Origin of the sequence: Sphingomonas aurea, from assembly GCF_030678875.1 — a bacterium.
In the GTDB taxonomy this organism is placed as follows: domain Bacteria; phylum Pseudomonadota; class Alphaproteobacteria; order Sphingomonadales; family Sphingomonadaceae; genus Sphingomonas; species Sphingomonas aurea.
Map to the genome: position 1 here is coordinate 1 of NZ_JAUUDS010000009.1, position 57,522 is coordinate 57,522.

Sequence of the window (57,522 nt, forward strand, 5' to 3'; positions counted from 1 at the left end):
CTGCCGGCTCGGCCACCGCCTCGGCGGCGGGCGTCGCCTTGCGGCGGGTGCGGCGCGGCTTGGCCGGTGCCTCCTCCTCGGCGGCCGACGCCTCGGCGACCGGCTCGGCGGCTACCGGCTCCGCAGCCACCGGCTCGGGGGCCGCAACCTCCGGCGCGGCGGCACGGGCCCGCGGACGACGCCGCGTCTTGGGCGCGGCCTCGGCAGGCGCGGGCTCCGCCTCGACCTCCGGCACCGCCAGTGCGATCGGATCGGTCACCGGACCCGAGTCGCCGGCATCGGCCGCTTCCTCGACCTCGGTCGTCTCGACCGCATCGGTACCGGCCTCGGCCCCGCCCTCGGCGCGGCGCCCGCCGCGACGACCGCGGCGACCGCGACGGCGGCGACGACCCGAATCGCCTTCCTCGTCGGTCGGCTGCTCGCCGACGAACTCGGCGGGCTCGTCGCCCGTCTCGGCATCGCCGTCGACCTCGCCCTCACCCTCGGTCACAGCCTCGGCCGCGCCCTGCTCGCCGCCGTCGCGACCGCGACGACCACGGCGGCGGCGGCGGCGCTTGCTGCGACCGCCCTCGCCCTCTTCCCCGTCCTGTCCGCCGTCGCGGCGCGGCGCGGCCTCGGCGCGCTCGGCCTCGATCTCCTCTTCCTCGACGTCGATCTCCTCGACGTAATCGTCCTCTTCGTCCTCGATGACGAGTTCGTCGATCTTCGGCGCATGGGCGGGTGGCGGGCCGCTCGCCTCGACCGACATGCGCGCGCCCTCCTCCTCGCGGTCGGGGATCACCTCGACCGATACGCCGTAACGGTCCTCGATCTCGGCGATGTCGCCGCGCTTGCGATTGAGGACGTAGATCGCCGCTTCCTGCGACGCGCGCAGCGTAATCAGCGAGCCGCGACCGCGCGCCGCCTCGTCCTCGATCAGGCGCAGCGCCGACAGGCCCGACGACGAGGCGGTGCGGACCAGCCCGGTGCCCTCGCAATGCGGACAGGCGCGGGTCGACGCCTCCAGCACGCCGGTGCGCAGCCGCTGGCGGCTCATTTCCATCAGCCCGAACGACGAGATGCGGCCGACCTGGATGCGGGCGCGATCGTTCTTCAGCGCCTCCTTCATCGCCTTCTCGACCTTACGGACGTTCGACGAGTGATCCATGTCGATGAAGTCGATCACGACCAGACCCGCCATGTCTCGCAGGCGCAGCTGGCGCGCGATCTCCTGCGCGGCTTCCAGGTTGGTCGCGGTCGCGGTCTGCTCGATATTGTGCTCGCGGGTCGACCGCCCTGAGTTAATGTCGATCGACACCAGCGCCTCGGTCGGGTTGATGACCAGGTAACCGCCCGACTTCAGCTGGACGACCGGGTTGTACATCGCCGCCAGCTGGTCCTCGACATGCGCGCGCTGGAACAGCGGCACGGCGTCGGCGTACTGCTTCACCTTCTTGGCGTGGCTGGGCATCAGCAGCCGCATGAAGTCCTTGGCGTGGCGATAGCCTTCCTCGCCCTCGACGATCACCTCGTCGACGCTGGCGTTGTAGATGTCGCGGATCGCCCGCTTCATCAGGTCGCTGTCGCCATAGATCAGCGCCGGCGCGGCAGAGGTCAGCGTCTTCTCGCGGATCTCGTCCCACAGTCGCGCAAGATAGTCGAAGTCGCGCTTGATCTCGACCTTGGTGCGCTGCAGCCCCGCGGTCCGGACGATGCAGCCCATCGAAGACGGCAGCGCCAGGTCGGCCATGATCGTCTTCAGCCGCTTGCGATCACCCGCGTTCGAAATCTTGCGGCTGATCCCGCCGCCATGCGACGTGTTGGGCATCAGCACGCAGTAGCGGCCGGCCAGCGACAGATAGGTGGTCAGCGCCGCACCCTTGTTGCCGCGCTCTTCCTTGACGACCTGGACCAGCAGCACCTGACGGCGGCGGATGACGTCCTGAATCTTGTAGCGGCGGCGCAGGTTCTGGCGCCGCTGGCGCAGCGCCTCGACTTGGTCGTCATTGCCCGACGAGCGCTTGCGACGGCGCGGCCCGGCCTGCGCGACGGTCTCGTCGCCCCCCCCGACATCGTCGCCGGCGTCCTCGTCGTCGTGATTGTGATCGTGATCGTCGGCGTCCAGATCGTCGTGATCCTGGTCGTCGTGATCGTCACCCTCGTCGTGATCGTCCTCGTCGTCCTGCTCGGCGCGCAGCGCGGCCTCTTCGGCGGCGTGCTCGGCCTCTTCACGCAGCAGCGCGTCGCGATCCTCCTTGGGGATCTGGTAATAGTCGGGGTGGATTTCCGAGAAGGCGAGGAAGCCGTGCCGGTTGCCGCCATATTCGATGAACGCCGCCTGGAGCGATGGCTCCACGCGGGTCACCTTGGCGAGATAGATATTGCCCTTGAGCTGCTTGCGCTCGGCGGACTCGAAGTCGAACTCCTCGATCCGGTTACCTTGTACGACGGCGACCCGGGTTTCCTCCCGGTGGCGTGCGTCGATCAGCATACGCGTGGTCATCAAACGGTCTCCACGCGCGCGTCGGGTCGATCCTCGAGAGGAGCCCTCGCGCGCGATGATAATGGGCGCCCGGCCGGACGGCGGGCGCGGGGTGGCGGAAATTCGCGTCTGCGCGCACGACGTGCCGGGGCAGAAGGCCCTGCGGCGCCCGGACGCCCGCGACGCCGCCGGCCGAGGCCTGGCGGTGGAGCGGGAGCGGGGAAAGCGTCATTGCGTGCGTCAACCTGGATTGACCCGTCGCGCCAGCAGGAGGCTGATCGCGAGGGGCGGGCGATCCCGGCGGCGGCCACCACGAATGGCGACGACGCACGGGCGCATGCCTTCGCTAGCATCCCCGCGCACCTATCGCAACCGGTGTGACAAAGCCGCCACGGTGCGTTGCCGTTTACGCGCGCGCCTTGCTGCATCCGGGCCGCGCAGGTAAGATTTCGTCAACCATTTCATGGTACGTCCCGGTGTTAACCATGACGGAAGCACCTGCCACCCGCGCCGCCGCGCACGCCGCCCAACACCGGGTGGCTTTCCGCTGGACCCATGCGGGCCGGGCGCGGCATGGAGGCGCAGTGCTGTCCTTCCTTGCCTGCCTGTTCGCCCTGCTGCCGGCCAGCCCGCTATATGCGGCCGACGTCGCCAGCGTGGTCGCGAGCGCGCGCCAGATCGTCATCCGCTTCGACGGCAAGGCCGCCGATGCCAGCGCCACGCTGCTCGACGGCCCGCGCCGCATCGCGGTGGAGGTGCCGGGCGTCGCCGCCGATGCGCGGGTGACGGTCGGCGGCCCGGTCGCGGGCGTGCGGCGCCAGCCGGTGCCCGGCGGCACCAGGCTGGTGTTCGACCTGTCGCGCCCCGCCGTCGTCGCCGATGGCGGCTTCGACCGCAGCGGCCGCACCCTGACGCTCAGCCTCGCCCCCGCCGACGCCGCCGCGTTCCGCCAGGCGAGCATGGCCGGCCCCTTGTCGCTGATCCCGTTCGACGTCTCGTTCGGCGCCGCCGACCGCTACCGCGTGACGGTGCCGATCCCCGCCACCGCCAAGGCCGCACCCCTGCCCCGCGTTCGCGGCGACGATAGCCGGCCGCTGGTCGTCATCGACGCCGGCCATGGCGGGGTCGATCCCGGCGCGATCAACACTGCGATGGGCCTGCGCGAGAAGGACCTGACGCTGAAGGTTGCCCGCGCGATCCGCGACCGACTGCTCGCCGGCGGGCGAGTGCGGGTGGCGCTGACCCGCAACGACGACCGCTATCTGGTTCTGCGCGAGCGCTACGGCATCGCCCGCCGGCTGAAGGCGGACCTGTTCATCTCGATCCACTGCGACAGCGCCGGTGCCGAGGGCGCGACCGGCGCCAGCGTCTACACCCTGTCCGAGGTCGCCTCCGACAAGGAGGCGGCACGGCTGGCCGCGCGCGAGAACAAGGCCGACGTGATCGCCGGCGTCGACTTGGGCGACACCGGCGCCGACGTCTCGTCGATCCTGATCGATCTCGCCCGGCGCGAGACGATGAACAGCTCGGCGACTTTCGCCCGGCTGCTGGGGCGCGAGGCCAAGCCGCTGGTGCCGATGAAGGCGAACTTCCACCGCATGGCCAGCCTGATGGTGCTGAAGGCGCCCGACATGCCCTCGATCCTGTTCGAGACGGGTTACATCTCCAACCCCGCCGACGCCGCCTTCCTCGATTCGAACACCGGCCGCACCCGCATCGCCGAAAGCGTCCGCCGCGCGGTGGAAGCCCATTTCGCCCGCCGCATGGCGGCGCGCTGACCGAAACGCGGCGCTCCACCCTCAAGCGGTAGCCCCGTTCGCAGGCGCACACGCCTGTCTGCCCACCACCGTCATTCCCCCGCAGGCGGCTGGCGCTGCCCCGTGAACCTGCTAGAAGCACCCGGCTTTCCATGACCGCCATCGCCGCCCGCCTGTCCTCCGTCCCAGCCCGCATCGGCGGCGGCGCGCGCTTCGTCTGGGCGCGCTGGTGGGGCAAGGCGCTGGTCGGGCTGGTCGCGCTCGCCGCCCTGGCGGTGTTCCTCCTGTGGCTGCTGGTGATCCGCGGCCTGCCCTCGGTCGAGCAGCTGCGCACCTATGAGCCGCCGCTCCCCACCCATGTCCGCGGCGGCGACGGCAACCCCGTCCAGTCCTACGCCCGCGAACGCCGGGTCGAGCTGTCCTTCGCCGAATATCCGCCGCTCCTGGTCAAGGCGTTCCTCGCCGCCGAGGACCGCACCTTTTTCGATCATCACGGCCTCGACTATCCCGGCCTCGTCCGCGCCGCATGGCAGGGGCTGACCAGCGGCAACACCCCGCGTGGCACGTCGACGATCACCCAGCAGGTCGCCAAGAATCTGCTCGTCGGCAACGAGGCGAGCTATGCGCGCAAGCTGAAGGAGGCGATCCTCGCCTGGAAGATCGAGGATACGCTCTCCAAGGAACAGATCCTCGAACTCTACCTCAACCAGATCGCGCTCGGCCGCAACGCGTTCGGAGTGGAGGCCGCGGCCCACGCCTATTTCGACAAGGAACTCAACCAGCTGACCCTCGCGCAGATGGCGTATCTCGCGATCCTGCCCAAGGGGCCGGCGAACTACGATCCCGTCCGCCACGCTGACCGCGCGCTGGAGCGCCGCGGCTATGTGCTGCGCGAGATGCTGAAGAACGACTTCATCACCCAGGCGCAATATGCCGAGGCGAGTGCGGAGCCGCTCGGCACCGTGCTCCGCCGCACCCCGCGCGTCGATCCGTCGGGCGGCTATTTCGTCGAGGAGGTGCGCCGCCAGCTGATCGCCCGCTTCGGCGAGACGGCGAAGGCGACCCCCAACAGCGTCTACGAGGGCGGCTTATGGGTCCGCACCTCGCTCGACGACCGGCTCCAGCGGCTGGCCGCCGAGGCGCTGCGCGCCGGGCTGATCCGCTACGAGGGCGGGCGCGGCTGGTCCGGCCCGATCCGCCACCTCGATATCGACGGGCAGGTCGAGGGCGGCAACTGGCAGCAGGCGCTGCTCAACACCAATATCGGCATCGACTATCAGGACTGGCGCGCCGCCGTTGCGATCGCCCGAGAGGGCAGCGGTTGGTCGATCGGCTTCGCCGACGGCCGCACCGGCACGCTGCCCGCCGCGCTGGCCCAGATGCCGCGCCGGGGCACCACCAGCGCCGCCTTCGGCGCGATCGAGCCGGGCGACGTGATCGCCGTCGCGCCCTCGGGCAGCCAGTGGTCGCTCCGCTCGGTGCCGCGCATCTCGGGCGGGTTCGTGGTGCAGGAGCCGGCGACCGGCCGCATCCTGGCGATGCAGGGCGGCTTCGACAGCCGGCTGCAGGCGTTCAACCGCGCCACCCAGGCGCAGCGCCAGCCCGGCTCGACGATCAAGCCGATCGTCTATTCCGCCGCGCTGGAGAACGGCATGTCGCCCGCCTCGATCATCGTCGACGGCCCGTTCTGCGTCTATCAGGGCGCGCGGCTGGGGCAGAAATGCTTTCGCAACTTCGCCAATATGCGCTCCGCCGGCCCGCGCACGATGCGCTGGGGGATCGAGCAGTCGCGCAACCTGATGACGGTGCGCACCGCCGCGCAGATCGGCATGCCGCGCGTCGTCGACACGATGAAGCGGATGGGGGTGGGCGACTATTCCCCCTATCTCGCCATCGCGCTCGGCGCCGGCGAGACGACGGTGGCGCGCATGGTCAATGCCTATGCGATGCTCGCCAACCAGGGCCGCGGCCTGAACGAGGGCAGCCTGGTCGATTTCGTCCAGGACCGCCACGGCAAGGTGATCTGGCCGGAGAACTGGCGCCCCTGCGACGGCTGCAACGCCCCGGCCTGGAACGGCGGCCCGATGCCGCGCCCGCCGGTGCGGATGCGCCAGGCGATCGACGCGCAGTCGGCCTATCAGATGGTCCACATCACCGAGGGCGTGATCCAGCGCGGCACCGCCACCGTGCTGCGCGACCTCGACCGGCCGATGTTCGGCAAGACCGGCACCACCACCGGCCCGACCGACGTCTGGTTCATCGGCGGCACGCCGCAGTTCATCGGCGGCCTCTATATCGGCTACGACAATCCCCGCCGGTTGGGCGCGGCGGAGGGCGGCACCGTGGCGGCGCCGATCTTCAAGCAGTTCGCGGTCAAGGCGTATGAGGGGCTCGACAAGCTCCCCTTCCGCGCACCCGCCGGCATCCGCATGGTGCGGATCGACCGGATGAGCGGCAAGCCTGTCTTCGGCACCTTCCCCGACGACAGCGATCCCAAGCCCGCGGTGATCTGGGAAGCGTTCAAGCCCGAGACCGAACCGCGCCGCGCCGCCCGCCATGCCGGCCCCGCGACCGGGCCGACCACCGCCGCGACCGCCGCTCCCGCTGCACCGCGGGACAGCGAATTCTTGCAAAGGGAAGGCGGAATCTACTAGCCGCCCTATATCGTCATTCCGGCGAAGGCCGGGATCTCGTGCCGCGAGGACGGAATCTGCGGCGAGAGATGCCAGCGGCGCTGGCATGACGGACGAGTTTTGGAGAAGTACGATGCGCGCCGAAGCGCAGGCCCATGTCGACACCATCAACGACGCGCTGGCGCTCCTGCGCCGCTTCCTCGACTGGGACCGCGCGCTGCGCCGCCTGGACGAGTTGAACGCGCGCGTCGAGGATCAGGAACTGTGGAACGATCCCAAGGCCGCGCAGGAGGTGATGCGCGAGCGTCGCCGCCTGGACGAGGCGATCACCGCCACCCGTGCGATCGAGAGCGAGCTGAACGGCACGGTCGAGCTGATCGAGCTGGCCGATGCCGAGGGCGATGCCGAACTGGCCGACGAGGGTGTCGCCAGCCTGGCCGAACTCGCCGCCCGCGCCGACCGCGACAAGGTCAAGGCGCTGCTCGCCGGCGAGGCCGACGGCAACGACACCTATATCGAGGTGAACGCCGGCGCCGGCGGTACCGAGAGCCAGGACTGGGCAGGCATGCTCAGCCGCATGTACACCCGCTGGGCCGAGCGCCACGGGCTGAAGGTCGAGCTGGTCGACCAGCATTCGGGCGAGCAGGCGGGCATCAAGTCGGCGACGCTGCTGCTGAAGGGCGAGAACGCCTATGGCTATGCGAAGACCGAGTCGGGCGTGCACCGGCTGGTCCGCATCAGCCCGTACGACTCGGCAGCGCGGCGCCACACCTCGTTCGCCAGCGTGTGGGTCTACCCGGTCGTCGACGACAATATCGAGGTCGAGTATAACGAGAGCGACCTGCGCATCGACACCTACCGCGCGTCCGGCGCCGGCGGTCAGCACATCAACACCACCGATTCGGCGGTGCGTATCACCCACATTCCGACCGGCATCGTCGTGCAGTGCCAGAACCAGCGCTCGCAGCACAAGAACAAGGCAGAGGCGTACAACCAGCTCCGCGCGCGTCTCTACGAGCGCGAACTCGCCATCCGCGAGCAGGCGGCGAATGCCGAGAACGCGTCGAAGACCGACATCGGCTGGGGCCACCAGATCCGCAGCTACGTCCTCCAGCCGTACCAGCTGGTGAAGGACCTGCGCACCGGCGTCACCTCGACCGCGCCCGGCGACGTGCTCGACGGCGAGCTCGATCCCTTCATGGCCGCCGCCCTGTCGCAGCGCGTGACCGGTGAGGCGGTGGCGGTGGAGGATGTCGATTAATCCGATGCGGGACCGCGCAGCCTTCCTTTCGTCGTCATCCCCGCGCAGGCGGGGATCCAGACGCGCTGACCTCTCGCCTCCATCGCGAACGCTTGCGTGTCTGGATTCCCGCCTGCGCGGGAATGACGGAAGGTGGCTCGTCCCCACCCTCCTCGCCCTCACCCTGACCCTCGCCGCCTGCGACGGTACCAAGCCGCTCATCAAGCACGAGCCCGACAAGCCCGGCCCCTTTCCCGCCGCCGACCGCCCGGTCGCCCGGATCGTCTCGTCGCGCTGGTCGAACGAGGACGCGCGCGACCGCCTGCGCGAGGCGAAGTCGGTGATGGACGGGGCGGCGATCCGCCCGGGCATGACCATCGCCGATATCGGCGCGGGCGAGGGTTACTACACGATCCGCCTTGCCGCCCGTGTCGGCAAGGAGGGCCGCGTGCTCGCCGAGGACGTCGTCCCCGCCGTCCGCGACCAGCTTGCCGAGCGCGTCTCGCGTGAGCGGCTGGAGAATGTCAGCGTCCGCCTGGGCGAGCCGGCCGATCCCAAGCTGCCCGACGACAGCTTCGACCGCGTGCTGATGGTCCATATGTATCACGAGATCGCCCAGCCCTATGAGTTCCTCTGGCGGCTGCGCCCCTCGCTGAAGCCCGATGGCCTCGTCGTCGTCGTCGACGCCAACCGTCGCACCCAGGACCATGGCACCCCGCCTGCGCTGCTCCGCTGCGAGTTCGCCGCGGTCGGCTATCGCCAGGTGTCGATGCAGCCGATGCCGTCCGCCGGCGGTTATCTCGCCACCTTCCGTGCCGAGGGGCCCCGCCCCGAACCGGCTGCGATCAAGCCCTGCCGGCTCGGCTGATCCGATGCGCCAGTATCTCGACCTGATGGACCATGTGCTGGCGAACGGCGCCCGGCAGGACGACCGCACCGGCACCGGCACCCTGTCGGTCTTCGGCCACCAGATGCGCTTCGACCTGGCGCAGGGCTTCCCGGTCCTGACCACCAAGAAGCTGCACCTGCGCTCGATCATCGTCGAACTGCTCTGGTTCCTGCGCGGCGACACCAATGTCCGCTGGTTGCAGGAGCAGCGCGTCAGCATCTGGGACGAGTGGGCCGACGAACAGGGCGATCTCGGCCCCGTCTATGGCAAGCAGTGGCGCGACTGGGTCGCCGCCGATGGCCGCCATATCGACCAGATCGCCCAGCTGATCGACACGATCCGCCGTGATCCCGCCTCGCGTCGCCAGATCGTCACCGCCTGGAACCCTGGAGAGCTGCATGCCATGGCGCTGTCGCCCTGCCACTGCCTGTTCCAGACCCATGTCGCGAACGGCCGGCTGTCGCTCCAGCTCTACCAGCGCTCGGCCGACATCTTCCTTGGGGTACCGTTCAACATCGCCAGCTACGCGCTCCTCACCCACATGATCGCACAGCAGTGCGATCTGGATGTCGGCGACTTCATCTGGACCGGCGGCGACTGCCACCTCTACACCAACCATCTGGAGCAGGCCCGCACCCAGCTGGTCCGCCAGCCCGGCCCCCTGCCCCGGCTGGAGATCGTCCGCCGCCCGGACGCGATCGACGGCTACGCGCTGGAGGATTTCGTCCTCCACGACTATGCCCCCCAGCCGCACATCAAGGCGCCGGTCGCGGTCTAGGCTGTTCAAGCCCCTCCCCTGACGGGAAAGGGAGCAAGGCGCGCTTCACCGCCGGTTCACCCCTCCTCCGCCACCGCCGTTGATCCCACCGGCCTTTTAGCGGATAGCAGCCCCCATGAAGCGTCCCGTCGCCCGCCTGGCCGTTGCGCTTGCCGCTGCGCTGCTGCTGTCGACGCAGCCCGCCGCCGCGCAGTCGATCCTGCGTGATGCCGAGACGGAGGCGCTGTTCCAGGAAATGACCACCCCGCTGGTCAAGGCCGCCGGGCTCGACCCCCGCGACGTGAAGGTGGTGCTGGTCAACGACGACTCGGTCAACGCCTTCGTCGCCGGCGGCCAGATCGTCTATGTCCATTCGGGCACCATCCAGGCGGCCGACAGCGCCAACGAGGTGCAGGGCGTGATCGCGCACGAGATCGGCCATATCGTCGGCGGCCATGTCGCGCTGGCCGACCGTGCCGCGCGCGGACCGATGGGGATCAGCCTGCTCTCGCTCCTGGCCGGGGTCGCGGCGATGGCGGTCGGTGGAGCGGAGGCGGGCATGGGCATGATCGCCGCCGGCCAACAGGCCGCGCAGGGCAGCTACCTCGCCTTCTCGCGCGCGCAGGAAACCGCCGCCGACGCCGCCGGCGCGCGCTTCCTCAACGACGCCGGGGTCAGCGGCAAGGGCTATCTGTCATTCTTCAAGAAGATGCAGCAGCTCGAATATCGCTACGGCATCACCCGCAAGGTCGGCTTCATGCTCGACCACCCCGTCTCGGGCGAGCGGATCGCCAACCTGACCGACACGATGCAGGGCGCGCCGACCTGGTCCAAGCCCTCCGACCCGGCGATGGAGGAGCGGTTCCGCCGGGTGAAGGCCAAGCTGGAGGGCTATGTCGCCCCGCCCGAGAAGACGCTGGCCGACTTCCCGCCCAGCAACCAGTCGATCTACGCCCACTATGCCCGCGCCTATGCCTATCACAAGGCCGGCTATCCGGAGAAAGCTGCGGCGGAAACCGACGCGCTGGTGGCGGCCAAGCCCGACGACCCCTATTTCCTCGAGATGAAGGGTCAGATCCTGCTTGAATCCGGCGAACCTAAGGCGGCGCTCGTCCCCTTGCGCGCGGCGACCGAGGGCTCGCGCTCCAACCCGCTGATCGCCACCACCTTCGGCCACGCACTGATCGCGACCGAGGACAAAGCGAACGTGCCCGAGGCGATCCGCGTGCTGCGCGTCGCCACCCAGCGCGACGACGACAATCCCTGGGCGTGGATGCAGCTCGGCACCGCGTACGAGCAGAGCGGCGACACTGCCCGCGCCGCGCTGGCGACGGCGGAGCGCGCGCAGATGACCGGCGACGCGCGCACCGCCGTCATCTCCGCACAATATGCCATGGCCAACATCCCCGCCAACACCGCCGACTGGATCCGTGCGCAGGACATCGCGATGACCGCCGGCGACGCGGCGGCGGCCGACCGGAAGAAGAAGAAGCGCCGATGAGATCATGGCTGGTTCCCGCCGCGGCGGCACTGCTCGGCGGGGCGATCGGCGCGGGCGCGATGCTCGCCTATGCCGATACGCGCGGCGCCGGGAGCGGCGACGTCCGCACCTATCTCCTTACCCATCCCGAGGTGATTCCGGAGGCGATGCAGCGCCTCCAGCAGAAGGAGGCGGGCAGCGTCGTCGCCGCCAACCGCGCCGCGATCGTCACCCCCTTCGGCAGCGCCTGGGCCGGCAATCCGCGGGGAGACGTCACGCTGGTCGAATATTACGACTATAATTGCGGTTATTGCCGCGCCAGCCTGCCGATGATCCGCCAACTGATCGAGCGCGACCCCAAGCTGAAGGTCGTCTTCCGCGAGCTGCCGATCCTGGCGGAGTCGAGCCGCAGCGCCGCGCGGATCAGCCTCGCCGCCGCCGCGCAGGGCAAGTTCAACGCCTTCCACGACGCACTCTACGCCGCCGGCCGCGTCTCCGACGACAGCATCGCCGCCGCCGCCCGCACCGCCGGCATCGACACCGCCGCCCTGCCGGCACTCGCCCCCCGCATCGATGCGGAGATCGCCCGCAACATGGAGGTCGCCGCCAAGCTCGGCGTCTCCGGCACCCCCAGCTGGGTGGTCGGCGACCGTGTCCTGTCGGGCGCGCTGCCGATCGAGGAGCTGGAGCGCGCCATCGCCGAGGCGCGGCCGTCATGACCGACGCGATCCTCTCGCTGGCGGGCGTCGCCAAGACTTATGCCGCCCGCGGCAAGCAGGGTGAGGTCACCGCGCTCCAGCCCGTCGACCTCGACATCCGCCGCGGCGAGATCTTCGCGCTGCTCGGCCCCAACGGGGCCGGCAAGACGACCCTCATCTCGATCATCTGCGGCATCGTTACCCCCTCGGCCGGCACGATCACCGTCGACGGCCACGACGCGCTGGCCGATTACAAGCAGGCGCGCCGTCGCATCGGCCTCGTCCCGCAGGAGCTGTCGACCGACGCTTTCGAGAGCGTGCTCGCCACCGTCACCTTCTCGCGCCGGCTGTTCGGCCGCTCGGGTCATTCCGCCTATATCGAGCAACTGCTCCGCGACCTGGCGCTATGGGACAAGCGCCACGCGCGGATCATGGAGCTGTCCGGCGGCATGAAGCGTCGCGTGCTGATCGCCAAGGCGCTGGCGCACGAGCCCGAGATCCTGTTCCTCGACGAACCCTCCGCCGGGGTCGACGTGGCGCTGCGCCGGGACATGTGGAAGCTGGTCCTGTCGCTGCGTGAGCGCGGCGTGACGATCATCCTGACCACCCATTATATCGAGGAGGCCGAGGAAATGGCCGACCGCGTCGGGGTGATCGCCAAGGGCAAGCTGCTGCTGGTCGACGAGAAGGCCGCGCTGATGAAGAAGCTCGGCAAGCGCGAGCTGGACCTGGCGCTGGTCGAGCCACTGGCCGCGGTGCCCGCCGAACTCGCCGAGTGGAAACCAACGCTCGAGCATGACGGCCACACGCTCCGCTACGTCTTCGACGCGACTGGGGAGCGCACCGGCATCCCCTCCTTCCTGCGCCGCGTGCAGGAGCTGGGCATCGCCTTCAAGGACCTGGAGACGTCGAAATCGAGCCTCGAGGACATCTTCGTCGACCTAGTGGGGGAGAAACAATGAAATCTTCCCCGGCACGGGGAGGGGGACCATGCGAAGCATGGTGGAGGGGGATCGCCACGAGCGCCTCGCCTGCCGCACGCCCCCTCCACCACGCCGCTGCGCGCCGCGGTCCCCCTCCCCGCAAGCGGGGAGGATACAGGCCATGAACCTTCACGGCATCTGGGCGATCTACCGCTTCGAGATGGCGCGCTTCGGCCGCACCGTCTGGACCAGCCTGCTGGTCCCGGTCATCACCACCTCGCTGTATTTCGTCGTATTCGGCACCGCGATCGGCAGCCAGATGAGCCAGGTATCCGGCGTCCCCTATGGCGCGTTCATCGTGCCGGGGCTGATGTTGCTCGCCATCTTCTCGGAATCGATCCTGAACGCGTCGCTCGGCATCTACATGCCCAAATTCACCGGCACGATCTACGAGCTGCTGTCCGCGCCGCTGTCGCCTTTGGAGACGGTGCTGGGCTATGTCGGCGCGGCGACGACCAAGTCGGTCATCATCGGCCTCGTCATCTTCGCCACCGCGCACCTGTTCGTCGACCTGCCGGTCGCCCACCCCTTCGCCGCCGCCGGCTACCTGGTGCTGATCGCCGCCACCTTTTGCCTGTTCGGCTTCGCGATCGGCATCTGGGCGCGCGGGTTCGAGCAGTTGCAGGTCATCCCGCTTCTCGTGGTCACGCCGATGACCTTCCTCGGCGGCGCCTTCTACTCGGTCACGATCCTGCCCGAGCCGTGGCGGACGATCACCCTGTTCAATCCCGTAGTCTACCTCATCAACGGCTTCCGCTGGACCTTTTTCGGGACGAGCGACGTCGGCTTAGGCATCAGCCTGGGCGTCACCGTGATCTTCCTGGCGCTGTGCCTGACGTGGATCGGCTGGATCTTCCGCACCGGCTGGCGGCTGAAGAGCTGAGCGGCTTTCCCGCCGAGCAGCGGCGCGTCGCGATCCGCATGGCCGCCGCCCTCGCGGTCACCGCGGTGGCCGTCGCGATCGGCCTCCTCCATCCGGGTCCGTCCCTGCCACCCGCCGAGCGGGCGATGCTGGCGATCCGCACCGACCTGTTCGTGGTCATCTGGCTGGCCGTCGCGATCGGCAACGTCGCCCGCCTCCGCTTCCTCTCGCCCGCCGACATCGCCGGCAGCGCCGCCGGCCCGTCCAGCCCGCGGATCGCACCCGCCTCTGCCTTCCTGCAGAACACGCTGGAGCAGGTCGCGCTCGCCGTGCCCGTCCATGTCGCGCTCGCCATCGCGATGCCGCGCCCCGCGACGCTGCTCGCGATCCTCGCGGCGCTGCTCGCGGTCGGTCGGCTCTGCTTCGCGCTAGGCTATGCCAAAGGCGCCGCGGCCCGCGCCTTCGGCTTCGCACTGACCTTTTACCCGACGCTCGCCGCCCTGGCGCTGGCGATCGGCTGGACGCTCATCGGCTGACCGGTCGCAACGCCGGCCACACCACCAGTCCGTTCAGGTCGATCAGCGCGTGGAGCAGCATGACCAGCCACAGCGCGCCGCTGACCAGATACACCGCCGCCATCACCCCGCCGAACAGGGTCGTCGCGACGACCCCGCGCCAGCCCTGATAGGCGTGCATCGCCCCGAAGATCAGCGCCGCCACTCCGAATCCCAGCAGCGCATTGCCCGTGGCAAGCGCGATCAGCAGCGGCAGCAGCAGGCGGAAGAACGGCTCCTCCGTCACCCCCGCGACGAGGGCGACCGCCGCACCCCAGCCCAGCTCGCGCCGATTCCGCGGCATCAGCGCGCCCGGCCGCCCGATCGGCCGCGCACCCCGCCGCGCGCGAAATGCCGCCACGGCCAGCCCGATCACCACGCCCGCGACGGTCCCGAACACCAGATTGTCCGGCGCCATCATCGGCAACCTGTCGCGCAAACCCGCGAACTCCGCCGGCATCACCCACAGCGCCTCGATCCGGCCGAGCAGCGCCAGCGCCACCCCGACCGGCAGCACGAACGCGAGCGCCGCCCTTGCCATCCACCGCACGAAGCGGTTGCCGCTCCGCAGGGGCAGTCCGCCCCCGCGCAGGAACCACCACGCCGCGCCCAGCGCGCCTGCCAGCAGCAGCGCCGCGCCCGCGCTCACCCCAGCCGGTGCTCGCCTTTCACCCAGCGCACCGTGCCGGACGAGGCGCGCATCACCACGCTCTCGGTGGTCATCTTCGTGCCCTTGCGCTTCACGCCCTCCAGCAGCGATCCGTCGGTCACGCCGGTCGCCGCGAAGATGCAGTCGCCGCGCGCCAGCTCGGTCAGGTCGTACTGCTTGTCGAGGTCGGTGACGCCCCACTTGGCCGCCCGCGCGCGCTCGTCGTCGTTGCGGAACAGCAGCCGTCCCTTGAACTGCCCGCCGACGCAGCGCAGCGCCGCGCAGGCCAGCACCCCCTCCGGCGCGCCGCCCGAACCCATATAGATATCAATGGTCGTGTCCGGGTCCGTCGTCGCGATCACCCCCGCGACGTCGCCGTCGCCGATTAGCATCACGCCACAGCCGAGCGCGCGCAACTCCGCGATCAGCGCCTCGTGGCGCGGGCGGTTCAGCACGCAGGCGATGATCTCCGACGGGTCGACCCCCTTGGCGGCGGCGACCGCGCGGACGTTCTCGGTCGGCGACTTGTCGAGGTCGATGATGTTCTCCGGATAGCCCGGCCCGACCGCGATCTTGTCCATATAGACGTCCGGCGCGTTCAGCAGACCGCCCTTCTCCGCGATCGCCAGCACCGCCAGGCTGTTGGGTCCGGCAGTGGCGCAGATCGTCGTGCCTTCCAGCGGGTCGAGCGCAATGTCGATCGCCGGGCCCTGCCCGGTACCGACCTTCTCGCCGATGAACAGCATCGGCGCCTCGTCGCGCTCGCCCTCGCCGATCACGACGGTGCCGTCCATGTCCAGCTCGTTCAGCGCGGCGCGCATCGCCTCGACCGCCGCGGCATCCGCCGCCTTCTCGTCGCCACGCCCGACCATCGTCGAGCACGCGATCGCCGCCGCCTCGGTCACGCGTACCATCTCGAGGACGAGGACGCGGTCGAGGATGTTGCTGACGGTAGTGGTCATGGGGACTCTCCGGCGCGTTGAACGTGTTAAACACGGGCGATACGCCGGTGCGATGACAGGAGCAAGACGCCAAACTCGATCCTCCCCTGCAAGGGGAGGGGAGCCGCAAGCGTAGCTTGGTGGTGGAGGGGTATCCCCGCTCGCGAATGGCGACACCCGGTCCTCCAACGCCTTGACGCCGAGCGCTTCCGGTATCCCCGCTCGCGAATGGCGACACCCCTCCACCACGCGCTGCGCGCGCGGTCCCCCTCCCCCGCCGGGGGAGGATCTGAGCAGAAGCCGCCCCTCGGCCGTCATCCCCGCGCAGGCGGGGATCCAGACGCGCTACCTTCGAGAAGGAGCCGAAAGGTCAGCATCTATGGATTCCCGCCTGCGCGGGAATGACGGGAGAGGCAGCCAATCAGCTGCCCCCTCTCCCAACTCAATCCCGCAGCAATTCGTTGATGCTGGTCTTCGACCGCGTCTGTGCGTCCACCCGCTTGACGATCACCGCGCAGTACAGCGCCGGCTTCCCCTCGCCACCCCCGGTCGATCCCGGCACGACGACCGCGTACGGCGGCACCTCGCCCTTGAACACCTCGCCCGTCTCGCGGTCGATGATCTTGGTCGACGCGCCCAGATACACGCCCATCGACAGCACCGCGCCCTCGCCGACGCGAACGCCCTCCGCCACTTCCGCGCGCGCGCCGATGAAGGCGCCGTCGCCGATGATGACCGGATCGGCCTGCAGCGGCTCCAGCACGCCGCCGATCCCGGCCCCGCCCGACAGATGGACGTTCTTGCCGATCTGCGCGCACGATCCCACCGTCGCCCAGGTATCGACCATCGTCCCCTCGCCGACATGCGCGCCGATGTTGACGAAGCTCGGCATCAGGATCGCGCCCTTGCCGATGAACGCTCCGCGTCGCACGACGCTGCCCGGCACCGCGCGGAAGCCCGCGGCGCGGAACGCCTCCTCGCTCCAGCCGGCGAACTTGGACGGCACCTTGTCGAACCCCGGCAGCGTGCCGTCGCCGCCCATCACGACATTGTCGTTCAGCCGGAACGACAGCAGCACCGCCTTCTTCAGCCACTGGTTGACCCGCCAGCCGCCTGCATCCCCATCGGAATCAGGGGCCGGTTCCGCCACCCGCGCCTCGCCCGCGTCGAGCAGCGCCAGTGCGCGCTCGACCGCATCGCGCACCTCGCCGCCGGTCTCGAAGCCCAGGCTCGCGCGATCCTCCCATGCGGCGTCGATGATCGTGGACAGGTCGGTCATGATGTCTCCAGGATGGATTCGAGCCACGGCACCAGCGCGTGGACATGGAAATCGACGTAATCGCGGGCCGTGTCAGGCGCCTGCTCGGACCCGTTGTCGACCCACACGGTGGTCATGCCGATCGCCTTGGCGGGTTGCAGGTTGCGCGCCATGTCCTCGACGAACAGTGCGGTGGCCGGATCGATGGCGAAGGCCTGGCACAGCCCCGCATAGGCGGCGGGATGAGGCTTGGGCACCAGATCCATCGCATGGATGTCGTGCACCGCCTCGAAACTGCCGCCCAGGCCCAGCCGGTCGAGCACCTTCAGCGCATAGGGCCTGTCGCCGTTGGTGAAGACCAGCTTGCGCCCCGGCAGCCGGGCGAGCGCGGCGGCGAGCGGTGCGTCCTGCTCCAGCACGTCCATCTCGATGTCGTGGACATAATCGAGGAACCGGTGCGGATCGACCTCATGCTCTGCCATGAGCCCGGCAAGGGTCGTGCCATGCCCCATGAAATAGGCCTTCTGCACCCGGTGTGCCTCGACCGCATCCACGTCCAGCAGTTCGGCGATGAACGTCGTCATCCGCGCGTCGATTCGCGCGAACAGGTTGGCGCTCGCCGGATACAGCGTATTGTCGAGATCGAAGATCCAGGTGCGGACATGGGCAAGACGCGCGATCATCGGCGATGGCCTGTAGGCAAGCCACCCAGTCGCCGCAATGCGCTTTGACGTTGCATGTATTACCGATAAGGACCGGTTAGGACCGATGAGCTAAAGACGCGCAGATGACCTCCCGACCCATCCTGCTGCGCGGCATCGCTCTCGTCGGGCCGCTCCTGCTCGTCGCGTGTGGCGGCAGTGGCGGCGGAGGTGTCGGCAGCACGCCGACCCCGCCCAGCGCGCAGATTCCCGATCCGATCACCACCCCCGCCCCGACCCCGACACCGGCGCCGACGCCAGCACCGACGCCGACCCCCACCGCGACCAACTATGACACCGCCGAATATCGCGCGACCGTCGGCGCGGTGTCGATGAACGCGCTGTCCGCCTATTCGCGCGGCGCCACCGGCAGCGGCATCGGCATCGGCATCGTCGACAGCGGCATCGACCTGCAGAGCGACGAGTTCGGCAGTCGTATTTCCTCCGCATCCGCCGACTTCGCGGGCAACACCAGCGTCGACGATGAGGATGGGCACGGCACTGCCGTCGCTTTCACCGCCGCCGGTCGGCGCAACGGCGGGGGGTCGCACGGCGTCGCCTTCGACGCGACCGTCATCGCGCTGCGCGCCGACCGCCCGGGCAGCTGCGCGACCGAGGTGGCGGGCGACGACACGACCGGCTGCAAATTCGGATCGGATGCGATCGCACGCGGCGTCGACGCCGCCCGCACCGCCGGCGCGCGGGTCATCAACCTCTCGCTCGGCGGCACCAGTATGCCCGCGCAGTTGCAGAACGCGATCGGGCGGGCGACCGCCGCGGGCATCGTCGTCGTTATCTCCGCCGGCAACGACGGCACTGACAATCCCGACAGTTTCGCCGCGGTGGCGACCAACATGGCCGTGTCGCGCGGGCAGGTGATCGTCGCCGGCTCCGTCGGATCGACCGACATCCTGTCGTCGTTCAGCGACCGTGCCGGTGCGTCCGCCGCCTATTACCTGACCGCGGTCGGTGAGCGGGTGCGTGCGCCGGACGAGAACAACACCCCCTATCTCTGGTCCGGCACCTCCTTTGCCGCGCCGCAGATCTCGGGCGCGGTGGCGCTGCTGGCGCAGGCCTTTCCCAACTTGTCGGGCGCGCAGATCGTCGAGCTGCTGTTCCGCACCGCGCGCGATGCCGGGGCGACTGGCGTCGACGCCGTCTATGGCAACGGCGTGCTCGATCTGACCCGCGCGTTCCAGCCGGTCGGCACGATCTCGGTCGCGGGCACGACCGCGGCGATCTCGATGCAGAGCAACGCGACGCTGTCGGCGCCGATGGGCGACGCGCGGACCGCGGGACTGGGGGCGGTGATCCTCGATGGATTCGACCGCGCGTTCGCGATCGACCTTGCCGGCACCATCGCGCGTACCGGGCCGGTGCCCACCCTCGCCGGTGCGCTCCGGCTCAGCGGCCGCCAGGTCGCCGCGCAGGTCGGCGGCACCAGCGTCTCGCTGACTCTCGCGCCGCGCCGCATCGGCGACACCGGGCTCCTCACCGCCGAGCCGACGCGGCTCACGATGCAGGACGCGACCGCCGCCCGCGCGATCGCCGGCACGGTGACGCAGCGGCTCGGCACCACCCTGTCGTTCGGCTTCGCCTTCTCGCAAGGCGCCGGCACGCTGGTCGCGCAGCTGGCGGGGCAGCGCCAGCCGGCCTTTCTCGTCGCCGATCCGCAGCGGCTGGGTTTCGACGGCGCCGCGCAGACCGCCGGCGCGATGCGCCAGCGTTTCGGCGCCTTTGGCGTGACCGCCGCGATCGAGCAGGGGGTGGTCCGCCGCTCCGTCGACCTGTCGCTTCGGCCCGAGCCGCGCTTCGACCGATTGTCGCTGACCCTCGACCGCCGCCTCGGCGCCGTCGACCTGCAACTCGCCGCCGAGCGGCTGGCGGAACGCGACACGCTGCTCGGCGCCAGCTTCGACGCTGGGCTCGGCGCGGCGCGCGCGACCAGCTGGTTCGGCACCGTCGCCGCCCGGCTCGATGCGGGGGCTGGCTGGACGCTCGGCGGCTCGTTGCGCCAGGGCTGGACGCGCGGCACGCTGCGCGCCGGGCTGGCGGGCGATGGCCTGATCCGCACAGCGGCCTATGCGGTCGACCTGGGCAGGGACGGCGTGTTCGGCGGCGACAGCTTCGGCCTGCGCCTGTCGCAACCCTTGCGTGTCTCGCGCGGCGGCCTCGACATCGCGCTGCCGACGCTGTGGGACTATGACACCCGCTCGGTGGCGACCTACACAACCCAGCGGCTGAACCTTGCGCCGCAGGGCCGGGAGCTGGACATGGAGGCGCGCTACGCCCTCCTCCTCGGCCCAGGCACGGTCCAGACCAATCTCTACTGGCGCCGCGATCCCGGCAACATCGCCGACCTGCCCGACGATTACGGGCTGGCGCTGCGCTACGCACTGGGCTTCTAGCCGGGCAAATTTCCGTTGCTGGGATTTCGGTGGCGCGCCCCCATCTTGTGCCCATGACCCAGTTCTCTTTCCTCGATCTCGTCCCCGTCGTCGAAGGGGGCAGCGTCGCCGACGCGCTCGCCCGCGCGGCCGACCTCGCCGCCCATGCCGAGCGGGTCGGCTTCGGCCGCTACTGGGTGGCCGAGCACCATGGCATGACCGGCATCGCCTCGGCGGCGACCGCCGTCGTCATCGCCCATATCACCGCCGCCACCCGCGCCATTCGCGTCGGCGCCGGCGGGATCATGCTCCCCAACCATGCGCCACTCGTCATAGCGGAACAGTTCGGCACGCTCGACGCGCTCTATCCGGGGCGCATCGACCTGGGGCTGGGCCGCGCGCCGGGCAGCGACCAGCGCGTCGCCCGCGCGCTGCGCCGAACCCTCGACAGCGACCCCAACGCCTTCCCGCAGGACGTGATGGAGCTGCAGAGCTATTTCGCCAACGACGGCCGCACCGGCATCGTCGCCACCCCCGGCGCGGGCGCGAAGCCGGCGCTGTGGATCCTGGGGTCGAGCCTCTACGGCGCGCAGGTCGCCGCCGCGCTCGGCCTGCCCTACGCCTTCGCCTCGCATTTCGCGCCCGACGCGCTCGACCAGGCGCTCGACACGTACCGCAGCCAGTTCCGCCCTTCAGCGGTGCTCGATCGGCCCTATGCCATGGCCGGCTTCAACGTCTTCGCCGCCGACACCGACGCGGAGGGTGAGCTGCTTGCCTCGTCGCAACAACAGTCTTTCGTCGCGCTGCGCACCGGCAACCCGCGCCAGCTGCCCCCGCCCGTCGCCGGCTATCGCGCGTCGCTGGGTGCGCAGGGCGCGGCGATCCTCGACCATGTCCTGTCCTGCTCGGCGATCGGCAGCCCGGCCACCGTCGCCGCCGGCATCCATGCCTTCGTCCGCCGCACCGGTGTCGACGAGGTCATGATAACCAGCGCGATCTACGACCAGGACGCCCGCAAGCGCAGCCTGACCCTGACGATGGAAGCGGTGAAGGAACTGGCAGAGGCGGCGTAAGTCGCGCAAGAATCCCCCCCTAGAAAGCGGTGGTGGAGGGGTGTCCGCGCTATCGAGGGGGTGACACGCCTGCGACCTGCCACCTCCCCTTACAAAGGGAGGGTTCAGGAGGCTGCCGGCAGCCGCAGGCGCACCAGCAGCCCGCCCAGATCCTCGCTCTCTTCCAGCGTCACCGTGCCCTCGTAGATCTCGGCGACGTCGCGCACGATCGCCAGGCCCAGGCCGGTTCCGGGCTTGCCGGTGTCCAGCCGCACACCCCGGTCGAAGATCCGCACCCGATCCTCCTCGGGGATGCCGGTGCCGTCGTCCTCGACCAGGATCTCGACGAAGCCGGCCTCCGCCGCGACCGTCACGAACACGCTGCCGCCGCCATATTTGGCCGCGTTCTCGATCAGGTTGCCCAGCATCTCGTCCAGATCCTGTCGCTCGACATGGACCGACAGGTCCTTGGGCCCGGCGACATCGATGCGGACGTGGCGATAGAGGCGCGCGACCGCCCGCTCGACCGATTCGACGCTCGGCCACACGGCCGCCCGGCTGTGCGCCGAGCCGCGCCGACCGACCGCGCGCGCCCGCGCGAGGTGGTGGTCGACCTGCCGCCGCATCGTCCTCGCCTCGCGGATGACCGTGTCGGCAAGGTCGTCGGCCTGTGCGGTCGCGGCGTTCATGATGACGGTCAGCGGCGTCTTCAGCGCGTGTGCCAGGTTGCCGGCATGGCGGCGCGCCTCCTCGGCCTGCCTCTCGTTATGCTCGACCAGCGCGTTCAGCTCCTCGACCATGGGACTGACTTCGTCGGGCATCGCGTCCGACACGCGGGTCGACTGCCCTGCCCGCATCCGCGCGATCTCGGCACGCACCTTCCTCAGCGGCCACAGCCCGTAGAAGGTCTGCAGCGCCGCCAGCGCGAGCAGTCCGATCGCCAGCAGTGCGAACGAGCGCACCAGCGTCCGTCGCAGCACCGCGATCTGGCCGTTCAATCCATCGCGGCTCTGCGCCACCTGGAATCGCCAGCGCACCGGCGATCCGGGCAGGCGCACGTCGCGCTCGGCAATGCGCAACTCCTCGCCCGCGAACTGCTTGCTGTCGTAGTTATGGACCAGGCGATCGGTATGCTGGCTGCCGTACGACAGGCGGCGATCCCATAGCGAGCGCGACGGGAACGGCTCACGGTTAGGCGCCGAAACCTGCCAGTACAGGCCCGAATTCGGCTCGAGGAACTGCTGGTCCGCGGCCTCGCGCGTGAAGATGACCTCGCCCTCGGGACCGATCTCGGCCGACAGGATCAGCGCCTTCATCACATATTCGAGCTGGTCGTCGAAATTGCGCGTCACCGCCGACACCAGCACCCGGTCGAGCGCGAAGCCGCCGCCCGCCAGCAGCACGGTGATCCAGCCGGCGGCAATCAGGATCATCCGCCGCGACAGCGATCCCGTCGCCGCCATCCGCGGCCGCACGGCCTTCATCGTCATGCCCGCCGATCGTCGCGGATTGGCAGCATCAGGCGTCCGGATCTTCCAGGCTATAGCCCAGGCCGCGGATGGTGGTGATGACGTCCTGACCCAGCTTCTTGCGGATGCGCGTCACGAACACTTCGATTGTGTTCGAGTCACGATCGAAATCCTGGTCATAGATATGCTCGATTAGTTCGGTGCGGCTGACCACCTTGCCCTTGTGGTGGAGCAGATAGCTGAGCAGCTTGTACTCCTGTGCAGTCAGCTTCACCGGCTCGCCCGCCCGCGTCACCTTGCCCGAACGGGTGTCGAGCCGCACGTCGCCCGCCGTCAGCTCGGACGAGGCGTTACCCGACGCGCGGCGGATCAGCGCGCGCAGACGGGCGATCAGCTCCTCGGTCTGGAACGGCTTGGCGACGTAATCGTCGGCGCCCGCGTCCAGCCCGGCGACTTTGTCGGACCAGCTGTCGCGCGCGGTCAGCACCAGCACCGGCGCGGTCCGCCCCTCCTTGCGCCAGCGGTCCAGCACGGTCAGCCCGTCGATCTCGGGCAGGCCCAGGTCCAGCACGATCGCGTCATAGCTTTCGGTGGAGCCCAGATAGTGACCCTCCTCGCCATCGGTCGCCAGATCGACGGCATAGCCGGCGCCCTCCAGCGTGTTGCGCAGTTGCTGGCCCAGATTCGGTTCGTCCTCGACGATCAGAACGCGCATTGTCTCTCCTCAACCGACACGAAAACGGCCGGCATCCGCTACCACGGAGCCGGCCGGTACGGAAATGCCGCTGTCCCGCGGCTTAACGAAATTCAGGCTGCGAACGAAACCGCTACCCGGCGCCGGCGCATCGTCGCGCCGACCGCGGCGAAGCCCAGGACCATCATCGCCCAGGTCGCCGGCTCCGGCACTGCGGCCACGTCGAACTGCACGTTCTCGGCCGACTCCTGATTTCCCGCGATGATCGCGTCGGCGATGTAGCCCATCTGGGTCAACGTGAAGAGCGCGACGTTGTCAGGATCGGCGAAGGTGAAGGCAACCTGCGCCAGCAGCGACTGATCGCCCAGGCTGACGATCTGGTTGACGTTCTGCGGCACGCCAGCATCGTTGGTCAGCGTACCGACGCCGGTGATCGCGAGCGAGGTGCCGGCGGTCGGCAGGTTCAGCGTTCCCTTGGCACCCGTCAGCGTGAACAGCGTGGAGTTGCCGTCCGACGGAACGCCATCATCCGCGAACAGGAAGCCCGACGCGTTGAACGCACCGCCGCCTGCCGACACGCCCGAGAACGAGAAACTGAACGTGGTGACGGCAGAGGCAACCTGCGGTGCCATCGTCATCACCGCCGCGACCAGCGCGCCAAGAATCTTCTTCATGCCTATCCCCTGTTGACCGAACCTCGAACGGTTAACGCGATCTTCCACGATCCGGTTAACAAACCGTTAACACGGTGCGCGTGGTCGGGAAACGAACATGTCGCCCGGCAGCTGTGCCGCAATGAGTCGAAAAACCTTTTGGGACGGGAGAAGACGTGAAGTGCGTCCTAATTGCCCGTTCGCCCCACGATCTGCCCCGACCGCCCGTCGACATCGACCCAGATGACGTTGCCGTTGCGCAGGAACTTCAGCGTATAGATACCGCTTGCCCCATCGAAGTCGGAGCCGAGATATTCCGCTCCGCCCATCGCCGGCACCACCCGTCGCTCGATCTCGCGCAGGGGCACCAGCCGCCCGTTGCGGCGTCCGTCGAACGCCTGCATCTGGTCGGGACGCTTCTGCGCGGCCGCCGCTCCCGGTCCCGTTGGGGACAGGCCGATCAGCAGCAGCGTGAGGAGGGCGGGACTCTTCATGAACGCGCCGATAGCTAAAGGGCATTGAACCGGTTGTGAATGGTGCGTTGCACCCCTAGTTGCTCCCGCACCATGGCCGCACCCATCCTCGCCTATGAAAATCTCGGCCTCGTCCAAGGCTCCGGCTGGCTGTTCCGCGGGCTCGACATCAATGTCGGCCAGCGCGACCGGTTGGCGCTGATCGGCCGCAACGGCGCGGGGAAAAGCACGCTGCTGCGCCTCCTCGCCGCGCAGATCGAGCCCGACGAGGGCCGCCGCACCGTCGTGCCCGGGACGCGGGTGGTGATGCTCGAGCAGGACCCGGACGTGTCGCGCTTCACGACGCTGCGCGACTATGTTCTGGACGGCGACGCCGCGCCCGCCGCGCACGAGGCGGCGGCGATCGCCGACCAGCTCGGCATCGACCTCGATCGCGATGCGCAATCGGCCTCGGGAGGCGAGCGGCGGCGCGCGGCGATCGTCCGTGCGCTAGCGCTGGAGCCCGACGTGCTGCTGCTCGACGAGCCGACCAACCATCTGGACATCGCCGCGATCGACTGGCTGGAACAATGGCTCGGCCGCTTCAACGGCGCCTTTGTCGTCATCAGCCACGATCGCACCTTCCTCACGCGGCTGACCCGCCAGACGCTGTGGCTCGACCGCGGCACCGTACGCCGCGCCGAGATCGGCTTCGGCGGGTTCGAGGCGTGGACCGAGCAGGTCCATGCCGAGGAGGCGCGCAATGCCGAGCGGCTCGACGCCAAGCTGAAGATCGAGGAGCACTGGCTCCAGCGCGGCGTCACCGGTCGCCGCCGCCGCAACCAGGGCCGCCTCGCCAAGCTGAAGGAGATGCGCGCCGAGCGCGCCGCGATGGAGGGGCCGCAGGGCACTGCCGCCATCGCGATCGGGCACGAGGACGGCCGCTCGAAGGTGGTGATCGACGCCGAGCATGTCGGCAAATCCTATGGCGACCGCACGATCATCCGCGACCTCACCCTGCGCATCACGCGCGGCGACCGCATCGGCATCGTTGGCAACAACGGCGCGGGCAAGACCACGCTGCTCCGCCTGCTGACCGGCGAGTTGCAGCCCGATACCGGCACCGTGAAGCTGGCGAAGACGCTCGACGGCATCGTCATCGACCAGCAGCGCAAGCTGATGGCGCCCGAGAAGACGGTGCGCGACGTACTGGCCGATGGCGGCGACTGGATCGACGTGCTGGGCACCCGCAAGCACATTCACGGCTATCTCAAGGAATTCCTGTTCGACCCGTCGCTGGCCGAGGCGAAGGTCGGCACCCTGTCGGGCGGCGAGCGATCGCGGCTGCTGTTGGCGCGCGAGTTCGCGCGGCCGTCGAACCTGATCGTGCTCGACGAGCCGACCAACGACCTCGACCTCGAAACGCTCGACCTGTTGCAGGAGGTGATCGGCGATTACGACGGCACGGTGCTGATCGTCAGTCACGACCGCGATTTCCTCGACAGGACGGTGACCGTGACGCTCTATGTCGACGGCCAGGGGACGGTCGACGTCGTCGCGGGCGGCTATGAGGATTGGGAACGCCGCCGCAAACCCCGGGTCGACGCAAAGAAGCCCAAGGCGGCGGCCCCGCCGCCGCCCGCCGCTCCGGCCCGAAAACTGTCCTACAAGGACCAGCGCGACTATGACCTGCTGCCGGCGCGCATCGAGGAGATCGAGGCTGCGATCGCCCGCGACGAGGCCGTGCTCGCCGACCCCGACCTCTACACCCGCGACTTCGACCGCTTCTCCCGCCTGACTGCGGCGATCGAGAAGGCCCGTGCCGAGAAGGACGCAGCCGAGATGCGCTGGCTGGATCTCGCCGAACAGGCCGAGGCGCTGGGCTAGATATTCTTGCCGTGCCGGCCGGCCAGGTCGACGATATATTGCCACGCGACCCGGCCCGACCGGCTGCCGCGCTGCGTCGACCAGCGGATCGCGAGGTCGGGGTCGACCGGCAATCCGTAAGCGTCCGCATAGGCCCTTACGATCGCCAGATAACCATCCTGGTCGAGCGCGTGAAAGCCCAGGCTCAGCCCGAACCGGTCGGCAAGCGCCAGATGATCGTCGACCGAGTCGCGCGGGTTGATCGCGCTTTCCTGCTCGGCGATGTCGCGCGGTTGCAGGTGGCGGCGATTGGCGGTGACCAGCAGCCGAACATTGCCCGGCCGGGGCTCTGCACCGCCCTCCAGCACCGACCGCAACGCGCGCGCCTCCGCCGGCGCATCGATCCCCAGGTCATCGACGAACACCGCAAATCCCCGCTTCTCGACGGCAAGCGCCGCGAACAGCGCGGGCAGGTCGCCGAGCGCCGCGACCTCGACCAGCGCCAGCGCCCCGCCCTTCGCCTGCACCGCCGCGACCGCGCTCTTCACCAGCGCCGACTTGCCGGTCCCGCGCGCGCCCCACAGCAGCACGTCATGTGCCGCGAAGCCCTGCGCCAGCCGTTCGAGATTCTCGACCAGGACGGCTTTCTGCCGATCGATTCCGATCAGCCGGTCGAGCGGCACCGGTGCGAAATCGCGTGTCGCCGCCAGCCTGCCGCCCGCCCAGCGATAGGCGGGATGCGCGCCCGCATCGGCCGCGGGCAGTGGCGGCGGTGACAGGCGTTCCAAGGCAGCGGCGATGCGATCGAGCGGGTCCATTCCCCGGCCTTGGTCCAGCCGTACCAGACAGGCAAGCCGTCACCCTTGCAGGTCGTACGCCTTCAGCAGGTCGTAGAGGGTTGGCCGGCTGATCCCCAGCAGCCGCGACGCGCCCGAGATATTGCCCTCCGCCTGCGCCAGCGCCCGCCCGATCGCACGCCGGTCGGCCGCTTCGCGCGCCGCGCGCAGGTTCAGCCCCGCCGCCTCGTCTGGCGCGGCAAGGTCGAGGTCGGCTGCGGTGACCAGCTTGCCCTCCGCCATGATGACCGCGCGCTTCACCCGGTTTTCCAGTTCGCGGACATTGCCCGGCCAGCGCCACGCGTCGACGGCCGCGCGCGCATCCGACGACAGGCCGGTGACCACCGGGTTCAGCGTGGCGGCACAGCGGCTGACGAAGTGCCGCGCGAGCAGCGCCGCGTCGCCGGTCCGCTCCGCCAGGGCGGGGATCCGCACGACGATCTCGGCGAGGCGGTAATAGAGATCCTCGCGGAACCGCCCCTCGGCGACCATCGCGTCGACGTCCTGATGGGTCGCGCAAACGATGCGGGTGTCGACCGCGATCGCGCGCCGTCCGCCGATTCGCTCGATCACCCGTTCCTGCAGGAACCGCAGCAGCTTGACCTGGAGTTGCAGGGGCACGTCGCCGATCTCGTCGAGGAACAGCGTGCCGCCGGCCGCCAGCTCGATCTTGCCCTCGGTGGTCTTCGCCGCGCCGGTGAAGGCACCCTTCTCATACCCGAACAGCTCGGCCTCGAGCAAAGTCTCGGGGATCGCGGCGCAGTTGATCGCGACGAACCGCCCGGTGCTGCGCGGCGAGGCGTCGTGCAGGCCGCGCGCCAGCAATTCCTTGCCGGTGCCGCTCGCGCCCAGCAGCATCACCGACACATCGGCCGGCGCCACGCGTTCCAGCGTCCGCGCCACCCGCGTCATCTCGGGCGAGGCATAGAGCAGCCCGCCGAACCCACCCCCGCCACAGCGCGCCGCCAGCCGCCGGTTCTCCGCCTCCAGCGCGTGGACGTGAAAGGCGCGCGCGACGATCAGCCCCAGCGTGTCGATCTCGATCGGCTTGGCATAGAAGTCCCAGGCGCCGTCGGCGATCGCCTGCAACGCGCTCTCGCGCGCGCCGTGGCCGGAGGCGACGATGATCCGCGTCGCCGGGGCCAGCGCCAGCATCTCGCGCAGGGTCGCAAAGCCCTCTGCCGTCCCGTCCGGATCGGGCGGCAGGCCCAGGTCGAGCGTCACGACCGCCGGCTCGTGCAGGCGCAGCGCGTCGAGCGCGGCGGCGCGGTCGCCGGCGACCACCACCTCATAATCCTCATAGGCCCAGCGCAACTGCCGGGCGAGGCCCTCGTCATCCTCGACGACGAGCAGCACGGGACGGGTCATGCCGCTATCTCCAGGGATGCGTCGGGCAGGGAGACGGGCGCAGCGGCAGGCAGCAGGATGCGGAACTCCGTGCCCGCGCCTTCCTGGCTGACGACCTCGATGCGGCCGCCCATCGCATGGATCAGCTGCCGCGCCTCATAAGCGCCGATCCCGAAGCCGGTCGGCTTGGACGAGGCGAAGGGGCGGAACAGCTGGTCGCGCACGAAGCCGGCGGACATGCCGCAGCCGCGATCGGCGATGGCGATCAGCACGCCCGCCGCCTCTGCGCGCACGGTGACGACGACCGGCTCGCCGTCCGCGCTCGCCTCGACCGCGTTCTGCAGCAGGTGGCCCAGCGCCTGTTCCAGCCGCGCCGGATGGGCATGGGCCAGGCAGGCGGCCGGCGCGTCGAGCCTGATCGCATGCTGCGCCCGCCGCAGTCCGGTGGCGCGGGCGGCGAGCGCGGCCACGTCGGTCGCCTGCAACGCCTCCGGTCGGCCGCCGTCGTGCTGCCCCAGGCGTGCGAGCAGCGTCGTCATCCGCCCTGCCGAATCGCGCAGCGTCGCCAGCATGTCGGCGCGGAAGTCGGGATTGTCGGCGTGCCGCTCGGCATTGCGCGCGACCAGGGTCAGCTGGCTGGCGACGTTCTTGATGTCGTGCATCAGGAAGGCGAAGCGACGGTTGAACTCGTCGAAACGCTGCGCGTCGGCGAGCGCGGCATGGGCGCGCTCCTCGGCCAGATAGCTCGCGGTCTGGCGGCCGACGATGCGCAGCAGGTCGAAATCCTCCCAGTCCAAGGCCCGGTCGACCGGCGGCCGCGCCAGCACGATCGCACCGATCAGGGTACCGCCGTGCAGCAGTGGCACCACCGCCCAGGCATCCTGATCGTCGAGCAGCCAGCGGGGCACCACCGCGGCCTCCTCGGCGACACCCTGCCCGGCGCGCAGGGCGTCGAGCGACAGGATGCGCCCGGTCGCGGTCAGGTGGCGAACGAAGCCCGGATCGATCAGCCGCTCGCGATCGGCCTCCGCCCAGTGCCACGCGGCCACGGTCGACGCACTCGCGTCGTCGAGCGACAGGAGCAGCCCCGCGGGCGAGTCGGTCAGGTCGGCCACCGCCTTGACGATGCGCGTGCCGAGCGGCGCCGCTTGTTCGCCCGGCAGGCCCAGCGTCGCGGTGAAGCGCTGCCACTCGACGCGGTAGTCGTAACGGTGGCCGAACAGGTGCTTGGCAACCGTCACCCGCATCCACGCGCGCAGCCACGGGGTCGAGGCGAAGGCGAGCAGTGCCGCGGTGAAGCCGAACACCACCACCGTCTGCGCCGCTCGCGCCGCGCCGCCGGCAAAGGTCGCGGCCAGATCGGCGGCCATCGCCGTCACCCCGGCATAGGCGGCGAGCGCCGCCAGCACGAGCAGTCGCATCACCAGCGAGCGCGAGACCGACGGTGGCGCCACCCCGCGGTCCGCCCCTGCCGCCGCCATCAGCAGCGCCGACACCGCCATCAGCGGCCCACGCAGCACCGTCGCCGGCAGGATCAGCGACGGGCGAAGCGCCGCGGCGACGGCGACCGCCAGATCGGCGCTCCACATCACCGCCAGCGCATAGACCAGCATCCGCCGCTGGCCGGATCGGCGCGCCGCAGAGGTTTGCGCGAAATGGCTCAGCAGCACCAGCGCGCCGGTGGTGGTCATCGCCGCCAGTAGCGCGCGGGTCGCCGCCACCCGGCCATGCACCGCCCCGCCGGGCTGGATCGCGACCAGCGACAGGATCGCCTCTACCGTCAGCACCGCGACGACGACGGCGGCCAGGCCGATCACCGACCGACCCGCCGCCCCCTCCCGCCGCGACAGCACGATGACGAGGTACAGCCACGCGACGCTGCGCGCCGACTGCGCGACATGCGTGCTGACATCGTCGGCGTCGATCCCCGCCACGGCCAGCGCCCACAGGGCCGTGATCGCCAGCGCGGCGATCAGCGCGGCACGCGGTCGCCCGGCTTCGGCCACCCGCCCCCGCTCGCCTTGCGCGAGAGCCCCGAACAGCAGCGCGGCGAGCGCGTGGCCCCAAAGGATCAAGGTCGCCGCCATCTCGCCCGCGTACATCTTTCGCTGTAAGGATCTCCGACAGGGATTAGGCCGCGAAATCCCAAGAAAATCTGAACGATCGTCGCACCCGAACTACGGTCTTGGGATTTACGCGCTGGTGCCGATATAGAAGCGGCATCAGGAGGATCCATGACTGCCAGCACTATCGTTCCCGTGATCCTCTCCGGCGGGTCCGGCACCCGCCTGTGGCCAATGTCCCGGCCTGAGCGACCCAAGCAGTTCCTGCCGCTGACCGCGGACGAGACGATGCTGCAGCTTACCGCCCGTCGCGCCGTCGGCGAGCGCTACGGCGCGCCGATCGTCGTCGCCAACGCCGCCCATGTAGGGCAGGTCCAGGATCAGCTGGCAACGATCGGGATAACGCCGGCGGCGGTGATCCTAGAGCCGGCGGGGCGCAACACCGCGCCGGCGATCGCGCTCGCCGCGCTGGCCGCGCCGCATCCGGAATCGGCGCTGCTGGTGATGCCGTCGGACCATGTCATCGCCGACGTCGACGCCTTCCATGCCGCGATCGCCGCCGCCCTGCCGCTGGTCGGCGAGGGTTGGCTGGTGACGTTCGGGATCGCGCCCGATGCGCCGGAAACGGGCTATGGCTGGATCCAGACCGGCGAGCCGATCGCGCCCGGCGTCCACCGCGTCGCGCGCTTCGTCGAGAAGCCGCCGCTCGACCGGGCGGAGGCGATGCTGGCGGCGGGCGGCCATGCCTGGAATGGCGGTATCTTCCTGTTCCGCGCCGACATGTACCTCGGCGCGCTCGCGGCTCATGCGCCCGAAATGCTGCACGCGACCCAGACCGCGATGCGCCAGGCGCAGGTCGAGGGCATCTGCCACTATCCCGACGCGGATGCCTTCGCCGCATCGCCGTCGGACTCGATCGACTATGCGGTGATGGAGAAGGCGGACCGGGTCGCGGTGGTGCCGGTCGCGATGGGGTGGAGCGACGTCGGCAGCTGGGACGCGCTCCACGCGATCAGCGAGACCGACCCGTCCGGCAACGCGCACCGCGCCCAGGGGGGCGAGGTGATCGCGCTGGAGACGACCAACTGCCTCGTCCGCTCTGACGGAGTGCGCGTCGCGATGGTCGGCGTGTCCGACCTGGTGGTGGTGGCGAGCGGCAACGACGTCCTGATCCTGCCGCGCGGCCGCAGCCAAGAGATCAAGAAACTGATCGAGGCGATGAAGGAAAGCGCGCCCAAGGCATAGGCCCTCGTTCGCCGCTGCCCGGAAAAGGGAGGAGAACGTCGGGCAAAAGTCGGCAGGCATCTCCCGGACATACGCCGCCCGGTCCAGGTTGCGGCTTTTTCGGCGGCGTGCGAGATGGACGTCATCATGGCGGACGTTTCAGCGCACGACGATTTCTCCGCCACCAGCGTGCCGGGTTTTCTCACCGACGGCGGGGAATGCGCCGACCTGATCGCGGCAAAGGACTGGGCGACCACGTCGCTCGGTCCGATCGCCCGCTGGCCGCAGAGCCTGCGCACTGCCATCGCCATCCTGCTGCGCTCGCCTGTGCCGATCGTGATGCTGTGGGGCGAGGACGGCGTCATGCTCTACAACGATGCCTATTCGCTGTTCGCGGGCGGGCGTCATCCCGAACTGCTCGGCTCGCGGGTTCGGGAGGGATGGCCCGAGGTCGCCGACTTCAACGACAATGTCATGAAGGTCGGGCTGGCCGGCGACACCCTGCACTATCAGGATCAGGAGCTGACGCTCTATCGCCACGGCCGGCCCGAGCGGGTGTGGATGGACCTCGACTATTCGCCGGTCCTCGACGAGCGCGGCGAGCCCGCCGGCGTCATCTGCATCCTGGCCGAAACGACGGAGCGCGTCGCGGCCGAGCGGCGCACCGCGTTCCTCCTGTCGCTGTCGGACGCGCTGCGCGCCCTCGATACGCCGCTTGCCATCACCAGCCTCGCCTCGGCGCGGCTTGGCGACTGGCTCGACGCCAGCCGGGTCTTCTACGCCGAGATCGCGAGCGGGCGGATGACCGTCGAAAGCGATCACGCGCGCGGCGTGCCGTCGATCGTCGGCGAGCATTCGCTCCAGGCGTTCGGCCCCGACCTGCTCGGCGCCTATCGCGCCGGCGAACCGGTCGTGGTCCGCGATGTCGCCGCGGACGAGCGGCTGAGCGACGACGCGCGCGCTGGTCTGACCGATCGCCACGTGGGCGCGTTCGTCGACGTCGTCCTGTTCGAGGAAAAGGAGTGGGTCGGCCTGCTCGCGGTGCAGAGCGCGACGCCGCGCGTCTGGACATCGGCGGAGGAGAGCCTGGTCCAGGAGGTCGGTGAGCGGGTCAAGACGGCGGTAGAGCGCGCCCGCGCCGAAGTCGCGGTGCGCGAGAGCGAGGCGCGCCATCGTTTTCGCGTCCAGCTGGGCGACGAACTGCGCACGCTGACCTCGTCATCGGCGATCATGATGGCGGTCGCACGGCGGCTGGGCGCGCATCTGGGTGTCGACCAGGCCAATTACTATGACATCGACGGGGACCATTTCACCGTTACGGGCGAGTGGCGCACCGCCGCCAGCTCCAGCATGCTCGGCACCCATTCCGTATCGGCCTACGGCGCCGGTACGACCGATCGGATGCGCCGGGGCGAGATCCTGCGGCTCGACAAGACCCACGATGTCGAGGGGCTGGAAGCCTATGCGGCAGCCGGCATGGCCGCCGTGCTTTCGGTGCCGCTGCGCCGCGACGACCGCTGGGCGGCCGGTCTCCACGTCCACCAGACCCGGCCGCGGGTCTGGACCGACGAGGAGGAAGCGCTGGTCCGCGAGGTGGCGGCACATGCCTGGTCCGCGATCGAGCGCGCCCGTGCGGAAGAGGAACTGCGCGACCTGAACGACACGCTGGAGGAACAGGTCGCTGCCCGCTCGGCGGAGCGCGACCGGCTCTGGACGCTGTCACAGGATATGTTCGCGCGTGCCGATTACAGCGGCATGATGTCGGCGGTCAGCCCGGCCTGGATGCAGGTACTCGGCTGGACGGAGGCGGAACTGCTCAGCCGCGGCTATGCCACCTTCATGCATCCCGACGATATGCCGGGGACATTGGCAGCGATCGCGCGGATGGCGAATACGCGCCGCCCGACCCGGTTCGAGAACCGCATTGCCACGAGCGACGGCGGCTGGAAGCCGATCGAGTGGATCGTCGCGCCCGAGCCGGACGGCGACAACTTCATCGCGGTCGGCCGCGACCTGAGCGATGCCAAGGCGCGTGAGGATGCGCTCGGTGCTGCGCAGGAAGCACTGCGCCAGAGCCAGAAGATGGAGGCGATGGGCAGCCTGACCGGCGGTGTCGCGCATGATTTCAACAATCTGCTGACCCCCATCATCGGCTCGCTGGACATGCTGGTGCGCAAGGGGATCGGCAGCGAGCGGGAGCGGCGGCTGATCGGCGGCGCGCTGCAATCGGCGGAACGGGCCAAGACGCTGGTCCAGCGGCTGCTCGCATTTGCCCGGCGCCAGCCGCTTCAGCCGACCGCGGTCGATGTGGCGCGGATCGTCGACGGCATGGCGGGACTGATCGGCTCCACGCTCGGCCCGACGATCGACGTGCGCGTCGACCTCGCCGCCGACCTGCCGCCCGCCCGCGCCGACCTGAATCAGCTGGAGATGGCGCTGCTGAACCTCGCCGTGAACGCGCGCGACGCGATGCCCGACGGCGGTGAACTCACCATCACCGCCCGGCGTGAGAGCGTTCGCGGCCGGGGCGACCTGCCCCGGGGCCATTATGTCCGTCTCAGCGTCGGCGATTCCGGTGTCGGCATGGATGCCGACACGGTCGGCCGTGCGGTCGAGCCGTTCTTCTCGACCAAGGGCGTCGGCAAGGGCACCGGGCTCGGCCTGTCCATGGTCCATGGCCTGGTCGCGCAGCTGGGCGGCGGCCTGACCATCGACAGCGCGCCGGGCCGGGGAACGACGATCGGACTGTGGCTGCCGATCAGCGCCGTCGCACCGGACGGCGAGGAACGCCCGGTGGAAACCACGCCGGCGGTCAAGGGGCGTGGCACCGCGCTGTTGATCGACGACGAGGACCTCGTCCGGATGAGCACCGCCGACATGCTCGCCGATCTCAACTACGACGTGGTCGAGGCGGGTTCGGCCGAAGAGGCCCTGCGCCTGATCGGCGATGGGCTGGAACCCGACCTGCTCGTCACCGACCATCTGATGCCCGGCATGAGCGGCGCGCAGCTGGCCCGCGAGCTGAAGGTCGCACGGCCCGAACTGCCCGTGCTGATCGTCTCCGGCTATGCCGAGGAGGATGGCATCGATCCCGACATTCCGCGACTGACCAAGCCATTCCGGAATGCCGAACTGGCCGCCAGCCTCTCCACCCTGACCAAGGGCGCGTGATCCGATGATCAAGCTCCTGCCCGCGCTCGCTGCCCGCCTGATCGCCGCGTGTGCGCTCGCTGTCGCTCCGGCGCAGGCGAAGACGATCCTGTTCGTCGGCAACAGCTTCACCTTCGGCGCCAATGCGCCGGTCCGGGTGCTGAATGCCGACCAGGTGACCGACCTGAACGGCGAGCGGATCGGTGGCGTCCCCGGCCTGTTCAAACGTTTCGCCGAGCAGGCCGGGCTCGACTGGCAGGTGTCGCTGGAAACCGCGCCGGGTCGCACCCTGGGCTGGCACCTTGCCGAGCGGCGCGAGCGGATCGACCGCGCCTGGGATCAGGTCGTGCTGCAGGAATACAGCACGCTCGATCCCGCGCGCCCCGGCGACGGTGCCGCCTTCGCCGCCGACGCACGCCGGCTGGCCCAGCTGTTTCGTGCCCGTAACCCGCGCGTCGCCCTGACCCTCACTGCGACCTGGACGCGGCCCGATCTGGTCTTCCGCCCGGACAAGCGCTGGTCCGGCACGCCGATACAGACGATGGCCGATGACCTGCGCCGCGCGACCGATCAGGCGGCGGCGGGCGCCAGGGCGAAGGTAGCGCCGGTCGGGCAAGCCTTTACCTGCGCGATCCGCGCCGGGGTGGCGGACGCAAATCCTTATAACGGGATCGACTTCGGCCGCGTGCCGCTCTGGTCCTACGACCATTATCACGCCAGCAGCTACGGCTATTATCTCGAGGCACTGGTGGTCTTCGCGCAGGTCACCGGCGTCGATCCCCGCGCGCTGGGACCGACCGAACGCGCCGCCGACGAACTCGGCTTCTCGCAGGCGGAGACGGTCGCGCTGCAAAAGGCAGCGCACGACGCAATCGCCACCGACGGTGGTTGCGGGCGCTGAGAGGAACGTGCGTCTCGACCGCCGACGAGCGGCTGGTAACGATAATCGGAAAGATTTTGGGCCGAGAGGCGTCTCACATAGGAACCGGGCATGATTACACGACGTCAAGCAATCGGCTCTTCTCTTCTCGCCTGCGCGTCGGCAGGCATCGCCGCGTCACCCTCCCCTGCCGGACGGCTGAGACAATCGGTAAGCCGCTGGTGCTACAACGACATTCCCCTCGACAAGCTGTGCGCCGCCGCAGCAAGGATGGGGTTGCAAGGCATCGATCTGCTGCAGCCGGCCGACTATGAAACGCCACGAAAATACGGGCTGCGCTGCACCATGGGCTATGCCGCGGACAACATGACGATCCCCAACGGCCTGAACCGACGGGAAAACCATGCGGCGATCGAGCAGGCATTCCGAACCGGCATTCCGCAAGCTGCCAAGGCCGGCGTGCCCAACGTCATCGCTTTCTCGGGCAACCGCCGCGGCATGTCCGACGAAGAGGGTGCAGCCAACGCGATCGCCGGCCTGAACCGGGTCAAGCGTATCGCCGAGGACAATGGCGTGACGATCTGCATCGAGCTGCTCAACAGCAAGGTCGATCACCCCGACTACATGGCCGACCATACCGATTGGGGCGTGAGCGTCGCCAAGGAAGTCAACTCGCCGCGGGTCAAACTTCTCTACGACATCTACCATATGCAGATCATGGAGGGCGACCTGATGGACACGATCCGGAAGAACATCCGCTGGCTCGGTCACTTCCACACCGGCGGCGTTCCCGGACGCCACAATCTCGACGCGACCCAAGAGGTCAACTGGCGGGCAGTCGCGAGCAGCATCGCCGACCTCGGCTTCCAGGGCTATTTCGCGCACGAGTTCGTGCCCCAAGGCGATCCGCTGTCGGCACTCCAGCAGGCGGTACGGACCTGTACCGTGTGACCCGCGGCCGCCCCGACGCTTCCGACCCGCTTACAACGCCTCGTCAACGATCATAAACGCTGTGCCGGAACAGCCAGTAGACCTCGCGTCGTCACACTCGCCTAGCTTGTGATAAAGCAGACCGCCGCACTCGCCGCAGCTTCATAACAGTCGCCAGAACCGCTCGACCGGACCGGACGGGGGAGCTGTGACCGGATCGTTTTGGCTGGGGCGGCAGGACCGTTACGCCAACACTTCAACCATCTATGCGCGTTGTGACGTTAGATCATCTGAGGCTCATTTACCGGGATCGGCACGCATTCGCCGTACGAAAAAGCATTGCAAAAAAAGTCGGTGGCCGCGGAAGGCGGCCACGCGTCGACCGATCAAAAGCCCAGCCGGACCGACATGCCGGGCCGAGCCGCCACCTCGGCCCTCAATCGCGCTACGAGATCCGTCGCGTCGACGGCGGGCCAATGCCGTAACTGTCGCGCGACCACCGCGAAGTCGCCGGGCGTCAGCCCTTCTACGGTGTGGAGGCAGTCCGGTGCGGGCTCGCCGAAGAAACGCTGGAAGGCGGCGATGGCCCGCTCGGTCCCGAGCGGCTTCAGTCGCAACTTGAAGACGAACCGCCGCAACGTTGCCGGGTCCAGCGCGGCTTCGTGGTTGGTTGCCGCGACAACCGGCAGCGGATGCAGGTCCAGCCATGTCAGCAGTTCATTGACCTGCCCTACCTCCCAACTGGTCCGTGCCGTGCTGCGATCGAACAGCAGCGAGTCCGCCTCGTCGAACAACAGCACCGCCTCCCGCCGCCGCGCTTCGGCGAAGGCATCGGCGATCTGTGCCTCGGTCTCGCCGACCCATTTGGACAACAGGTCGGACGCACGCTTGACCAGCAGCGGTCGGTCGAGCGCCCGTGCGAGGTGATGCGCGAACGCCGTCTTGCCGGTGCCGGGTGGTCCGGTCAGCAGCAGCGACACGTCGCTCGCGCCGCCGCCGGCCATAGCCGAGAACAGACGGTCGACCGGCCGATCGGTCTCGAACAGGTCGAGGTCGAACGCCGCCGGTCCTGGCGGTGGCAAGGTGCCACCGCGCAGCGCCCGCACCAGCGCCTCAGCTGCGACGGTGCCACCATCCGCTTCACCGGCGAGCTTGCCCGCGCGGGTCGCCATCCGCAGGACAGTCGCCGCTTCCGGCGCGGCGTCGAGCAAGGTCGCGGAGCCGGGGCCGGGCGTTACGTTCTCCTCCTGCGCCACCCGATCGAGCATCGCCGCCGCCGCACCACGTGACGGCAGGTCGAGTCGCAGCACGAAGCTCATCCGCCGCAGGATCGCGGTATCGACGTTGCGATTCCAGATCATTGCGAAGTCGAGGGGCTACGCCGGGAGCAACAACGACCTGTGGGTGTTGCTCGACGTAGTGGGCGACGGTCCGGCCCACGCGCTGGCGTTCGACGCACTCACGTACGAGGGTGGCCATGTTCACGACTATCAGCTGATTTGCTTCGGCTGTATCCTGCCGATCTACCAACCCGGTAGTAGATCGGCGTTGATCGATAGAAACCAGTCGGCAGCGTCAGATCGGGCCGATTTCGGGATTTTTTCCATCTTCTGGAGCCAGTCACAACAGGTCGGGATTAGCTATAAAGAAACACATCCGGTCGCTCGTGCCATGAGTAGCTGGATTGATCTCCGGCCACTCGTTCATCCGCCCCGAACGCGGCGGCTCGTCGGGCGCGACGCATCCTTACAGGCGGTTGGCGAGCGAGATGCGTATGGTGCGCGGCATTCCCGGATAGATCCAGAAGCTGTTATACGAACTCAGCGCATAGCGGCGATCCAATAGATTGTCCGCTTCAACCCTTACAGTCGCGAACCGCCCGAATGGCACTTCGGCGGCGGCCTTCAGCTTCAGATAGGCTGGCAATGTCAGGCCGCTGGTGTCCGTCGCGCCCGAACGCTTGCCGACATAGGTCACACCCCCGTTGAGCGACCAGCCATGGTCCTCCGATCGATACATGACGAACACCGATCCCGCATGATCGGGCACGTTCAAGGCGCGGGTCGTGGCGAAGGTGCGATCGTCGTAACGCGCTCGCGTCCACGCGTAGTTGACCACCGCCTGCCATCGGCTCCCCAGTCGAAGCGCGATGTCGAGATCGATCCCCCGGCTTCTGAGCGAGCCAACCGGGGCCAGGAAATTGGCATCGATCGGATCGGTGGTGAGCACGCCCGACTTGGCGATGTCGAACCAGGTAATGCCGGCGTCGATGTCGGCCCACCGACCGCTCAAGCCCGCTTCGTAACCATGGCCGCGCTCCGGCGCGAAGGCCGCACCGTCGCGACCGCTGCCGGAATTTAGCAGGTTGGACTCACCCCAGTTTCCGTGAACCGACACGGTGCTGGTAATCAGGTAGCGCGCGCCCATACGGAACGTGACCGGGGCCCCTTTCGCCCGTGATACGGCACCCGTCAGGTTTCGGCGCAGTTCCTGTCGATAGGTGTCCAGCCGCATTCCACCGACAAACGACAGGCGCTCCGTCACGTCCCACAAGTCCTGCGCATAGATCGCCAACGCATCGCGCTTCTCGCGCTGGTCGAGGCTGGGCAGAAGCGGCAGCGCCTGCGCCACGCCATAGACAGGATCGACGATATCGATGGCATAGGGAGCCGCCGCCGATGGATTGCGCCGTCGCAGCAGTTCCAGATAGTCGAGGCGATACGCCTTGACGCCCAACGCCGGGCGGTGGCGCCCCAACGCGTCCAACTCTCCGCGTAACTCGAGGCGAGCGGCGAGATCGTTCACCTCATAGCCTCGCTCTCGCCGTTGCCGCCACAGCATCCGTCCGCCCACCAATCGCGATTGATCGGCCGAGCTTCCGCGTAGCGATCCAGTCCGATAGGCAAGCCCGCCGATAAATGACCAGCCGGCGCCCACCCGCCATTCTCCCGTCAGTTGGTGTCGTGTGTCGCTCGCCCGCGTGTCGCCGTTCGACGGCTCGCCGAGAAACCGGGAGGCGGGCAGTGCCAACGGATTTCCCGCCACCGCGACGACACCGCGGTCGAACGGCGACGCATATCGGATGATCTGCCCGACATAGGTCATTTGCAGCGCCTCTGACGGACGAAAGGTCAGCGACGGCGCCACTGTCCGGCGTCTCAGCCGCACGAAGTCGCGAAACCCGTCGCTGTCCTCTGCCGCGACGACGATGCGACCGGCCAGGTTGCCAACGAGCGGCCCGGTGGCATCAATCTCGATCCGACGCGTGTCGAACGAACCGTAGACGAGCCGAGCCGACGCTGCCGGTGCGAAGCGCGGCGTCTTCGTCACCATGTTGACCCGGCCGGCCGGGTCGATGTCGCCGAAGACGGCGCCCGCGGGACCTTTCAGGATTTCAATCCGCTCGATCGTCGCGGGATCGCGCGCGGGTGCGCTACCGCGATTGGCGACGAAGCCATCGACATAATATTCTCCACCGCCGTCCGCCGTGCTCAGGAAGCCGCGGATCGCGAAGTTATCCGCGAAGCCGCCGCGATTGTTCTGCTGGCTGCTGCCGCTGACCAGTTCCAGCGCGTCACCGAGACGATAGGTGCCGGCGGCCTGCAGTAGATCCTGTTGGAGCGATCGGCTCGACTGCGACATACGCTCGGTCGCGCGATCGGCGGACAGCGCCGGATCACGCCTCGCTCGCGTACCGAGCACCACGATCTCTTCCCGCTCTTCGTCCGTCGCCTCTTGCGCCACGGCCGGGACGCTCAACAGCGCGGGCAGAACGAGAAGCCGACGCACGGCCGGCACCGCCCGCCGACGCGGCGAGCGGATTGCGAGATTGGACACGCTGATTTCCGATATATATGTAATGTTATTACGTGTCACACTTATGCCGCTCGATCGATTGCCCGTCAACAGTGACAGAATCCAGATGATGACGTGACGAGGCCATCGCAGACGCTCGAACAAGGGTAACCCGTTGCACGGACTACAGCCGCGATGTCGTCCGTTGATGATTGAGGGCTTTCGGGACCTCGACCAAATACGGATGGTCCGTATAAGCGGTCGTGTCCGGCTCGTTCGCCTTCAAGACGCCGGAGAGCAACCATAAGTCTGGTCTCGCCCAGGAGTATCTGATGCGTCTTGCCTTCGCCCTCATGATCCTGCCCCTGACGCCGCTGATCGAGGCGAGCGTGTCCGTACCGCTCCAGGCCGCTCCAGCCGCTGCCGCCACCCAGGCGCAGGACGCCGCGCTGCTGGCGTTCCTCGACCGCGCCTATGACGAACAGCTGGCGCTCAGCCCGGAAAGCCAGACGCAACTCGGGTTCAAGACCAACTACGGCAAGCTCGACGACTATACCGACGCTGCGGCGGTGCGGGCACGGGCGCTGGCCGAGCGGCAGCTGAAGGCGATGCGGGCGCAGTTCCGACCCGAGCAGCTGGGCGAGAGCGCACGCGTCAGCTATCGCCTGTTCGAATATCAGGTCGCGCGCGAAGGTGAGTCCTTCAAGTTCCGCAAGCTGCGCTTTCCGGTGTCGACCAACGGCAGCCCGGCCGGCGACATCCCGGTGCTGCTCATCAACAATCACAAGGTCGACAGCGTCGCCGATGCCGAGGCCTATATCTCCCGCCTGCGCGATACCGAGCGGGTGATGCGCGAAGTCGCGGCGACGATGCGCGAGCAGGCGGCGGCGGGGATCATTCCCAACAAGGTCAATTTCGCCCCCGCCCGCGCGGATGCGAAGGCCGTGCTCGTCGGCGCACCGTTCGACGAGGGATCCGATTCGACCGTCATGGCCGATTTCCGCAAGAAGGTGACCACCCTGAAGGCGCCCGAGGCGACGAAGGCCAGGCTGCTGGCGGACGCGAGCGCGGCGCTGACCGGTCCGTTCCGCCGCGGCTACGACATGCTGTTCTCGGCGCTGGACGCGATCGAGCCGCTGTCCAAGGGCAATTTCGGTGCCTGGAGCCTGCCGAACGGTGCCGCCTATTACGCGGACCGGCTGAAGAGTTCGACGACCACCGACCTGACCGCGGACCAGATCCACCAACTGGGGCTGCGTCAGGTCGTGGCGATCCGTCAGGAGATGGAGGCGGTCAAGCAGGAGGTCGGCTTCACCGGCACGCTGGAGCAATTCTTCGACAGCATCCGCACCGATCCGAAGTTCAAATACCCGAACACCAGCGCCGGCCGCGAGGAATATCTGGGGGACGCCCGCGCGGTGATCGCGTCGGTGATGGTCGCCGCCCCACGATATTTCCGCGTCCTGCCCAAGGCCCCTCTCGAGGTGCGTGCGGTGGAGAAGTGGCGGGAGGGCACGGCCTCGACCGCGTTCTACAACCCGCCCTCGGCCGACGGGTCGCGGCCGGGGATCTATTACGTCAACCTCGTCGACATGAACCAGACGCAGAAGGTGCAGGTCGCCGGCATCGCCGCGCATGAGGGCGCGCCAGGCCATCATTTCCAGATCGCGCGCCAGCAGGAGATGACCGACATCCCCAAGTTCCGCAAGTTCGGCGGCTACGGTGCCTATGTCGAGGGTTGGGGCCTGTATTCGGAGCGGCTGGCGAACGAGATGGGCGTGTACAAGGACCCCTATGCGCGGTTCGGCATGCTCTCGCTTCAGGTGTGGCGCGCGATCCGGCTGGTGCTCGACACAGGGATCCATTCCAAGCGATGGACGCGCGACCAGGCGGTGGCCTACTTCAAGGCCAACAGTTCGGTATCGGAGAAGGACATCGGGCGCGAAGTCGACCGCTATTTCAACTGGCCGGGCCAGGCGACCAGCTACATGGTCGGCCAGCTCAAGATCGCCGAATTGCGCAAGCGGGCGGAACAGGAACTCGGCCCCAGATTCGATATCCGCGACTTCCACGAAGCGGTCCTGAGCCAGGGCGCCCTGCCGCTCGCGGTGCTCGAGGAACAGGTCAACCGCTACATCGCGGCAACCAAGGCAACTTGACGCACAGGCGGGCTGAAGCCCACGGTCCGCTCGGCCAACCCGGTCACCCAGCCGACACCAAGATCGTTAAGTCCCCTTCGCGCACTGATCGGCAGGTCGACCCGTTTGCGGACTTGCACGGCCACTCAGATGCATCCTGCGTTCTGCCGTTCGTTCATGTGCACGATCGGGCAATCACGTCGCGACAACGCATTAGCGGGCCGGATGGCTGCGCGAAGAAGGAGTGCTGCGAGGACGACGCTGACTGCGGCAAGAGCGGCAAGGGCGACGGCCAATGCCATCTCCTGCCCCCGACAAGATGCGAGCCGTTCCCCGCGCCTTTGGCCTCATCGCCGGTATCCGCCTCCGCCAGAGGAACGTCGGCCAGCCACAACGAAATTTGCGTCCCGCCGGAGGTAGGCTGCCGCGCGTCCTTCCGCTCCACCATCGGCTCTTCGATCCTCGCAGCCGAAACTTCGCTTTGGGAACTAAGGGTTTGTGGCTTGCTCGCCGCAGGTAAGCGGGCGAGAAGCGTGCGTGAGCGCTCCCGATGGCACGCACCCAGCCCGATATTGACGAGGTGACTGGCTACTCCGCCGCCACCGATGATGCGGGCGAACCTATTGCCGCCAGTGTACCGCTTTGCTCTAGAGACCCGGCAGGGTCGCGCGGATCACCTCCAGGCCGTGCGGCATGAACGGTCCCAGCTGGAACGCGAGAGCGCAGAGCGCCTCCGCCAAGCAGCGGAGCGCGAACGGAACAAGCGTCTCGAACTCAACGACCGCGCATCTATCGAGCGCGAGGGCCGGGTACCCATCGCTACGGATTGTCGCCATCCGCCAGCGGCTCGACCGGTTCTTTGATGGAGAGGATGCGGCGGCAGGGATCGGAGCCGAAGCGGTGACCCTGATCGAGCGATGGCACGCCCTACAGCGCACCGAGTATGACCAGCGAGCCGCTTCCGTCCGCAAGGGCGACCGCCGCCCGCATGTGCATCGACACCACCTGCGCGCCGCGCGGCGTCGGGAGGCTGCGGCGTGCCTTGTCGTGTTGCCCCGCTCTGCCGGATAAGGATCAAGCCGTATCGAAATCGAGCGGTTTCAGTGCAGCCTCGGCACCTGTATCGGAAAGTAGGTTAACAGCCATTCCGATCCACCTCTACTAACGAGCCACGGTTTCGTTACAGAGGATCATCCATGGCTCGCACGTTCGCCTACTGCCGCGTCTCCACCGCCGACCAGGCCACCGACAATCAGGTCCGCGAGATTGCCGCCGCCGGGTTCGCTGTCGAGCCCAAGCGCGTGGTGGAAGAGACCGTCTCCGGTTCCGTGGCAGCCATGGAACGTGCCGGGTTCGCCCGCCTTGTCGACCGCCTGGAGGCGGGGGACGTCCTCATCGTCACGAAGCTGGACCGCCTGGGGCGCAATGCGATGGACGTGCGCACCACCGTCGAGCGGCTGGCAGCGGACGGGGTCCGCTTTCACTGCCTCGCCCTGGGGGGCGTCGACCTGACCAGCGCGGCCGGGAAGATGACCATGGGCGTCTTATCAGCCGTGGCAGAGTTCGAGCGGGACCTATTGATCGAGCGGACCCAAGCGGGCTTGTTCCGCGCAAGGGCGAAGGGGAAGGTCCTGGGGCGTCCCTCGGCGCTCTCCGGAGAACAGCAGGAGGCCGTGAGGGCACGGCGGGCCGCCGGGGTGTCACTAGGGGTGCTGGCGAAAGAGTACGGAGTTAGCCGCGCCGCGATCCAGCGGGCCGAGCGGAGGAGCTGATAGATTGCGCAAACGCGGCCGAGGCCCTGCTTTTTTCTTTCGACCTAGCTGACGGCCTTCGCAACTTCCCACCGAAGATAGAAGCGGAAGAATGGGTCTACCAGCACAAGCTCTAGGTCGTCAGCGTTCCAATCGAGAGCGCGGGGACCTCGATTGCTTTCAGCGTCAATGGCGGAAAGGTGGTTCAGCGCATTTGAGACCTCGAGCTTTTGCGGCACCTTATCAGAGAGAAGGCCGTTCAGACTGCTGCGAATTTGGTCATACGAAAGCTTTTCCTTCGGCCCTGTCGCGGCAATCGCCAGAAGTATCGCTTGGTAGATGTCGACCGACCCGCCAGCGATCAGCGGTCTTGGGATGCGCTCTGTCCTAGTCTGGGGGCCCTTTTTTAGTTTCTCATAGACCGGCAGACCGGCATCGGTAGCAACTTCCCTGTAAATTCGGTCGGTAGGGAAGCTGGGATCGATGACATGTTTCGAGACCTTCGCCGCCTCAATCCCATTGTCGTAGCACAGGTTCCAGCAGAATTGCTGCATGAGCAGTGGGCTTCCCTCCGCCTCCTTTGCGAACTCCTCAATGATCCTGCGGGGGCAGAGAACGTTCAGCGCATCGAAGCCCGCCTCCGCAATCTTTCGAAGGTCCTCTCGTGACCAGTCGGGTACGGTCACATGCTTGAAGCGTCCCGTAATCTCCGGCTCGGCCTTTATGGCCTCAAATGCCCAGTAGGGCGTAGAAAGCAGAATAACCTTGAGCCCGCGAAAGACCGCGCCCTTGAGGGATTTGATTGTGCCAACTCGCGCTGCATCATCAAGATAGTGAAAATCGTCAAGGATCAGGACGATGCTGTTGGCAAGCATATGCTCGATAGCGGCTGACGGACCATCAAGCCGATAAGTTCGTGAGCTGTCATAGCTGCGAAGCCTCGAACCTCCAGCGGAGAACTCGAACTTAACGCCAGTTCCTAAGAGACCCGCATCACCGCCAATCTTGGCTTCTGCCCTCCCCTCTTTCTCGCTTCCCTCCGCCTCCTCATGCTCCAGCGGCAGACGCAACTCCGAAACAACCTTTGCCCACAAATCTGCTTCGGACTTCACCTGTCCGCCATCAATCCAGACGTACTCATACGTGTTCATGACACTGCGACACAGCACCGTTTTTCCGGCCTTCGTGGCACCAGTGAGGGAGACAATAGTCGTGCCGAGGGCAACCGCCTTCCGAAGAGCGGGTTCGAGCCCAAGTTCCGACCGGTCGTTGTAAGTGACGGACGGCTGTCCGCCCGGCGTGAAAACCTCATTCAGCTTCGGAGGGTTCAGAAAATTGGTGATGATGTTCATGCTTTATAATTGACCAGCGCCAAACCGTTGTCGAGCCTGCCGACGCCTGCCGACGCCTGCCGACGCCTGCCGACGCCTGCCGACGCCTGCCGACGCCTGCCGACGCCTGCCGAACAAAGCTGCCCCACAGACCTGCCCTACAGGCGGCGGCAATATCTAACCAACTGTTTGTAATTGTACGATTTTTTGAAACTGGCTGGGGCGGCAGGATTCGAACCTGCGAATGGCGGCACCAAAAGCCGCTGCCTTACCACTTGGCGACGCCCCAACAGCGGACCGGCTTATAGTCGTCCGGACCCGCTTGGAAACCCTGTTCCGTGCGACGGCTGCGATCAGGTCAGGCGGTGGAGCCAGCCGTGCGGATCGGGAGCCTGGCCGCGCTGGATGGCGTTCAGTGCCTGGTGCAGGCGCTGGGTCGTCTGGCCCGTGCCGCCGGTGCCGATGGTGAAGTCGCCGGCGGTGTCGGCGACGCGGCCGACCGGGGTCACCACTGCCGCGGTGCCGCATGCGAACGCCTCGACCAGGCGACCGCTCCGGGCGTCTTCGCGCCACTGGTCGATCGCATAGGGCTCCTCGCGTACGGTCAGCCCCTGATTGCGGGCGAGCGCGATCAGCGAGTCGCGGGTGATGCCGGGCAGGATGGTGCCGGTCAGCGGCGGGGTGACGAGGCTGCCGTCGTCCATGACGAAGAACAGGTTCATGCCGCCCAGTTCCTCGATCCAGCGGCGCTCGGCGGCGTCGAGGAAGACGACCTGGTCGCAGCCTTGGGCGATCGCCGCCTTCTGCGCGATCAGGCTGGCGGCGTAGTTGCCGCCGCACTTGGCCGCACCGGTGCCGCCGGGCGCGGCGCGGGTGTGCTCGCGGCTGACCCAGACCGAGATCGGGCGCATTCCGCCCTTCCAATAGGCGCCGACCGACGAGGCGATGACCATGTAGAGATATTCGGCCGCGGGCTTGACGCCCAGGAACACCTCGGACGCGAACATGAACGGACGCAGGTAGAGCGCCCCCTCGCCGCCCGGGATCCAGTCGGCGTCGGCGGCGACCAGCCGCTCGATCGATTCGACGAACAGCGCCTCGGGCAGCTCGGGCATCGCCAGCCGCTGCGCGCTGTCGCGAAAGCGGCGGGCGTTGGCGTCGGGCCGGAACAGCGCGGTGCCGCCATCGGCGAGGCGATACGCCTTCAGCCCCTCGAAAATTTCCTGCGCGTAGTGGAGGACCGACGAGGCGGGATCGATCGGGAGAGGCCCGCGGGCGGTGATCTGCGCATCGTGCCAGCCCTTCTCGTCCGAGAAGCGGATCAGCGCCATGTGATCGGTGAAGACGCGGCCGAAGCCGGGATCGATCAGGCGCTCGGCACGCTCGGTCGCCGCGACGGGGGCTTGGTGCGGATCGAAGCGGAAAGCGGGTGCGGGCGCGGACATTCGTCGTCAACTCGTCTCGTGGCGGGTTGCCGACGCGTAGGGCGGCTGGCTAAACGGGTCAACATGGCTGCCGCAGCACCTTCCGCACCCGCCCTGTTCCTTCGCGAGCCCGAATTGCGCCGCGGCATGGAGCTCCTGTATTTCGGCCACAGCCACCTGATGCGCTCGACCGACGAGAAGCTGGCCCGCAAGGGGCTGGGCCGCGCGCATCACCGCGCGCTGTATTTCGTGGCGCGCAAGCCGGACCTGACGGTCAGCGAGCTGTTGTCGCTGCTGGCGATCACCAAACAGTCGCTCGGCCGGGTGCTGAACGAGCTGACCGATCGCGGGCTGGTCGAGGGGCGGCCGGGGGACCGCGACCGGCGGCAGCGGCTGCTGCGGCTGACCGCGGCGGGTGAGGCGCTGGAAAGCGAGCTGTTCGACGAGGTGCGCCAGCGCATGTCGGCCGCCTATGCCGCGGCCGGGCAGAGCGCGGTGGCGGGATATTGGGCGGTACTGGAGGGACTGATCCCGGTCGAGGACCGGGCGCAGGTGGTGGGCCTGCGCGACTGATTTAGCCGCGCGCCGCCGCGGCCATCTCGGCGTTGCGGCGGGCGGATGCGGCGAGCGTTTCGACCAGCAGGCGGGCGAGTGCGTCGTCGGCGTCGAGGACGTTCAGCCCCTCGCGCGTCGAGCCGCCGGGGCTGGCGACACGGTCGGCGAGGATCGCGGGCGAGACGTCGGCATCGACTGCCATCGCCGCAGAGCCGGCGAGCGTGGCGAGCGCGAGCCGGCGCGCCTGGTCCTGCGGCAGGCCGAGCGCGATCCCTGCTCCCGCCAGCGCATCGGCGAAGCGGAAGACGAAGCCGGGGCCACAGCCGGCAAGCGCGGTGACGGCGCCGAATGCCTCCTCGTCGTCGATCCACTCGACATGGCCGAGCGGCGTGGCGAACGCGGCGGCAGCGGTGCGCGCAGCGTCATCGGCACCGGCTGAATAGAGCGCGGTCACGCCCTGGCCGATCGCGACGGGCAGGTTGGGCATGGCACGAACGATCGCGCCGGCCCCCGGCACGCGCGCGGCGAGCGCCGCTTCCTCGACACCGGCCAGGATCGACAGGAGGAGTGCGGGATGCAGGTGGCGCAGATCGACCTGGTCGATCTGCTGCGGCTTCAGCGCCAGCACCAGCGTCGCCGGTTCCTCGTCGAGCGGCAGGCCGACGAGCGCGCGGACGCCGGGCAACGGTTCGCGACCGCTGCGGGTGATGACGGTCACGCTGGCGGGATCGAGCCCGGCGGCAACCCAGCGGCGCAGCATCGCCCCGCCCATGTTGCCGCAGCCGATCATCCACAGTGGACCGGCGGAGAAGTCTGCGCCCTCGGCCGCCATGGTCGTGCCGTTCGCGCCGCTCATGCCTCGCCCTGGGTTTCGACCAGTGCGGCGGCCAGTGCCTCGCGCGGGGTCTTGCCGCCCCAAAGGACGAACTGGAACACGGGGTAGAAGCGCTCGCACTCCTCGATCGCCGACTCGACCAGCAGCTCGGCGGCGGACAGCGACAGGGTGGTGTCCTCGTCGCCATCGATCATCGCGGCGTGGCGGAACAGCAGGATGCCGCTCGACGACCACAGCTCGAAATGACCGATCCACAGCTGTTCATTGACCAGCCCGATCGCCTCGTAGATCGCCTGCTTGCGATCGTCGGTGACCTTGATGTCCGGAAAGGCGAGGAATTGCAGCACGCTATCCTCGTCCCGCCACAGCGCGCGCAGTTCGTAGGTCGCCCAGCTGCCCTTCATCGTGGCGACGATCTCGTCGTCCTGCCGCTCGTGATCCCAGCCATGCGCGGCGTAGTACGCCTCGAGCATGTCGATCGGCGCGGCGTCTTCCTGATCGTGGTCGCTATGATCCAGCATGGCGTCTTGTCGCACGGGAGCGGACCCGGCGGAAAGTCACAAAAGTCACACCGAAGACGGTGCGTCCGCCTTTGCCTCCAGCGCGTCGAGCCGGGCGCGGAGCGCGTCGGCCTCGTCGCGGGCGGCGACGGCCATCGCCTTCACCGTCTCGAACTCCTCGCGGCTGACGAAGTCGAGGCCGCCGATCCACTCGCGGGCGCGGCCGCGGGCGCTCTGCTCGGCCTCGCGGCCCATGCCGGCGACGGTGCCGGCGAAGCCGTTGATGACCTTGGCGAAATCGTCGAAGATGCGATTGTCGGACTGCATGGGGGTTCCCGGATGGGCGGGGACAGCCCGCCTGTTGCTACAGCATCTGGGATGTGTGCGGAGGCGACGCAACCCCTACGCCGTCGGGATTGAGCTGGCCGATCCGCCAGGTCAGCACCCCGGCAAAGCTGATCCACACCAGATAGGGAACCACCAGCCACGCCGCGACGGTGCGGACGCGCGCGAACAGGACGGTGGCGACGATGCCGCTGGCGAGCATCGCGACGATCAGCCAGAACGCCGCATCGATCCGGTGCGCGCCGAAGAACAGGGGCGTCCAGCCGAGCGACAGGCCGAAACTGACGACGAACGCCAGGATCGCCGCCGCGCGCCCGCGGGCGCCGCGTGCGTTGAGCACGATCGCGACGGCGAGGCCGAGCAGGATGTAGAGCGTCGTCCAGGCGACCGGGAACAGCCAGTCGGGCGGGGTCTGCGCCGGCTTCACCAGCGCGGCGTACCAGGCATTGTCACCCCCCGCGACGACAGCGCGGCCGGACGCGAAGCCGAGCAACAGCACCAGCGGCACGGTGACGACCGCCCAGCGCAGGAACGACATTCTGAGCTGACCCTTCGACGCGATACCGCCCACAGATGCTCCTATCCGTCCGTCCATTCGACGACCTCGCAGATCTTCCTGCCGCATGACGCGCCACGCGGCAACGGGTTGCGCGTGTCGTCGTGGGACGGTGACTTGTTTCGGGACGGTGATCTGTCTCGGGGCGGGCGCTGCTCGCATTGCCCACTCCCCCAATCGTCACCCGCGCGAACGCCGGGATGACGGCGGGGGACATCGCGTCTATTCCCCGCGCACCGCCGCGATCAGGAACTCGACATTGCCTTCGGGGCCGGTGATCGGGCTGGCGGTGAGCGCCGCTACGGACCAGCCCTGCGCCTCGACCCAGTCCGCCACCACGCGGCAGACGCGGTCATGGACTGCCGGGTCGCGGACGACGCCCCCCTTGCCGACCTCTTCCCGCCCCGCCTCGAACTGTGGTTTGATGAGGGCGAGCAGCCGCGCGGACGGCGCGGCGAAGGTCAGCGGGCGCTCCAGCACCTTGGCCAGCCCGATGAAGCTGGCGTCGCAGACGATCAGGTCGACCGGTTCCGGGATATGATCGGCGGTCAGGATGCGGGCGCTGGTCTGTTCGTGGACGACGACGCGCGGATCCTGGCGCAGCTTCCACGCCAGCTGGTTGGTGCCGCTGTCGACCGCATAGACGCGCGCGGCGCCGCGGGTCAGCAGCACGTCGGTGAAGCCGCCGGTCGACGAGCCGACATCGATCGCCACCGCCCCGGTCACGTCCCAGCCGACATGGTCGAGCCCGTGCGCCAGCTTGATGCCGCCGCGCGAAACCCAGGGGTGGTCGCGGCCGCGCACGTCGAGCACGGTGTCGTCGGGCAGCTGCTGGCCGGGCTTGTCGACCTTGCGGTCGCCGGCAAAGACCAGGCCCGCCATGATGAGCGCCTGCGCGCGCGACCGCGACTCGGCGAGCCCGCGATCGACGAGCATCTGGTCGGCGCGCTGCTTGGCCATCGCCGCTCCGTACCGGAGGCGCGCGCATTCGCAAGGGGCTGTAGAGGCGGGGGGTTGCCGCGCCACCGCCCCGGACGCTACGGCAGCGGGCGTGAAAGCCCGCATGATCCTTCGCGCCGGCATGGTCGCGGCGAGCGCGCTGGCGACGGCGGTCGCCGCGCAGGTCGCGCCCTATGACCTGGCCGGGCCCCGGCTGAACGTCACCGTGACGCATGGCGATGGCCAGGGCGCAACGACGCTGCCGATCGCGGCGGTGCCCAATCTGACCGCCGGCGACCGGCTGACGATCACCGCCGACCTGCCCCAGGACCAGTCCGCCCATTACCTGCTGGTCGTCGCCTTCCTGCGCGGCGCGACCAATCCGCCGCCGAAGAAATGGTTCTTCGAGGGCGAGACGTGGAAGGCGAAGGGCCGCACGCTGCGCATCACCGTGCCCGATGGCGCGCAGCAGGCGATCGCGTTCCTGGCGCCGGCGACCGGCGGCGATTTCGGCACGGTGGTCGACGCGGTGCGCGGCCGGCCGGGCGCGTTCGTGCGCGCGTCGCAGGACCTGAACCAGGCCTCGCTCGATCGCGCCCGGCTCGACGCCTATGTCGCCGGGATCAACGCGCGCGATACCGAAGGCGGCGTGCGGCTGGAGCAGGTGTCGCCGCTCCTGGCGCGCAGCCTGTCGATCCGGCTGAAGGACGATTGCCTGACCAAGCCGGCCGAACTGCAGGCCGGCTGCCTGACCGGCGGCAGCGACGCGCTGGTGCTGAGCGACGGGCACAGCAGCTCGATCGCCGAGGCGCTGACCGGCACGCCGACCGACCTGGCCTATCAGCTGAGCGCGACGCCGCAGGGCGGTTACGGCTATTACAGCCCCTATATCGGCGTGGTGCGCGACGTCGCGCGCATCCTGGGCGCGTTCCGCACCGCGAACTACCAGTATATCCCGGCACTGGCGACGCATGACGGCGACGGGCTGAAGCTGTTGCTGAACGCGGTGCCGTCGTTCGGCAAGCCCAAGTCGGTGCTGGTCGCCGCCCTGCCCGCGGTCGCTCCGCCCAGCCCGCCGCCGCTGCGCGCGACGCATCCGGGTGTCGCCTATTGCCTGACGCGGCCGGGGCTGGTGCTGCCGGTAGAGGGCGCGCCGCTGATCCACGCCACCGCCTATGCCCGCGACCTGGCGCTCAGGGTGACGGCGAAGGACGGGCGCGAGGTCGACCTGCCGCTGGTGCCCGATGCCGAGCAGGGCGGCGTGCGAGTCCGCACCGACGCGCTGAAGCCCGACAGGTTCGATGCCGAGCTGACCGGACGGCTGCACGGCCGCTGGGGGTTCGAGCCGTTCGAGGGGCCGCGCTTCGCGCTCCAGAATCCGCAAGGCTCGAACTGGCGCGCGCCCGACAAGGCCGGGGACGGGTCGGGCGAGCTGGTGGTCGGGCGCGACAACCCGCTGCCGCTGGCGGGCGCGGGCGGCGCCTGCGTCGATGCGATGACGCTGAAGCTGGCGAACGGCACCACCCGGCCGGTCGCGTGGGAGGCGAAGAAGGGCGGCGGCGTGATCGCGACGCTGCCGCTTGCCGGGGTGGCGCCGGGCGACATGAGCCTGCGCGTCCAGCTGGCCGGCATGACCGAGCCGGCGACGATCCCGCTCACCGCCTATGCCGAGGCGGGGCGGATCGACGGCTTCACCCTCCACGCCGGCGACCGCGACGGAGTGCTGACCGGCGCGCGGCTCGACATGGTCAAGGGCTTGAGCGTCGACGGCAAGACGTTCCGGCCGGGCGCGCTGGTGCGGGTGGCAGGGGGCGACCGGCTGACCATGACGGCCGACGCGGTGCCGGCGCTGGCGGACGGCAAGAGCGGGCGGGTGACGCTGGCCGATGGGCGGACCGCGGCGGTCAAGGTGACGCTGGCGCCGGCGCGGCCTGCGGCGACGCTGATCGCGCGGACGGTGACGCCGCCCGACGGTGCGCTGACGGTAGCTTTACCGGATGGCGTCGTGTCCCAGCGCGACCGGCTGACCTTCTCGGTCCGCGCGGGCGAGGCGACGCGGTTCGCGCCGGGCGACCGGGTGGAGGTGGCGGCCGGCGACGCGACCGCGACCGTGCCGCTGCGCCTGCAAGACGCGGGCGTCGCGATCGCCAGCCTGGCGCCGGGCGAGGCACTGGGCGCGGGCACGGCGGGGCCGCTGCGCTTCCGGGTGGTGCAGGGTGACGCGGCCGGGGACTGGCAGCCGCTCGGCACGCTGGTGCGGGTACCGGTGCTGCGCGCCGCCGCCTGCGCGGATCGCTGCACGCTGAGCGGGCGCGACCTGTTCCTGCTGAGCGCGGCGGGACCGGTGACGGTGCCGGAGGGCTTTACCGGCGAGACGCTGACCCTGCCGACGGAGGCGGCGAAGGACGCGCGGCTGGCGCTGACGCTGCGCGACGACCCGGCCGTCGCGGCTTCGGTCGCAGTCACAGCGAAGGGCGGATGACGGCCGAGATCGAGACGCTGTCGTCGCGCATCGCCTATCGCAACCGCTGGATCCGGGTGCGCGAGGACGAGATCCGGCGGGCGGACGGCTCGACCGGGCTCTACGGCGTGGTCGAGCGCGCCGACTTCGCGGTGATCGTCCCGCTGGAGGCGGACGGGTCGCTGCATCTGGTCGAACAGTATCGCTACCCGGTCGGCGGACGATATTGGGAATTGCCGCAGGGCGCGTGGGAGGATCGGCCGGGGGTCGAGCCCGCGACGCTGGCGCGCGGCGAGTTGCAGGAGGAAACCGGGCTGGTCGCGGGGCGGATGACGCACCTCGGCCACCTGCTGCTGGCGCCCGGCCTGGCGACGCAGGGCTATGACGTGTTCCTGGCCGAGGACCCGTCGCGGACCGAGACGGCGCTGGAGGTGGAGGAGCAGGGATTGATCGCGCGCCGCTTCACCCGCGCCGAGGTCGAGGCGATGATCGACGCGGGCGCGATCAAGGACGCGACGACGATCGCCGCGCTGGCGCTCATGGACCGTCGCTGCCGCTGATCGCGAACGCCGCGATCAGGCGAGTACCGCGTCGATCGCGGCGACCTCGTCCTCGGTCAGCGGCGGCGCGGCGGCGGCGTCGAGCAGCTGGTCGAGCTGCTCCACCGTCCGCGCGCCGACCAGGGTCGAGGTGACGCGACGGTCGCGCAGCGTCCAGCCGAGCGCCAGCTGTGCCAGCCGCTGCCCACGTTTCCGGGCGATCGCGTCGAGCGCGCGCAGCTGGTCGCGCAGGGCGTCGGTCAGCCGGTCGGGGGTCAGCGTCCGCGCCTTGGCCAGCCGGGTACCGGCGGCGGGCGCCCCCTCCCCCAGATATTTGTCGGTCAACAGGCCCTGCGCCAGCGGCGAGAAGACGATGCAGCCCGCGCCGACCTCTTCCAGCGCACCCAGCAGCCCGTCCTCGATCCCGCGGTCGAGCATCGAGTAGCGCGGCTGGTGGATGGTCAGCGGCACGCGCTCCTCCGCCAGCAGTCGGGCGGCCCGGCGGGTCGCTTCGGGCGTGTAGCTCGATATGCCGATATAGAGCGCCTTGCCCTGGCGGTGCAGCTGGGCGAGCGCCGCGCAGGTTTCCTCCAGCGGCACCGTCTCGTCCATGCGGTGCGAGTAGAAGATATCGACATAGTCCAGGCCCATGCGGGCAAGGCTCTGGTCGCAGCTGGCGATGATGTATTTGCGGCTGCCCGAGGGGCCGCCATAGGGGCCGGGCCACATGTCGAATCCGGCCTTGGTCGACACGATCAGCTCGTCGCGGAACGGCGCGAAATCCGACGCCATCCAGCGGCCGAAATTCTCCTCGGCCGAGCCGTAGGGCGGCCCGTAATTGTTGGCGAGGTCGAAATGGGTGACGCCGCGGTCGAAGGCGCGGCGGAGCAGCGCGCGCCCCGTCTCGAACACGTCGTCGCCGCCGAAATTCTGCCAGAGGCCAAGCGAGATGGCCGGCAGGTCGAGCCCGCTGCGGCCGACCCGGCGATACGGCATGCGTCCGTCATAGCGCTGCGGGTCGGGGCGGTAGGGGTCGGGAACGCGGGCCATGTGTGTCTCCTCGGCGCGTGGCTTAGGCCGGAACGGCACGTGACGGGAAGACGGGTTCGCGTCGCGTCGTTGCAGCGCCCGGCCCGCCCGCGTAGGAGCGCCGGACGAGAGGGCCCGATGACGTTCGACGCGACCGACCACCCGCACCGCCGCCGCAACCTGCTGACCGATGAATGGGTGCTCGTGTCCCCGCACCGCGCGCGCCGGCCGTGGCAGGGGGAGGAGGCGCCGCCCGCCCCGCCGCGCGGGCCGTCGCACGATCCGTCCTGCTATCTGTGCGCGGGCAATGTCCGCATGGGTGGCGCGCGCAACCCGGATTATGCCGGCACCTTCGTCTTCGCCAACGACTTCGCCGCGATGCTGCCCGATACGCCCCCGCCCCCCTCCGACCCGCTGTTCCCGGCCGAGGGCGCGTGGGGCGAGGCGCGGGTGATCTGCTTCTCGCCCGACCATTCGCGTACCCTGCCCGAGCTGGACGATGCCGCGCGGCGCGCGATCGTCGATACCTGGGCGGCGCAGTCGGCGGAGCTGGGCGCGCGCTGGAGCCATGTCCAGCTGTTCGAGAACAAGGGCGCGATGATGGGCTGTTCCAGCCCGCATCCGCACGGGCAGGTCTGGGCGAGCGACTTCGTGCCGCAGCACGTCGCGCGCGAGGACGAGTGCCAGCGCGCGTGGCTGGCGGAAACGGGCGAGGTGCTGCTCGACGCGGTCGCCGCGCGCGAGGCGGGCGGGGTGCGCGAGGTCGAGGCGAACGCCCACTGGCTGGCGATCGTGCCGTGGTGGGCGGCGTGGCCGTTCGAGACGCTGATCGTCGCGCGCGATCCCGTCGTGCGGATGGAGGAGCTGTCCGACGCCGCACGCGACGCGCTGGCGCAGCTGCTCGGGCGGCTGATGGCGCGGTACGACAATCTGTTCGGGGTCAGCTTCCCCTATTCCTTTGGCTGGCACGGCTGTCCGCACGGCATCGCCGATACCAAGCCATGGCGGCTGCACGCGCATGTCTATCCGCCGCTGCTGCGCTCGGCGACGGTGCGCAAGTTCATGGTCGGCTTCGAGATGCTGGGCGAGCCGCAGCGCGACCTGACCCCCGAGCAGGCGGCCGAACGGCTACGCGCGGCAAGCCCGATACTGGAGACGAGAGCATGAGCGGGTTGCAGGCGCGCGTACTGGAGGGCTTCGCCCGCGCGTTCGGTGGCGCTCCCGATGGGGTCGTTCGTGCGCCCGGCCGGGTGAACCTGATCGGCGAGCATACCGACTATAATGACGGCTTCGTCCTGCCCTGCGCGATCCCGGTCGAGACGCGGATCGCCTGGCGCGCGACCGGTGGCGACCGGGTGCGGGTGGTGGCGTGCGAGTTCGGCGACGAGACCGACGACTTCGCGCTGTCGGCACCGATCGCCCATGCCGAGGGCTGGCGCGAGTATGTGCGGGGCATGGTCGCGACGCTGATCGCCGAGGGCGCGACCCTGCGCGGCGTTGAGCTGGCGATCGTCGGCGACATTCCGCGCGGGACCGGCCTGTCCTCCTCCGCGTCGCTGGAGGTGGCGGTCGGCCATGCGATGCTGGCGGCGGTCGGCGCCCCGGTCGATGCGACACGGATCGCGGTGCAGGCGCAGACCGCCGAAAACGACTTCGTCGGCATGAAGTGCGGGGTGATGGACCAGCTCGCCTCGTCCGCCAGCGTCGAGGGCGCGGCGCTGCTGATCGACTGCCGCTCGCTGGAAACGCGCGCGATCCCGATCCCCGCGGGCACGGCGGTACTGATCGTCCATTCGGGCGTGGTGCGCGGGCTGGTCGAGGGCCATTACAACCGCCGCCGCGCCGAGTGCGAGGAGGCCGCCGCCGCGCTGGGCATCGCCAAGCTGCGCGATGCCGACATGGCGATGCTCGACGCGGGCAGGATGAGCGCCGAGGCGGCGGACCGCGCACGCCACGTCATCGGCGAGAATGCGCGCGTCCTCGCCGCCGCCGAGGCGCTGGCGGCAGACGACCTGCCGACGCTCGGCCGGCTAATGGCGGAGAGCCACGCGTCGATGCGCGACCTGTTCCGGATCACCGTGCCCAAGGTCGACGAACTCGCCGCGACGGCGCAGGCGTTGATCGACCAACATGCTGGCGGCCGGGGCGGCGCGCGGATGACCGGTGGCGGCTTCGGCGGCGCGGTGGTCGCCGTCGTGCCCGACGATGCGACGGCGGCGGTGGTTGAGGGCCTGCGCACCCGGTATCGCACGCCCGCAGGCGAACCGCCCGAGATCATGGTCGCACGCGCGGTTGCCGGGGCAGGGCCGGTCGCGGCCGGCTGAAGTGTCACCCGGTTTCTACGCGCAGCCGGTGGTGGATCTGGCGCGCGCGCTGATCGGGTGCCGGCTGCTGGTCGACGGGGTCGGCGGCACGATCGTCGAGACGGAGGCGTATCACGCGGGCGACGCCGCGTCGC

General features: G+C 69.1%; 46 protein-coding genes, 1 tRNA gene and 1 pseudogene (1 of these 48 only partly in view). 25 read left to right on the forward strand and 23 right to left on the reverse strand.

The genetic code is table 11. From position 1 onward, the window contains the following. The coding region (locus Q5H91_RS14200) for an Rne/Rng family ribonuclease (protein WP_305174098.1) at window positions 1–2,482 on the reverse strand (2,482 nt) is incomplete at its 3' end. Window positions 2,483–2,997: 515 nt separating this feature from the next. Here Q5H91_RS14200 and Q5H91_RS14205 point away from each other — a divergent pair. The 10 genes from Q5H91_RS14205 to Q5H91_RS14250 all read left to right on the forward strand — a co-directional run bounded on the left by Q5H91_RS14205 (window position 2,998) and on the right by Q5H91_RS14250 (window position 14,296). Next, complete coding sequence (locus Q5H91_RS14205) at window positions 2,998–4,239, forward strand: N-acetylmuramoyl-L-alanine amidase family protein (RefSeq protein ID WP_370655271.1); 1,242 nt, start codon at window positions 2,998–3,000, stop codon at window positions 4,237–4,239. Between the two features lie 131 nt (window positions 4,240–4,370). Then, window positions 4,371–6,872, forward strand: a complete 2,502-nt coding sequence (locus Q5H91_RS14210) for a penicillin-binding protein 1A (protein ID WP_305174101.1) — start codon at window positions 4,371–4,373, stop codon at window positions 6,870–6,872. A 112-nt stretch (window positions 6,873–6,984) separates the two neighbouring features. Further along, window positions 6,985–8,112 carry a peptide chain release factor 2 gene (gene prfB, locus Q5H91_RS14215; protein WP_305174209.1) on the forward strand — a complete coding sequence of 376 codons (1,128 nt, stop codon included), beginning with the start codon at window positions 6,985–6,987 and terminating at the stop codon, window positions 8,110–8,112. A gap of 4 nt (window positions 8,113–8,116) precedes the next feature. After that, window positions 8,117–8,959, forward strand: a complete 843-nt coding sequence (locus tag Q5H91_RS14220) for a class I SAM-dependent methyltransferase (RefSeq protein ID WP_305174102.1) — start codon at window positions 8,117–8,119, stop codon at window positions 8,957–8,959. A gap of 4 nt (window positions 8,960–8,963) precedes the next feature. Beyond that, the gene (locus Q5H91_RS14225) at window positions 8,964–9,758 is read left to right on the forward strand and encodes a thymidylate synthase (RefSeq protein WP_305174103.1); all 795 of its coding nucleotides are present in this window, start codon (window positions 8,964–8,966) and stop codon (window positions 9,756–9,758) included. 115 nt (window positions 9,759–9,873) lie between these two features. Further along, entirely contained in the window at window positions 9,874–11,238 is a 1,365-nt protein-coding gene (locus Q5H91_RS14230; RefSeq protein ID WP_305174104.1) for a M48 family metalloprotease, read from the forward strand. Then, window positions 11,235–11,936, forward strand: coding sequence for a DsbA family protein (locus Q5H91_RS14235; RefSeq protein ID WP_305174105.1), 702 nt, complete (start codon window positions 11,235–11,237; stop codon window positions 11,934–11,936). Before Q5H91_RS14230 ends, Q5H91_RS14235 begins: the two co-directional genes overlap by 4 nt. After that, window positions 11,933–12,877, forward strand: coding sequence for an ABC transporter ATP-binding protein (locus Q5H91_RS14240; RefSeq protein WP_305174107.1), 945 nt, complete (start codon window positions 11,933–11,935; stop codon window positions 12,875–12,877). Before Q5H91_RS14235 ends, Q5H91_RS14240 begins: the two co-directional genes overlap by 4 nt. Before the next feature lie 142 nt (window positions 12,878–13,019). Further along, window positions 13,020–13,781 (forward strand): ABC transporter permease, encoded by a 762-nt coding sequence (locus Q5H91_RS14245; protein ID WP_305174108.1) that lies wholly within the window; start codon window positions 13,020–13,022, stop codon window positions 13,779–13,781. Beyond that, window positions 13,727–14,296, forward strand: coding sequence for an MAPEG family protein (locus Q5H91_RS14250; RefSeq protein WP_305174109.1), 570 nt, complete (start codon window positions 13,727–13,729; stop codon window positions 14,294–14,296). Before Q5H91_RS14245 ends, Q5H91_RS14250 begins: the two co-directional genes overlap by 55 nt. On the opposite strand, the gene Q5H91_RS14255 is transcribed toward Q5H91_RS14250, so the two are convergent. The 4 genes from Q5H91_RS14255 to Q5H91_RS14270 form a co-directional block, all read right to left on the reverse strand. Next, the gene (locus Q5H91_RS14255) at window positions 14,286–14,963 is read right to left on the reverse strand and encodes a CPBP family intramembrane glutamic endopeptidase (protein ID WP_305174110.1); all 678 of its coding nucleotides are present in this window, start codon (window positions 14,961–14,963) and stop codon (window positions 14,286–14,288) included. The two genes, Q5H91_RS14250 and Q5H91_RS14255, sit on opposite strands and share 11 nt — an antisense overlap. Further along, a complete protein-coding gene (gene glpX / locus Q5H91_RS14260) occupies window positions 14,960–15,925 on the reverse strand; it encodes a class II fructose-bisphosphatase (RefSeq protein WP_305174111.1) in 966 nt (321 codons plus the stop codon). The genes Q5H91_RS14255 and glpX overlap by 4 nt, the downstream gene beginning before the upstream one ends. A gap of 421 nt (window positions 15,926–16,346) precedes the next feature. Then, window positions 16,347–17,183 (reverse strand): 2,3,4,5-tetrahydropyridine-2,6-dicarboxylate N-succinyltransferase, encoded by an 837-nt coding sequence (dapD, locus tag Q5H91_RS14265; protein WP_305174112.1) that lies wholly within the window; start codon window positions 17,181–17,183, stop codon window positions 16,347–16,349. After that, entirely contained in the window at window positions 17,180–17,845 is a 666-nt protein-coding gene (locus tag Q5H91_RS14270) for a pyrimidine 5'-nucleotidase (protein ID WP_305174113.1), read from the reverse strand. The genes dapD and Q5H91_RS14270 overlap by 4 nt, the downstream gene beginning before the upstream one ends. A 104-nt stretch (window positions 17,846–17,949) precedes the next feature. On the opposite strand from Q5H91_RS14270, the gene Q5H91_RS14275 reads away from it, so the two are divergent. Together Q5H91_RS14275 and Q5H91_RS14280 are read left to right on the forward strand one after the other, a co-directional pair. Next, window positions 17,950–20,271, forward strand: coding sequence for a S8 family peptidase (locus Q5H91_RS14275; protein WP_305174114.1), 2,322 nt, complete (start codon window positions 17,950–17,952; stop codon window positions 20,269–20,271). 53 nt (window positions 20,272–20,324) lie between these two features. After that, complete coding sequence (locus tag Q5H91_RS14280; protein ID WP_305174115.1) at window positions 20,325–21,323, forward strand: LLM class flavin-dependent oxidoreductase; 999 nt, start codon at window positions 20,325–20,327, stop codon at window positions 21,321–21,323. Between the two features lie 104 nt (window positions 21,324–21,427). On the opposite strand, the gene Q5H91_RS14285 is transcribed toward Q5H91_RS14280, so the two are convergent. The 4 genes and pseudogenes from Q5H91_RS14285 to Q5H91_RS14300 all read right to left on the reverse strand — a co-directional run bounded on the left by Q5H91_RS14285 (window position 21,428) and on the right by Q5H91_RS14300 (window position 24,612). Beyond that, complete coding sequence (locus Q5H91_RS14285) at window positions 21,428–22,792, reverse strand: sensor histidine kinase (RefSeq protein ID WP_305174116.1); 1,365 nt, start codon at window positions 22,790–22,792, stop codon at window positions 21,428–21,430. Between the two features lie 28 nt (window positions 22,793–22,820). After that, window positions 22,821–23,486 carry a response regulator transcription factor gene (locus tag Q5H91_RS14290; protein ID WP_305174117.1) on the reverse strand — a complete coding sequence of 222 codons (666 nt, stop codon included), beginning with the start codon at window positions 23,484–23,486 and terminating at the stop codon, window positions 22,821–22,823. A gap of 92 nt (window positions 23,487–23,578) precedes the next feature. After that, window positions 23,579–23,686: pseudogene (locus Q5H91_RS16610) on the reverse strand (PEPxxWA-CTERM sorting domain-containing protein); the annotation flags it as partial. 620 nt (window positions 23,687–24,306) lie between these two features. Further along, entirely contained in the window at window positions 24,307–24,612 is a 306-nt protein-coding gene (locus tag Q5H91_RS14300) for a hypothetical protein (protein WP_305174119.1), read from the reverse strand. 72 nt (window positions 24,613–24,684) lie between these two features. On the opposite strand from Q5H91_RS14300, the gene Q5H91_RS14305 reads away from it, so the two are divergent. Beyond that, window positions 24,685–26,457 carry an ABC-F family ATP-binding cassette domain-containing protein gene (locus Q5H91_RS14305; RefSeq protein ID WP_305174120.1) on the forward strand — a complete coding sequence of 591 codons (1,773 nt, stop codon included), beginning with the start codon at window positions 24,685–24,687 and terminating at the stop codon, window positions 26,455–26,457. Here the strand turns inward: Q5H91_RS14305 and Q5H91_RS14310 are convergent. From Q5H91_RS14310 to prsK, 3 genes are read right to left on the reverse strand one after another with little or no spacing between them, the layout of a single operon-like run. Beyond that, window positions 26,454–27,254, reverse strand: a complete 801-nt coding sequence (locus tag Q5H91_RS14310; protein ID WP_305174121.1) for an ATP-binding protein — start codon at window positions 27,252–27,254, stop codon at window positions 26,454–26,456. The genes Q5H91_RS14305 and Q5H91_RS14310 overlap by 4 nt on opposite strands. Before the next feature lie 39 nt (window positions 27,255–27,293). Continuing rightward, complete coding sequence (gene prsR, locus Q5H91_RS14315; protein WP_305174122.1) at window positions 27,294–28,640, reverse strand: PEP-CTERM-box response regulator transcription factor; 1,347 nt, start codon at window positions 28,638–28,640, stop codon at window positions 27,294–27,296. After that, window positions 28,637–30,706: an XrtA/PEP-CTERM system histidine kinase PrsK gene (gene prsK, locus Q5H91_RS14320; protein ID WP_305174123.1), complete on the reverse strand. Its 2,070-nt coding sequence runs from the start codon at window positions 30,704–30,706 to the stop codon at window positions 28,637–28,639. The genes prsR and prsK overlap by 4 nt, the downstream gene beginning before the upstream one ends. Before the next feature lie 147 nt (window positions 30,707–30,853). On the opposite strand from prsK, the gene Q5H91_RS14325 reads away from it, so the two are divergent. The 4 genes from Q5H91_RS14325 (at window position 30,854) to Q5H91_RS14340 (ending at window position 36,887) form a co-directional block, all read left to right on the forward strand. Beyond that, window positions 30,854–31,927, forward strand: coding sequence for a mannose-1-phosphate guanylyltransferase/mannose-6-phosphate isomerase (locus Q5H91_RS14325; protein ID WP_305174124.1), 1,074 nt, complete (start codon window positions 30,854–30,856; stop codon window positions 31,925–31,927). Window positions 31,928–32,053: 126 nt separating this feature from the next. Continuing rightward, window positions 32,054–35,077, forward strand: a complete 3,024-nt coding sequence (locus Q5H91_RS14330; protein WP_305174126.1) for a GAF domain-containing protein — start codon at window positions 32,054–32,056, stop codon at window positions 35,075–35,077. Window positions 35,078–35,081: 4 nt separating this feature from the next. After that, window positions 35,082–35,957, forward strand: coding sequence for a PEP-CTERM sorting domain-containing protein (locus Q5H91_RS14335; protein ID WP_305174127.1), 876 nt, complete (start codon window positions 35,082–35,084; stop codon window positions 35,955–35,957). A 90-nt stretch (window positions 35,958–36,047) separates the two neighbouring features. Continuing rightward, entirely contained in the window at window positions 36,048–36,887 is an 840-nt protein-coding gene (locus Q5H91_RS14340; protein ID WP_305174128.1) for a hydroxypyruvate isomerase family protein, read from the forward strand. A 365-nt stretch (window positions 36,888–37,252) separates the two neighbouring features. Here Q5H91_RS14340 and Q5H91_RS14345 read toward each other — a convergent pair whose 3' ends face one another. Both Q5H91_RS14345 and Q5H91_RS14350 read right to left on the reverse strand, forming a co-directional pair. Next, the gene (locus tag Q5H91_RS14345) at window positions 37,253–38,227 is read right to left on the reverse strand and encodes an AAA family ATPase (protein WP_305174129.1); all 975 of its coding nucleotides are present in this window, start codon (window positions 38,225–38,227) and stop codon (window positions 37,253–37,255) included. A gap of 385 nt (window positions 38,228–38,612) precedes the next feature. Then, a complete protein-coding gene (locus Q5H91_RS14350; RefSeq protein WP_305174130.1) occupies window positions 38,613–40,826 on the reverse strand; it encodes a TonB-dependent siderophore receptor in 2,214 nt (737 codons plus the stop codon). A 188-nt stretch (window positions 40,827–41,014) separates the two neighbouring features. Between Q5H91_RS14350 and Q5H91_RS14355 the strand changes: the two genes are divergently transcribed. Together Q5H91_RS14355 and Q5H91_RS14360 are read left to right on the forward strand one after the other, a co-directional pair. Continuing rightward, window positions 41,015–42,820 carry a DUF885 domain-containing protein gene (locus tag Q5H91_RS14355; protein WP_305174210.1) on the forward strand — a complete coding sequence of 602 codons (1,806 nt, stop codon included), beginning with the start codon at window positions 41,015–41,017 and terminating at the stop codon, window positions 42,818–42,820. Window positions 42,821–43,995: 1,175 nt separating this feature from the next. Further along, window positions 43,996–44,571 (forward strand): recombinase family protein, encoded by a 576-nt coding sequence (locus tag Q5H91_RS14360; protein WP_305174131.1) that lies wholly within the window; start codon window positions 43,996–43,998, stop codon window positions 44,569–44,571. A gap of 44 nt (window positions 44,572–44,615) precedes the next feature. On the opposite strand, the gene Q5H91_RS14365 is transcribed toward Q5H91_RS14360, so the two are convergent. The 3 genes from Q5H91_RS14365 to Q5H91_RS14375 form a co-directional block, all read right to left on the reverse strand. Next, a complete protein-coding gene (locus Q5H91_RS14365) occupies window positions 44,616–45,902 on the reverse strand; it encodes a hypothetical protein (protein WP_305174132.1) in 1,287 nt (428 codons plus the stop codon). A gap of 193 nt (window positions 45,903–46,095) precedes the next feature. Further along, window positions 46,096–46,170 (reverse strand) — tRNA-Gln (locus tag Q5H91_RS14370). Window positions 46,171–46,234: 64 nt separating this feature from the next. Beyond that, window positions 46,235–47,326, reverse strand: coding sequence for a branched-chain amino acid aminotransferase (locus tag Q5H91_RS14375; RefSeq protein WP_305174133.1), 1,092 nt, complete (start codon window positions 47,324–47,326; stop codon window positions 46,235–46,237). A 63-nt stretch (window positions 47,327–47,389) separates the two neighbouring features. On the opposite strand from Q5H91_RS14375, the gene Q5H91_RS14380 reads away from it, so the two are divergent. Continuing rightward, window positions 47,390–47,878, forward strand: a complete 489-nt coding sequence (locus Q5H91_RS14380) for a MarR family transcriptional regulator (RefSeq protein WP_305174134.1) — start codon at window positions 47,390–47,392, stop codon at window positions 47,876–47,878. Between the two features lies 1 nt (window position 47,879). Here the strand turns inward: Q5H91_RS14380 and Q5H91_RS14385 are convergent, their stop codons facing one another. The 5 genes from Q5H91_RS14385 to Q5H91_RS14405 form a co-directional block, all read right to left on the reverse strand. Further along, a complete protein-coding gene (locus Q5H91_RS14385; RefSeq protein ID WP_305174135.1) occupies window positions 47,880–48,716 on the reverse strand; it encodes a pyrroline-5-carboxylate reductase family protein in 837 nt (278 codons plus the stop codon). Beyond that, entirely contained in the window at window positions 48,713–49,216 is a 504-nt protein-coding gene (locus Q5H91_RS14390; protein WP_305174136.1) for a type III secretion system chaperone family protein, read from the reverse strand. Before Q5H91_RS14390 ends, Q5H91_RS14385 begins: the two co-directional genes overlap by 4 nt. A 45-nt stretch (window positions 49,217–49,261) precedes the next feature. Beyond that, window positions 49,262–49,522 carry an accessory factor UbiK family protein gene (locus Q5H91_RS14395; RefSeq protein WP_305174137.1) on the reverse strand — a complete coding sequence of 87 codons (261 nt, stop codon included), beginning with the start codon at window positions 49,520–49,522 and terminating at the stop codon, window positions 49,262–49,264. Window positions 49,523–49,559: 37 nt separating this feature from the next. Continuing rightward, window positions 49,560–50,111 carry a TspO/MBR family protein gene (locus Q5H91_RS14400; protein ID WP_305174138.1) on the reverse strand — a complete coding sequence of 184 codons (552 nt, stop codon included), beginning with the start codon at window positions 50,109–50,111 and terminating at the stop codon, window positions 49,560–49,562. A gap of 207 nt (window positions 50,112–50,318) precedes the next feature. Further along, a complete protein-coding gene (locus Q5H91_RS14405; protein WP_305174139.1) occupies window positions 50,319–51,056 on the reverse strand; it encodes a TlyA family RNA methyltransferase in 738 nt (245 codons plus the stop codon). A 103-nt stretch (window positions 51,057–51,159) separates the two neighbouring features. Here Q5H91_RS14405 and Q5H91_RS14410 point away from each other — a divergent pair, with 103 nt between their 5' ends. Beyond that, window positions 51,160–53,517 carry a hypothetical protein gene (locus Q5H91_RS14410; protein ID WP_305174140.1) on the forward strand — a complete coding sequence of 786 codons (2,358 nt, stop codon included), beginning with the start codon at window positions 51,160–51,162 and terminating at the stop codon, window positions 53,515–53,517. After that, complete coding sequence (locus Q5H91_RS14415; protein WP_305174141.1) at window positions 53,514–54,056, forward strand: NUDIX domain-containing protein; 543 nt, start codon at window positions 53,514–53,516, stop codon at window positions 54,054–54,056. Before Q5H91_RS14410 ends, Q5H91_RS14415 begins: the two co-directional genes overlap by 4 nt. A gap of 15 nt (window positions 54,057–54,071) precedes the next feature. On the opposite strand, the gene Q5H91_RS14420 is transcribed toward Q5H91_RS14415, so the two are convergent. Next, window positions 54,072–55,085 (reverse strand): aldo/keto reductase, encoded by a 1,014-nt coding sequence (locus Q5H91_RS14420; protein WP_305174142.1) that lies wholly within the window; start codon window positions 55,083–55,085, stop codon window positions 54,072–54,074. Window positions 55,086–55,202: 117 nt separating this feature from the next. Between Q5H91_RS14420 and Q5H91_RS14425 the strand changes: the two genes are divergently transcribed. The 3 genes in view from Q5H91_RS14425 to Q5H91_RS14435 are tightly spaced (at most 1 nt apart) and all read left to right on the forward strand, a layout consistent with a single transcriptional unit that may run on beyond the window. Then, on the forward strand, window positions 55,203–56,231 hold the full coding sequence (locus Q5H91_RS14425) for a UDP-glucose--hexose-1-phosphate uridylyltransferase (protein WP_305174143.1): 1,029 nt from the start codon (window positions 55,203–55,205) through the stop codon (window positions 56,229–56,231). After that, window positions 56,228–57,388 (forward strand): galactokinase, encoded by a 1,161-nt coding sequence (gene galK / locus Q5H91_RS14430; protein ID WP_305174144.1) that lies wholly within the window; start codon window positions 56,228–56,230, stop codon window positions 57,386–57,388. The genes Q5H91_RS14425 and galK overlap by 4 nt, the downstream gene beginning before the upstream one ends. 1 nt (window position 57,389) lies before the next feature. Continuing rightward, window positions 57,390–57,522, forward strand: partial view of a DNA-3-methyladenine glycosylase gene (locus tag Q5H91_RS14435; RefSeq protein WP_305174145.1) — the 5' end (the start) only. 422 nt of this gene lie beyond the right edge of the window; 133 of the gene's 555 nt are visible here — the first part of the coding sequence; it begins with the start codon at window positions 57,390–57,392; its stop codon lies off the right edge, out of view.

Excerpts from the sequence above, each read along its gene's own strand:
- Q5H91_RS14210 (WP_305174101.1), top strand. The coding sequence starts at position 4,371 with ATGACCGCCATCGCCGCCCGCCTGTCCTCCGTCCCAGCCCGCATCGGC.
- prfB (WP_305174209.1), top strand. The coding sequence starts at position 6,985 with ATGCGCGCCGAAGCGCAGGCCCATGTCGACACCATCAACGACGCGCTG.
- Q5H91_RS14220 (WP_305174102.1), top strand. The coding sequence starts at position 8,117 with ATGCGGGACCGCGCAGCCTTCCTTTCGTCGTCATCCCCGCGCAGGCGG.
- Q5H91_RS14225 (WP_305174103.1), top strand. The coding sequence starts at position 8,964 with ATGCGCCAGTATCTCGACCTGATGGACCATGTGCTGGCGAACGGCGCC.
- Q5H91_RS14230 (WP_305174104.1), top strand. The coding sequence starts at position 9,874 with ATGAAGCGTCCCGTCGCCCGCCTGGCCGTTGCGCTTGCCGCTGCGCTG.
- Q5H91_RS14235 (WP_305174105.1), top strand. The coding sequence starts at position 11,235 with ATGAGATCATGGCTGGTTCCCGCCGCGGCGGCACTGCTCGGCGGGGCG.
- Q5H91_RS14240 (WP_305174107.1), top strand. The coding sequence starts at position 11,933 with ATGACCGACGCGATCCTCTCGCTGGCGGGCGTCGCCAAGACTTATGCC.
- Q5H91_RS14245 (WP_305174108.1), top strand. The coding sequence starts at position 13,020 with ATGAACCTTCACGGCATCTGGGCGATCTACCGCTTCGAGATGGCGCGC.
- glpX (WP_305174111.1), bottom strand. The coding sequence starts at position 15,925 with ATGACCACTACCGTCAGCAACATCCTCGACCGCGTCCTCGTCCTCGAG.
- dapD (WP_305174112.1), bottom strand. The coding sequence starts at position 17,183 with ATGACCGACCTGTCCACGATCATCGACGCCGCATGGGAGGATCGCGCG.
- Q5H91_RS14270 (WP_305174113.1), bottom strand. The coding sequence starts at position 17,845 with ATGATCGCGCGTCTTGCCCATGTCCGCACCTGGATCTTCGATCTCGAC.
- Q5H91_RS14275 (WP_305174114.1), top strand. The coding sequence starts at position 17,950 with ATGACCTCCCGACCCATCCTGCTGCGCGGCATCGCTCTCGTCGGGCCG.
- Q5H91_RS14280 (WP_305174115.1), top strand. The coding sequence starts at position 20,325 with ATGACCCAGTTCTCTTTCCTCGATCTCGTCCCCGTCGTCGAAGGGGGC.
- Q5H91_RS14285 (WP_305174116.1), bottom strand. The coding sequence starts at position 22,792 with ATGACGATGAAGGCCGTGCGGCCGCGGATGGCGGCGACGGGATCGCTG.
- Q5H91_RS14290 (WP_305174117.1), bottom strand. The coding sequence starts at position 23,486 with ATGCGCGTTCTGATCGTCGAGGACGAACCGAATCTGGGCCAGCAACTG.
- Q5H91_RS14300 (WP_305174119.1), bottom strand. The coding sequence starts at position 24,612 with ATGAAGAGTCCCGCCCTCCTCACGCTGCTGCTGATCGGCCTGTCCCCA.
- Q5H91_RS14305 (WP_305174120.1), top strand. The coding sequence starts at position 24,685 with ATGGCCGCACCCATCCTCGCCTATGAAAATCTCGGCCTCGTCCAAGGC.
- Q5H91_RS14310 (WP_305174121.1), bottom strand. The coding sequence starts at position 27,254 with ATGGACCCGCTCGATCGCATCGCCGCTGCCTTGGAACGCCTGTCACCG.
- prsR (WP_305174122.1), bottom strand. The coding sequence starts at position 28,640 with ATGACCCGTCCCGTGCTGCTCGTCGTCGAGGATGACGAGGGCCTCGCC.
- prsK (WP_305174123.1), bottom strand. The coding sequence starts at position 30,706 with ATGGCGGCGACCTTGATCCTTTGGGGCCACGCGCTCGCCGCGCTGCTG.
- Q5H91_RS14325 (WP_305174124.1), top strand. The coding sequence starts at position 30,854 with ATGACTGCCAGCACTATCGTTCCCGTGATCCTCTCCGGCGGGTCCGGC.
- Q5H91_RS14330 (WP_305174126.1), top strand. The coding sequence starts at position 32,054 with ATGGCGGACGTTTCAGCGCACGACGATTTCTCCGCCACCAGCGTGCCG.
- Q5H91_RS14335 (WP_305174127.1), top strand. The coding sequence starts at position 35,082 with ATGATCAAGCTCCTGCCCGCGCTCGCTGCCCGCCTGATCGCCGCGTGT.
- Q5H91_RS14340 (WP_305174128.1), top strand. The coding sequence starts at position 36,048 with ATGATTACACGACGTCAAGCAATCGGCTCTTCTCTTCTCGCCTGCGCG.
- Q5H91_RS14345 (WP_305174129.1), bottom strand. The coding sequence starts at position 38,227 with ATGATCTGGAATCGCAACGTCGATACCGCGATCCTGCGGCGGATGAGC.
- Q5H91_RS14355 (WP_305174210.1), top strand. The coding sequence starts at position 41,015 with ATGATCCTGCCCCTGACGCCGCTGATCGAGGCGAGCGTGTCCGTACCG.
- Q5H91_RS14360 (WP_305174131.1), top strand. The coding sequence starts at position 43,996 with ATGGCTCGCACGTTCGCCTACTGCCGCGTCTCCACCGCCGACCAGGCC.
- Q5H91_RS14365 (WP_305174132.1), bottom strand. The coding sequence starts at position 45,902 with ATGAACATCATCACCAATTTTCTGAACCCTCCGAAGCTGAATGAGGTT.
- Q5H91_RS14375 (WP_305174133.1), bottom strand. The coding sequence starts at position 47,326 with ATGTCCGCGCCCGCACCCGCTTTCCGCTTCGATCCGCACCAAGCCCCC.
- Q5H91_RS14380 (WP_305174134.1), top strand. The coding sequence starts at position 47,390 with ATGGCTGCCGCAGCACCTTCCGCACCCGCCCTGTTCCTTCGCGAGCCC.
- Q5H91_RS14385 (WP_305174135.1), bottom strand. The coding sequence starts at position 48,716 with ATGAGCGGCGCGAACGGCACGACCATGGCGGCCGAGGGCGCAGACTTC.
- Q5H91_RS14390 (WP_305174136.1), bottom strand. The coding sequence starts at position 49,216 with ATGCTGGATCATAGCGACCACGATCAGGAAGACGCCGCGCCGATCGAC.
- Q5H91_RS14395 (WP_305174137.1), bottom strand. The coding sequence starts at position 49,522 with ATGCAGTCCGACAATCGCATCTTCGACGATTTCGCCAAGGTCATCAAC.
- Q5H91_RS14405 (WP_305174139.1), bottom strand. The coding sequence starts at position 51,056 with ATGGCCAAGCAGCGCGCCGACCAGATGCTCGTCGATCGCGGGCTCGCC.
- Q5H91_RS14410 (WP_305174140.1), top strand. The coding sequence starts at position 51,160 with ATGATCCTTCGCGCCGGCATGGTCGCGGCGAGCGCGCTGGCGACGGCG.
- Q5H91_RS14415 (WP_305174141.1), top strand. The coding sequence starts at position 53,514 with ATGACGGCCGAGATCGAGACGCTGTCGTCGCGCATCGCCTATCGCAAC.
- Q5H91_RS14420 (WP_305174142.1), bottom strand. The coding sequence starts at position 55,085 with ATGGCCCGCGTTCCCGACCCCTACCGCCCCGACCCGCAGCGCTATGAC.
- Q5H91_RS14425 (WP_305174143.1), top strand. The coding sequence starts at position 55,203 with ATGACGTTCGACGCGACCGACCACCCGCACCGCCGCCGCAACCTGCTG.
- galK (WP_305174144.1), top strand. The coding sequence starts at position 56,228 with ATGAGCGGGTTGCAGGCGCGCGTACTGGAGGGCTTCGCCCGCGCGTTC.